Origin of the sequence: Microbispora catharanthi (genome assembly GCF_006334915.2) — a bacterium.
GTDB lineage: Bacteria > Actinomycetota > Actinomycetes > Streptosporangiales > Streptosporangiaceae > Microbispora > Microbispora catharanthi.
This window is the reverse complement of record NZ_VDMA02000037.1, coordinates 1-56,276: the sequence shown is the minus strand read 5'-3', so window position 1 is coordinate 56,276 and position 56,276 is coordinate 1. Positions and strand designations below refer to the sequence as shown.

Here is a 56,276-nt window from a genome sequence, read left to right as displayed (position 1 = left end):
TGACGTCCTTGGACGCCGTGAGCATGGCGACGCTCGTCTTCAGGTCGAACTGCTGGGCCTGGGCGAGGTACTGGTCGATGTTCACGCCGGCCTGCGAGCCGAGCTGCTTCAGGTCGAGCCTGATCCACGGCTTGGTGGCGCCCACCAGGGTCTTGAGCATGTCGAGCTTCACGTACGCCACGTCGCCCTGGAGGATCACCCGCACGCCGCCGGGCACGCTCTGCCCGTTGAACGCCACCTGGCTGAGGTTGATGTCCGAGGCGATCTGCGGGGTCTTCTGGTAGAGCATGGTGCCCTGAACGACCCCTCCCTGACCGCCCTTGGCGTCGGTGACGTTCACCACGAGGTCCGCGGCATAGGTGTTGACGTCGTCGGCCTTCTGCGCGGTCTGCTGGATGACCTCGGCCGCCGAGAGCTGTGCGTTCTGGAGAGACGGAGTCGCGGTCGTCCCGCATCCCGCGACCGTGATCGCGGCCACCGCCCCGGCGGCCACCAGTAGTCGTCGCATTGTGTCCATCCCTTCGGTGTCCCCCTTTACCTGCCCTTGACCCTATGCGCCTAACGCCATCGGCGCGCCGCTCCGGTGCAAACCCCCATGAGCTGTGCACAAAACCTCCACATCGCTCTTGTTTGCCTCCTGATAGTTAGGCTCCGTACTATCTGACGCGAAACGAAAAGCGGACGGTGAAGGAGAGCCATGCGTACGCTGATCAAGGACGTGCGGGTGTTCGACGGGGAGCGCGCCATTCCCCGGGCAGACGTGCTGATCGAGGACGACCGGATCGCGGAGTGGGACGGAGGGCGGGCCGACGCCGAGATCGACGGCTCGGGCGGGACCCTGCTCCCCGGACTGCTCGACGCCCACACGCACGTCTCCGACGGCATGCTCGCCCAAGCGCTGACCTTCGGGGTGACCACCGAGCTCGACATGTTCTGCCTGCCGTCCAACCTGGCCAGGCAGCGGCGGCTCGCGGCGGACCGCGACGACGTCGCCGACCTGCGCAGCTCGGGAGTGCTCGCGACCGCGCCGGGAGGGCACCCCAGCCAGATCATGGCGGCCGAGGCGGCCGGACTGTCGCACCTGGGCGACGCCGTGGGCCCCTTCGACACGATCGCGGACGCGGGCGAGGCCGCGGCGTTCGTCGAGGCGCGGCTGGCCGAGGGCGCCGACTACCTGAAGATCGTGATTGACGACGGCTCCACCGCCGGGCTGGACCTGCCCGTCCTGTCCCCCGGCGTCGTGGCCGCCCTGGTCGAGGCCGGGCACGCGGCGGGGCTCATGGCCGTCGCGCACATCGCCACCGCCCGGGAGGCCGCCATCGCCCTCGACGCGGGCGTCGACGCGCTCGCCCACGTCTTCCACGACCTCGGGCCCGAGGATCCGTCCGTGGCCGAACTGGCCGCGCGCATCGTGCGGCAGGGCGTCTTCGTGGTCAGCACGCTCAGCTACATCGAAGTGATCAACGGAGGCGAGGGCGCTGCGGAGGTCTTCGAGGACGAGCGCATCGCGTCACGCCTGCCGGAGGGGTCGGCCGGGACCGCCCGCAGGGATCCCGGGGCGGTCCCGGTGCACCCGCGGGGCCTCGCCAACGCCCTCGGCGCGGCCCGGGCGCTGCACGCCGCGGGCGCGGCCGTCGTGGCGGGCACCGACGCCAACTTCCTCGCTCCGCCGCACGGCGTGAGCATGCACCGCGAACTGGCGCTGCTCACCGAGGCGGGCCTCACCTGTGAGGAGGCGCTCGCCGCGGCCACCGCCGTCCCCGCACGGCTGTTCGCGTTGCACGATCGGGGACGGATCGCGCCGGGCCTGCGCGCGGACCTGCTGCTGGTGGACGGCGATCCGACTCGCGACATCACCGCCACGCGCGCCCTCCGCGAGGTCTGGCGCCGCGGCGTGCGGCAGAGCCGGGCCTGAGTGCGGCCTACGCGAGGGCGGTCAGGAGATCGCGCAGCAACCGGTCGAGCGTCACGGCGTCCTTCGGGGCCAGCCCCGACGCGAGCCGGGCGAGGTTCGCCGCGTGGTCGGTGAGCGTCGCGTCGATGACCTCGTGCCCCTTCTCCGACAACGTGATCTTGAAGCTGCGCCGGTCGGCCGGGTCGAGACTGCGCTCGACCAGTCCGGCGGCCTCCAGCCGGTCGAGCCGGCTGGTCATGCCGGCACGCGACATCATCACCATGTCCGACAGCTCGGACGGGATCAGCGTGTACGGCGGGCCGGAACGGCGCAGCGCGGCCAGCACGTCGAAGTCCCCCGAGCGCAGGCCGTGCCGGTTGAGGACCTCCTCGACCCGGCCCTCGACCACCCGGGCCACCTGGGCGACGCGGCCGAAGACCCCCATGGCCGACAGGTCCAGGTCGGGCCGCTCGCGCCGCCACTGGTCGAGGATGTGATCGACGGAATCCCTGCGCTCTTCGGTCACGGGCCGAGTTTATTCGCCGTCTGATTATCGGCAGACGCGCGGAAGCCCCCGCCCGGAAAGGGCGGGGGCTTCCGTCGTCGTTATCGGCCTGGGTGACGGCTCAGGCGTCGATCTCGGCGGTCATCGCCCGCGTCACGTTCGGGTCGACCGGGATGCCCGGGCCCATGGACGTGGTGAAGGTGACCTTCTTGAGGTAACGGCCCTTGGCCGCCGACGGCTTGAGACGCAGCACCTCGTCCAGCGCCGCGGCGTAGTTCTCCACGAGCTGACGGTCGTCGAAGGACGCCTTGCCGATGATGAAGTGCAGGTTCGCGTGCCGGTCGACCCGGAACTCGATCTTTCCGCCCTTGATGTCGGTGACGGCCTTGGCCACGGCGGGCGTGACGGTGCCGGTCTTCGGGTTCGGCATGAGGCCGCGGGGGCCGAGCACGCGGCCCAGACGGCCGACCTTGCCCATCATGTCCGGGGTGGCGACGACCGCGTCGAAGTCGAGACGGCCCTTGGACACCTCGTCGATCAGCTCGTCGGAGCCGACGATGTCGGCGCCGGCCGCGCGGGCCTCCTCGGCACGGTCACCGGTCGCGAAGACCAGGACCCGGGCGGTCTTGCCGGTGCCGTGCGGGAGGTTGACGGTGCCGCGGACCATCTGGTCGGCCTTGCGCGGGTCGACGCCCAGCCGCAGGGCGACCTCGACGGTCGCGTCGAACTTCGTGGTCGCCGTCTTCTTGGCCAGCCGTACGCCCTCGAGCGGGTTGTACAGGGCCGCGCGGTCGACCTCGGCCGCCGCGTTCTTCCAGCTCTTGCTGCGCTTCACTTCATGCTCCTCGTGGAGATCGTGGTCCGGGCCTGCGCCAGCCCTCCCACTGCGTTTGATGAGGCTGAGAGTCAGTCGGCGATGGTGATGCCCATGGAGCGGGCGGTGCCGGCGATGATCTTCTCGGCGGCCTCGACGTCGTTCGCGTTGAGGTCCTGCATCTTGGTCTCGGCGATCTGGCGAAGCTGCTCGCGAGTCAGCTTGCCCACCTTGTCCTTGTGCGGGTTCGCGCTGCCCTTCTGCAGACCGGCGGCCTTCTTGATCAGCTCGGGCGCCGGCGGCGTCTTCGTGATGAAGGTGAAGGAGCGGTCTTCGAAGATGGTGATCTCGACGGGGATGATGTTGCCCCGCTGGGCCTCCGTCGCCGCGTTGTACTGCTTGACGAAGTCCATGATGTTGACGCCGTGCGGACCGAGCGCGGTACCGACCGGCGGCGCGGGGGTGGCCTGTCCAGCGGGAAGCTGGACCTTCACCAGTGCCGCGACTTTCTTCTTTGGAGGCATTTGTCCTTCTCCGGGTCCTTGGTCCTACAAAAGCCTCACAGGCACGCCGAAACAGGGCGTGCGTGAGGACGGCTATCGAGTCTACGCGAGGCGGTCAGATCTTCGAGACCTGGTTGAACGACAGCTCGACCGGGGTCTCTCGACCGAAGATCGAGACGAGGACCTTGAGCTTCTGCGACTCGGCGCTGATCTCGCTGACCGTGGCCGGCAGCGTGGCGAACGGCCCGTCCATGACCGTGACGGACTCGCCGACCTCGAAGTCGACGGTCGCGGTGGTCGTCTTGGCCGTGGCCTTCTTGACTTCCTCGGAAGGCTCCGGGGCGAGCAGCTTGGCGACCTCGTCGAGGTTCAGCGGGCTCGGCTTGTTGGACAGGCCGACGAAGCCGGTCACACCGGGCGTGTTGCGCACCGCGGCCCAGGACTCGTCGGTCAGGTCCATCCGGACCAGAACGTAACCGGGAAGCACGCGCTCCTTGATCGGAGTCTTCTTGCCGCCCTTGAACTCCGTGATCGTGTGGGTCGGCACCTCGACCTGGAAGATGAAGTCCTCCATGTTGAGCGACCCGATACGGCTCTCGATGTTCTGCTTCACGCGGTTCTCGTAACCGGCGTACGAGTGAATGACGTACCACTCGCCGAACTGACCGCGAAGCTGACGCTTGAACTCCTCGACCGGGTCGACCTCCGGGAGGACGTCGCCGTCCTCGTCGACCTGCGCGGCGGCCTCGGCCGAGTCTTCGCCGCCGTCACCGCCGTCTGAGTCGGCGACCGTGGTCTCCTCGACCTCTGCTACGGCCTCGTCCTGCTCGGTGCCCCACTCGTCATGCTCGTCATGGGAGCGGTCGGCCGGCATCGGGGACTCGGACACGGGACTCTTCCTTCTTCGCTTGGTGTCTTGACGTGCTGCGACGTCTCGGGCGGGATCAGGATCCGCCGAAGAGCCAGAGCACTGCCTTACCCAGCAGCGTATCGATCCCGAACACGAGCCCAACCATGATCACAACGAAGACCAGGACAACTACCGTGTACGAGATCAGGTCATTGCGCCGGGGCCAGATGACCTTGCGCAACTCGGCGACGACCTGCCGGTAGAACAGAGCGGGCGAGGTGCGCTTTGCCTTCTTCTCACTGGTCGGCTTGCCTGGCTTGCCAGCGGTTTCACCGCGGGTATCGATCGCCACAGTCCTCACCTGATCCGTCGTGTCCGTCGCAGTTGCGGCGCGCTTTCACGCCATTGTTGCGCGGACCGCACTCCGCAGGGCACGAGGGACTCGAACCCCCAACCGCCGGTTTTGGAGACCGGTGCGCTACCAATTGCGCTAGTGCCCTAAGCCGTGCACCACGATACCCGAGAAACGCGTCGAAGCGTCCGTCGTGGCGTTCACGTGGCCCACTAGTCGGTGAAGTGTACGCGGGATTCACCACTCCGTCGAACCACATGGTCGCCGCACCGCCCGGAGGCGGCCCGGGTGCCGTTCCTGTGCGGTCTAAAGCTACCGTGCGAACCCGTCCGCATCCTGGATATGGAGACGAAACCGCGCGGCGCGTCTGGAACGATGGAGGCATGACCCGACCTCGCATCTCCGCACGCATATCCGCGATCTCCGAGTCCGCGACTCTGGCCGTGGACGCCAAGGCCAAGGCGATGAAGGCGGCCGGTCGCCCGGTCATCGGCTTCGGCGCCGGCGAGCCCGACTTCCCCACGCCCGACTACATCGTCGAGGCGGCCGTCGAGGCGTGCCGGAACCCCAGGTTCCACAAGTACACGCCGGCCGGGGGCCTGCCCGAGCTCAAGCAGGCGATCGCCGACAAGACGTTGCGCGACAGCGGGTTCCAGGTCGAGGCCGCCCAGATCCTGGTGACGAACGGCGGCAAGCAGGCGGTCTACGAGGCGTTCGCCACGCTGCTCGACCCCGGCGACGAGGTCCTGGTCGTGGCGCCCTACTGGACGACGTACCCGGAGGCGATCAAGCTCGCGGGCGGCGTCCAGGTCGACGTGGTCACCGACGAGACGACCGGCTACCTGGCCTCGGTCGAGCAGCTCGAGGAGAAGCTGACCGACCGCACCAAGGTCCTGCTGTTCGTCTCGCCGTCCAACCCGACGGGGGCCGTCTACTCCCCCGCCCAGGTCGAGGAGATCGGCCGCTGGGCGCTGGACAAGGGCCTGTGGGTCGTGACCGACGAGATCTACGAGCACCTGGTCTACGGCGAGGCGGAGTTCTCCAGCATCGCCACCGCCGTGCCCGAGCTGCGCGACCGGGTCGTCGTGCTGAACGGCGTGGCCAAGACGTACGCGATGACCGGCTGGCGGGTGGGCTGGCTGATCGGCCCGTCCGACGTGGTCAAGGCGGCGACGAACCTGCAGTCCCACGCCACCTCGAACGTCTCCAACGTCGCCCAGGCCGCCGCGCTCGCGGCCGTCTCCGGCGACCTGTCGGCCGTCGCCCAGATGCGCGCGGCGTTCGACCGGCGCCGTCAGACCATGGTCCGGATGCTCAACGAGATCCCCGGCGTGGTCTGCCCCGAGCCGTTCGGCGCGTTCTACGCCTACCCGTCGGTCAAGGCGCTGCTGGGCAAGGAGATCCGCGGCAGGCGCCCGCAGACCTCGGCCGAGCTGGCCGAGCTCATCCTGGAGGAGGCCGAGGTCGCGCTGGTGCCCGGCGAGGCGTTCGGCACCCCGGGCTACTTCCGCCTGTCGTACGCGCTGGGCGACGACGACCTGGTCGAGGGCGTCAGCCGGGTGACCAAGCTCCTGGCCGAGGCGCACTGAGCGTCATCGAGGCCGCCAGGACCTCGCGAACCCGGCACGACGGCCCGGTCCCCACCACGTGGGACCGGGCCTTCGTCATGCCGACGACCTGTCGAAAGCAGTACGAAGATGACCCACTGCGGCGGTCGGGTCGACCCGGTACGGCCGCGCCTCCGGGCCCGCCGGGGACGCGGAGGCGCGGAACGGGACGGGGTCACTTGTCGAGGGCGACTCCGGCGGCGATCTTCTTGAGCTCCCTGTCGGCCGCCGCCTTGCCGAGCTTGGCCGCGTAATCAGGGCTGATCATGACCTCGACCCCGACGCCGGGAGCGAGGGTCCACACGATCGTCCGGGTGCCGCCGTCCAGGATCCGGTCGCCGCCCTCCGACAGGCTGACCAGGTAGGCCTTCCTGCCGCCGGCCTCGACCGGCTCGGCGCCCTGCGCGGCGTAGCCCTGCATGCGCTTGGCCAGCACGCTCGCGGCGTCCTTCCGATAGACGATCATCTGGACGCTGTACATGCCGGGTTCGAGCCCGGGCTCCACCCAGCTCGTGGTGTAGCTCCGCTTGCCGAACCCGTCCTTGCCGGACCACTTGCCCCATTCAAGCCCTTCGGGCAGGTAGCCGACGTGCACGCCGCCGAGCGTCCTGCCGTCCCCGAGGTCGCCGAGGTCCTGGGGCATCTGCGGGTCCTGCGTGCCCTCCGTGTCGGAGGGGGTCGGGCCGGCCGTTGTGGCGATCGTGATCGTGACCGCCGCCCCGGCGGGAGCGGCCGTCCCCGGCTGCGGCATCTGGGCGAAGACCGTCCCCGCCGGGGCCTCGTCGGTGACGACCTTCGTCACGCGCACCGTGTAGCCCGCCTCCTTCAGGAGGGCGTTGACCTCCGCGGCGCTCTTGCCGACCACGTCGGGGACGACCCCTTCCGGCGTGGCGACCGTGTCGCCGGAGGAAACCGCGGACGCGGCCGGGACTCCCGGGCCGGTGGCGCCGGTCCCGGCGAGGCTGCCGCCGGCCGGGGCGGCGTCGGGCCGGGCGGTCAACGCCACGGGCACGCCCACGGCGACCGCCGCTGTGAGCACGGCCGCCCCCGCCGTACGAAACCTGACGACGTGGCGACGGCTGCGCCGCCGCACGGCCTGGCCCAGCGACGGCGACGCGTGCACGCCGGCGACCTGAGCGGCCATGGCATCCCTCAGTGCCTCTTCGACGTTCATGCGGACGCTCCTTCCAGGTTTTCCATGCGTGCGCGCACGCGTGCCAGACCGCGGGCGGCCTGGCTCTTGACGGTGCCGACGGAGCAGCCGAGCAGCGCCGCGGTCTCGGCCTCCGACAAGTCCTCCCAGTAGCGCAGGACCAGTACGGCCCGCATCCGGGCCGGCAGCTTCCTGAGTTCGGTGACGAGCACGTCCCGCAGGCCGAGGTCGGGCGACTCCACGGGTGTCTCCGGCGGCTGGGCGAAGGTGATCTCCTGGAGCACCTTGCGCCGCCTGGCCTTGCTGATCGCGCCGTTCACCACGACCCGGCGCGCGTACGCCTCGGGGTTGTCGTGCCGGATGCGCGGCCAGTGCCGGTAGACCTTCTCCAGCGCGTTCTGGACCATGTCCTCGGCGTCGGACGCCGAGGCGCCGCAGACCAGGATCGCGGTGCGCAGGAGGGCGGTGCTGCGCGCGGCCAGGAACTCGTCGAAGGCCGCCTCGTCTTCTTCGGTCATGAGCTCCCCTTTCGTCCCTCCCCAACGCGCCAACCCGGCGACGGGTTGAGAGCGACATGCGGCAACATATGGAGATGGCACGTCCACTAGACACGCTCCCCAAGGCACATCTGCACCTGCACTTCACCGGCTCGATGCGGCATTCGACGCTGATCGAGCTCGCCCGGGAGCAGGGCGTCCACCTCCCCGACGCGCTGGTGGAGGACTGGCCGCCGAAACTGCGGGCGACCGACGAGCGCGGCTGGTTCCGGTTCCAGCGGTTGTACGACATCGCGCGGTCGGTGCTGCGCCGGCCCGAGGACGTCTACCGGCTGCTGCGTGAGGCCGCCGAGGACGAGGCCCGGGAGGGGTCGCGCTGGCTGGAGATCCAGGTCGACCCGTCCGGGTACGCCCAGCGTTTCGGCGGGCTGACCGAGACACTCGAACTCGTCCTCGACGCGACGGAGAAGGCGGCCAGGCAGGCCGGGATCGGCATGGCGGTGATCGTGGCCGCCAACCGCATCAGGCACACGCTCGACGCCAGGACGCTGGCCCGCCTGGCGGCCAGGTACGAGGGCAAGGGCGTGGTGGGCTTCGGCCTGTCCAACGACGAGCGGCGCGGCCGGGCCAGGGACTTCGAGCACGCCTTCCGGATCGCCAGGGGTGCGGGGCTGCTCGCCGTGCCGCACGGCGGCGAGTTGCTGGGCGCGGAGAGCGTCGCCGAATGCCTCGACGACCTGGGCGCCGACCGGATCGGCCACGGCGTGCGCGCGGCCGAGTCGCCTCGCCTGATGGAGCGGCTGGCCGACCGGCAGATCACCTGCGAGGTGTGCCCGCTGTCCAACGTGGGCCTCGGGGTGGCGGAACGCCCCGAGGACGTGCCACTGCGGCGGCTGTTCGAGGCCGGGGTGCCGATCGCCCTCGGCGCCGACGACCCGCTGTTGTTCGGCGCCCGGCTGCTGCCGCAGTACGAGCTCGCGCGGGACGCCTACGGCTTCGGCGACGCGGAGATCGCCGAACTCGCCCGGCAGTCGATCCGGTCGTCGACGGCGCCCCACGCGGTCAAGAAGGAGTTGCTGAGCGAGATCGACGCCTGGCTCGCCTCCCCCGAGTGAGTCTCCGGTTCATCGGACCGAGGAGGCGATCCGCAGCGCCTCGGCGCGGTCCGGCCCCTCCAGCCGCAGCCCGACCAGCTTGTGCTGCCAGATGAGCGTCGGCCCGGCCACCCGCTCCTCGCGCGGCGCGCCGCCGCCCGCGGGCACGTACGACACGCCGTGAGACCGCGGGATCCACCATCCGCCGACGACGCCCACCTGCTCCGGGAACGGTTCTCCGAGTTCCTTGTGCCAGACGACGCCCAGCGTGCCGTCGAACTCGTCGAGCCGGACGCCCGGCCACAGGAGTGTCACCACGCGGCCACCGTCGGCGAGGCGGACGTCGGACGGCTCGCCGAGCGCGGACGGCACGGCGACCGCGAAACGGGCGGTCCGCCGCGCCTCCTCCAGCGTCACCCGGCGCTCGCCGGGCAACGGGCTCGGCGCTCCCGTCGGCAGCGGTCCGGCGCCGCCCACGTGGATCTCGACGCCCGCGAAGCGCAGCACCGACACGACCGCGGCCCGGCCCTGCGGGGTGGCCCCGAGCAGCACGGCCATCAGCACCGCCACCGCCGCTGCCGCGACGCGCGGCGACGGCCGCCACGCGGCCCACCGCCGTCGTGCCCTGTCGTCGGCCCCGCTGTCCTCGATGCGGGCGCGTACGGCACGCGCCACGTCGGCGGGAGGCGGCACGGGGGGCACGGCCAGCCCCTCGCCGAGGGCCCGGAGCCGCGCCTCGAGGTCCTCCGGTGCGATCGGATCGTTGTCATCCGAAGTGCTCACGGCCCACCTCCTCCCGCAGGCGCCGCAGGGCCCGGAACGTCCGCGACTTGACCGTGCCGAGCCGCACGCCGAGGACCTCGGCCGTCTCCGCCTCGGACAACTGCAGGAAATACCGGCAGACCACGGCTTCGCGTTCCCCGCCGGGCAGCGCGCGTACGGCCTCCAGCAGGCGGCTCCTGCCGTCGGCGTCCACGGCCGCGCCCTCCGGGTCCTCGGGGTCCCCGGGTCCGTACGGCTCCCGCTCGCGGCCCAGCCGTACGGCGAGGTCGGAGCGGCGGCCACGCGACCGGGTGAGGTCGTGGGTCTCGTTGGCCACGATGCGCAGCAGCCAGGGGCGGAAGGACGAACCCCGGCGGAAGCCCTTGAGGTGACGGAACGCCTTGACGAACGCCTCCTGGACGACGTCCTCCGCCTCGTCGGCCGCCCCGAGCAGGCTCGCCGTACGGTGGGCGACCGCGCTGTATCGGGTGACCAGCACCTCGTAGGCGTCAAGGTCACCGGCCAGGGCGCGGGTCACTGCCTCGTCGTCGTCCATAAAGGGGCAATCGGGGGTCGGGACGGAGGTGAAGCCTACGATCAGGCGGGCATCCCGTCCACAGCGCCCGCCAAAAGATCCGAAAGAACGGTGCCGCGGAAAGATTCACAGTGCCGCCGGTCCTGCCGAAACAACGGTGGCGCCCGAAGCTCCCGTCGGCGGCCCCTCCGGCGAAGCGGACGCCCGCCGATGGGTCGGGCACTACACTTTCCACGACCGTCAGCGTGCAGATCGAGGATCCTATGTCTGGGTATGACCGAGTAGTCCAGCCGGCGGCCGGGGACGAGGCTCTGGAGAACCACCTCGGCGGCGACGAGGCCAAGAACTACCGGCAGTACGAGTTCGACATGGTCGCGCCGCACGTCGGGCGGTCGCTCCTGGAGATCGGGTCGGGTCTCGGGCATTTCGCCGAGCAGTTCCTGCCGCGCCTGGACAGGCTCGTGGTGAGCGACTTCGATCCCTACTGCGTGGAGCAACTGCGCAAGAGGTTCGCCGACCGCGACGACGTGTCGGTGCTCCAGTTCGGCCTGCCGACCGAGATCCCCCTGGCCGACCCGGTCGACACCGTCGTGATGATGAACGTCCTCGAGCACATCGAGGAGGACGCCGAGGCGCTGCGGTCACTGGCCAAGGTGACCGCTCCCGGCGGCCGGATCATCATCTGGGTGCCCGGTTACATGCAGCTCTACGGGGACTTCGACCGCAAGGTGGGGCACGTCACCCGCTACACCCCCGCCACGCTGCGCAAGACGGTCACCGACGCCGGCCTCGACGTGCAGGTGCTCAAGCCGATCAACTTCCTCGGCGGCATCGCCTGGTGGGCGGCCGTGCGGCGGGGTGGCGTGGGCTACCCCGACCCCCGGCTCGTGAAGATCTACGACCGCACCGTCGTGCCGCTGACCCGGCTCATCGAGCGGTTCGTCCGTCCGCCGTTCGGCCAGACCGTGTTCTGCGTGGCCCGCGTCCCGCGCTGACGCACGAGTGCCGCGCGGAGCGGCCACGGAGACCCGAATTGTGCGACAAATGCCTTCTACCTGCACAATGGGTCCCCCATGAGTGAAACCAGGATCCTCGTCGTCGAGGACGAGCCAAACATCCGGGACATCGTGGAAGTCGCCCTCAGGTTCCACGGCTTCCGGGTGACGGCCGTCGGCACGGGGGCCGCGGCGCTCGGCGAGGTGCTGAGGAACCAGCCCGACCTGGTCGTCCTCGACGTCATGCTGCCCGACATCGACGGCTTCGAGGTGTGCCGGCGGATCCGGGCCGACGGCGTGCACCCTCCCGTGATCTTCCTGACCGCCCGCGACGCGGTCGCCGACACCGTGCGCGGGCTGACGCTCGGCGGCGACGACTACGTCACCAAACCGTTCTCGGTCGAGGCGCTGGTCGCGCGGATCCGCGCCGTGCTGCGCCGTACGACCGTGCCGGAGGCGGCCGAGCGGGCGCACGGGCCGATCCTCCGGGTCGCCGACCTGGAGCTCGACGAGGCGCGCTGGGAGGTGCGGCGCGGCGGCGTCCCGGTGGAGCTGTCGCCGACCGAGTTCCGCCTGCTGGCCTTCCTGATGGCCAACGCCGGCCTGGTGCTGACCAAGCGGCGCCTGCTTGAGGAGGTCTGGGGCTACGGCGGGAGTTCGCAGGTGCTGGAGACCTACATCTCCTACCTGCGCCGCAAGCTCGACCCGCTCGGCCCACCGCTGATCCACACCCAGCGCGGCATCGGATACTCCCTGCGCCCGGCCCAGGACATGTGACGGACCGGTGATGTCGCTCAGGACGCGCCTGCTCGCCGGGCTGCTCGGGGTGAGCGCGGTCCTGCTGGTCGTGTTCTCCCTCGTCAGCGTCGTCGTCCTGCGCGGCCACCTGCGTACGCGGCTGGAGGGACAGGTGGTGGCGGCGACCGTCACGGCGGCGCGCCGGGTGGTCGAGGGGGACCCGCTCGCGCAGGCGCTGACCGGCTCGACCTACGCCCTCGCGGTCTACAACCTCTCCGAGCGGCACGCGCACCTGGTCAGCGGCGACGCGGACGAGGCCGCGGCCGTGCCCGGCCTGACCGAGGCGCTGGGCAAGGACAGGCTGCTGGCGCACGCGGCGCAGGGCCGCACCTTCGACCTCGACCCGAGCGGCGGCCACGAGCTGATCGCGGCCGCGGCGATGTCGCCGAGCGGTCTGCGGCTGATGGTCATCGCGGTGCCCCTGGACGCGGTGGACGACCCGGTGCGCCACCTGCTGATCAGCGAACTGGCGACCGGCGGGGTGCTGATCCTGCTGCTGGCCGCGGGCGGCCGGCTGCTGATCGCCGGCGGCCTGGCGCCACTCGGCAAGATGGCGCGCACCGCCCATCTCGTGGCCGAGCGCGTCGACCTGTCGGCCCGGATGCCCGAGGGGCCGTCGGAGGTCGGCAGGCTCGGCGCCGCGATCAACCTCATGCTCGACAGGATCGCCGGCGCCTTCCGCGACCGCCAGGCGTCGGAGGACCGCGTGCGCCGCTTCGCCGCCGACGCCTCCCACGAGCTGCGCACCCCGCTGTCGACCATCTCCGGGTATGCGGAGCTGTATCGGGCCGGGGCGATCCCGCCCGAGGACCTGCCCAAGATCATGGGGCGGATCGAGGCCGAGGCCAACCGCATGGGCCGCCTGGTGGGCGAGATGCTGGAACTCGCGCGGCTTGACCGGGGCACCGCGCTCGCGCTCAACGAGATCGACCTGGCCGAGATGGCCCGTGAGGTGGCCGCCGACTCGGCCGCCCTCGACCCCGCGCACCCGGTCACGGTGGAGGCGCCGCCGTCCCTGGTCGCGACGGTGGACGAGGCCAGGGTCCGCCAGGTGCTCGTCAACCTGCTCGGCAACGTGCGGGCGCACACCCCCGAGGGCACCCGGGCCGCCGTACGGCTGCTGCGCGCACCGGAGTCGGTGACGATCGAGGTGCGCGACACCGGGCCGGGGATGAGCCCGGAGCAGGCCGAACGCGCCTTCGACCGCTTCCAGCGCGGAGAGGACCACCTGTACGGCGGGGCGGGGCTCGGCCTGTCGATCGTGAAGGCCATCGTGGAGGCGCACGGCGGCCGGTGCCGGATCGTCTCCTCCCCCGGCGAAGGTACGGCCGTACACATCGCGCTTCCCGCGATGCAAGAGGCTACTGGCGGGTAGTTAACGAGGACAGCTCGTTTCACCGCCGAGGAGGTCGATGATGACGACCGATTACGCCAAGGCCAGGGAGGTGGCCGAGCAGGCGCGCGAGACGGAGTGGACCCGCCCGAGCTTCGGCAAGCAGCTCTTCCTCGGGAACTTCCGGCTGGACCTCGTGCATCCCGCCCCCCGCCTCACCGAGGAGGAGATCAAGAAGGGAGACGACTTCCTGCGCGCGCTGCGGGCGTTCCTGCAGGAGAAGGTCGATCCCACGCTCATCGAGCGCACCGCCGTGATTCCGGACGAGGTGATCAAGGGCCTGGCGGCGATCGGCGCGTTCGGCATGACCACCGAGGAGGAGTACGGCGGGCTGGGGCTGAGCCACCTGTACTACTGCCGCGCGCTGGCACTCGTGACATCGTGCTCCCCAGCGCTCAGCGCGCTGCTGTCGGCCCACCAGTCCATCGGGGTTCCGCAGCCGCTGCGGCTGTTCGGCACCGCCGAGCAGAAGCGCCGCTTCCTGCCCCGCTGCGCCCGGGGCGAGATCTCCGCCTTCCTGCTGACGGAGCCGGACGTCGGGTCCGACCCCGCCCGGCTGTCGACGACCGCCGTCCGCGACGGCGACGCGTACGTGATCAACGGCGTGAAGCTGTGGACGACCAACGGCGTCGTGGCCGACCTGCTCGTCGTGATGGCCCGGACCGGCACCAAGATCTCGGCCTTCGTGGTCGAGGCCGACTCGCCCGGCATCACCGTCGAGCACCGCAACCAGTTCATGGGCCTGCGCGGCATCGAGAACGGCGTCACGCGCTTCCACCAGGTGCGCGTACCGGTGGAGAACCTGATCGGCCGCGAGGGCCAGGGCCTGAAGATCGCTCTGACCACGCTCAACACCGGGCGCCTGTCGCTGCCGGCCACGTGCGTCGGCGCGGCGAAGTGGGCCACCAAGATCGCCCGCGAGTGGGGGTGCGAGCGGGTCCAGTGGGGCAGGCCGGTCGGGCAGCACGAGGCCATCGCCCGCAAGGTCGCCTTCATCGCCGCCACCGCGTACGCGCTCGAGTCGGTGGTGGACCTGTCCAGCCGGATGGCCGACGACGAGCGCAACGACATCCGCATCGAGGCCGCGCTCGCCAAGCTGTACAGCACGGAGATGGCCTGGCGGCTGATGGACGAGCTGGTGCAGATGAGAGGCGGGCGCGGCTACGAGACCGCCGAGTCGCTGCACGCCCGCGGCGAGCGCGGCGTGCCCGCCGAGCAGATGCTGCGCGACCTGCGGATCAACCGCATCTTCGAGGGCTCGACCGAGATCATGCACCTGCTCATCGCCCGCGAGGCGGTGGACGCCCACCTGTCGGTCGCGGGTGAACTCGTCGATCCCAAGGCGGGCCTGCGGGCCAAGGGGCGGGCGGCCACCCGGGCCGGCGCCTTCTATGCCAGGTGGTTGCCGACCCTGGTGACCGGGCCCGGCCAGGTGCCCACGTCGTACGCCGAGTTCGGCCCGCTGGCCCAGCACCTGCGGTATGTCGAGCGGACCAGCCGCAAGCTCGCCAGGTCGACGTTCTACGGCATGTCGCGCTGGCAGGCGCGGCTGGAGCACAAGCAGGGGTTCCTGTCGCGGATCGTGGACATCGGCGCCGAGCTGTTCGCCATCACCGCGGTCTGCGTGCGCGCCCAGGAGGACTCGGCCGAGTTCGGGCGCAAGCCGTACGAGCTGGCCGACACCTTCTGCCACCAGGCCAGGCAGCGGGCCGAGGCGCTGTTCGACCGGCTGTGGGACAACACCGACGCCAGGGACGTACGGCTGGCCCGGCGGGTGCTCGACGGGCGTTACACGTTCATGGAGGACGGGATCGTCGACCCGTCGCTGGAGGGCCCGTGGATCGCCCCTCAGCGCACCGGGCCGTCCATGTTCGACGACGTCCACCGGCGTATCGGCTGAACCGCCACGGCCCCGTCCCCGCGCGAGTGCGGGGACGGGGCCGTGGTCCGAGGTGTGACTCACACGTCGTAGCACCACATCCAGCCGTAGCCCGAGATGTAGCAGCGGTACCAGCCGTCACCGGGCTGCATCGCGTGCGCCGGGCTGGACATAACGCCGAAGGTGGTGACGGCGACGGCGGTGGTGGCGAGAACGGCCGCAGCGCGCTTGATCGACTTCACTGGTATCTCCTGTGCAGGAACGTCTCTTTGACGTGTTTGAGTACACAGGAACCCACTTGTCGCGATCTGGTATCCGACTTGCACGCCGCTTGGACGCTTCGGTGCGAAAAACCCTTTGTCCCCGGTTGTGGCGCGTTGTTAGGGTCACCGGCATGTGGATTCTGTACGGCGACCGCTGATCAGCCCTCTGAGCCGCTGATCCGCTCAGCTTTCCGGCCCTGTCCATCCGACGCGGCAGCTGAGTGACGGCACCTCGGTGCCGCGTTCCCGACGTACAAGGAGATCCCGTATGCGTACTCGCGCGTCCAGCAAGGGCGGCAAGCGGCAGAACCCCCGCACGCCGCAGCCCCAGCGCTCCTTCCCGCCGCCGCGTCAGATCCCGGCCCCGCCCATGCGGCCGGTGCGGCAGCCGCGGCGGCTGCCGAGAGCCAGGTAAGCCGCTTCGCGACCGAAAGGGCATCCCGGGTGATCCGGGGTGCCCTTTCTCCACATCAACGGCCCGGTGGCGTGCCCGGCGCCTCCGCCAGGAGCTTCTCGAGCCCGTCGAGCAGGCAGCGCAGCCCGAATTCCAGGGGCTCGGCCGCGGGCTGGGAGTAGCCGCCGCCCCGCATGGCCGCGACCAGGGCCGGATAGCGGTCGCCATGCCGGCGCAGCCGCTCCCCGAGAGCGGCCGACCACTCGTCGACGCGTAGCCGATCGGCTCCCGTCATGTTCTGCGCGACGCTGCGGACATGCCCGTTGAGGAGCAGGAACGCGTCGTGCTGCTCGACCGGCGGAAAACCGGCGTCCGCGAGGACGGCGAGCGCGGCGTCCAGCCAGCCCAGCTCGTTCGGCCCCATGATGCGATGCCCGCCGGTCGCCTCGATCAGCCAGCGATGGCGCACGAAGAGCCGCAGGCACTGCCGGGCCCAGTCCGCCAGCCGGTCACGCCACCCTCCCGGCACGGACTCCAGATCGGGGCGGTCGCCGATCGCCGTATCGATCATGAGGGCGACCAGCTCCGCCTTGCTCGGCACGTACCGGTACAGCGACATCGTCGTGAACCCGAAGGCGGCGGCGATCCGCTGCATCGAGACGGCCGCCAGCCCCTCGGCGTCGGCGATCTCGATCGCGGTCCCGGTGATCCGCTCCACGGACATGCTCGGCTTCGGACCCCGGCTGGGCCTGTCGGCCGTCCCCCAGAGCAGGTCCATGCCGCGGGCGAGATCGCCGCCGCCCTTGTCACCCTTCGCCGCCACCGGCCCTCCCGATTCGCCTTGACCCTCTTCCAGAAACTGTATATAACATAGACAAAACAGTGTGCGGCATAAACAGTTTTCGCATGAGCTGAGGAGATGGACGGAATGAGCAAGCTCGCGGGTAAGACGGCGCTGGTCACCGGTGGTTCGCGCGGAATCGGCCGGGCGATCGCCCAGCGCCTGGCGGCGGACGGCGCGTACGTCGCCGTGCACTACGGCCGCAACGAGTCCGCGGCGAAGGAGACGATCGCGACGATCGAGCAGGTGGGCGGCCGTGCCTTCGCCGTCCGGGCCGAGCTCGGCGTGCCCGGCGACGTCGACACGCTGTTCGCCGGGCTGGAGGAGGGCCTGGCCGGGCGGCCGCTGGACATCCTGGTCAACAACGCGGGCGGCGCGATGGGAACCGGCTCGATCGACCGGACGACCCCCGAGGAGTTCGACCGGCTGATCGCGCTCAACGTGCGCGCACCGTTCTTCATCATCCAGCGGGCTCTGCCCCTGCTGCGCGACGGCGGCCGCGTCATCAACATCTCCTCCGCCGACACGCGCATCGCCATCGCCCACGAACTCGCCTACTCGATGGCCAAGGGTGCGATCAATGTGCTCGGCAGGACGCTGGCCCATGCGGTGGGCGAACGAGGCATCACGGTCAACACGGTGGCGCCCGGCGTCACCGACACCGAACCGAACGCCTGGATCCATTCCAGCCCGGAGATCGAGGCGCTCACCGCGACGGCCTCCGCGCTCAACCGCATCGGCCAGCCGTCCGACATCGCCGACGTCGTGGCCTTCCTCGCCTCCGACGACGCCCGCTGGATCACCGGCGACCTCATCGACGCCACCGGCGGCACCTTCCTCGGCCCCCGCGTCTGAGGACGGACGCGAGAGCCCCGTACGGCTCTGGGCACACCACGCCGCTCTCCTGCACGAAAAGGGCACCCCGGGGCGATCCGGGGTGCCCTTTTCGTGCGGAACGGTCAGAGACGCTCGATGATCGTGACGTTGGCCTGGCCGCCGCCCTCGCACATCGTCTGCAGGCCATATCGCCCACCGGTGCGCTCAAGCTCGTGCAGGAGCTTGGTCATGAGGATCGCGCCGGTGCCGCCCAGCGGGTGCCCCAGCGCGATGGCGCCGCCGTTGGGGTTGGTCCGCGCCGGGTCGGCCCCGATCTCCTTGATCCAGGCCAGCGGCACCGGGGCGAACGCCTCGTTGATCTCGACGACGTCGATGTCCCCGATCGCGAGCCCCGCCTTGGCCAGCGCCTTGCGGGTGGCCGGGATCGGCGCCGTGAGCATGTAGATCGGGTCGTCGCCGGTCAGCGCGAGCGTGACGATGCGGGCGCGCGGGACCAGCCCGTGGTCGCGCACCGCCTGCTCCGAGGCGATGAGCACCGCGCCCGAGCCGTCGGAGATCTGCGAGGAGGTGGCCGCGGTGATCCGGCCGCCCTCACGCAGGGTCTTCAGCTCGGCCATCTTCTCCAGCGTGGTGTCGGGCCGCGGGCCCTCGTCGTCGGTCACGCCGTCGACCGGGGCGATCTGGTCCTTGAAGTGGCCGTTGGCGATCGCCTTCGCGGCCCGTTGGTGGCTCTCGTAGGCGTAGCGCTCCAGCTCGTCACGCTCCAGGCCCCACTTGTCGCACATCAGCTCCGCGCCGCGGAACTGGGAGATCTCCTGCTTGCCGTACCGCTCGACCCACTTGTCGCCGAACGGGAACGGCATGCCCTTCTCCAGCGCCGCTGTGATGCTCGACCCCATGGGGACGATGGACATCGACTCGACGCCGGCCGCCACGACCAGGTCCTGCGTGCCCGACAGCACTCCCTGCGCGGCGAAGTGGATGGCCTGCTGCGACGAGCCGCACTGCCGGTCGATCGTGACCCCGGCCACGGTCTCCGGGAGGCCCGCGCTGAGCCACGCGTTGCGTGCGATGTCCATGGACTGCGGGCCGAACTGCATGACGCAGCCCATGATCACGTCGTCCACGGCGGCGGGATCGACGCCGGTGCGCTCGACGAGCGCGGAGAGAGTGTGGGCGGCCAGGTCGACCGGGTGGACCGCGGAGAGCCCGCCCTTCTTCTTGCCGACCGGCGTGCGGACCGCCCCGACGATGTACGCCTCTGCCACAGTGCCTCCATAGGAAACCGAGCAATGTTCGGTTAGTGAGAGGTTACATCAGAACTTTCGTCGGGGGAGGCGACGGGATGGGCATGGTCGATGGAGAGGGCTCAGGCGTATCGTCCGGGCAGCACGTCGTCGGCCTCGGCGAGTTGGAAACCCCGGCTGTCGGCCGCGATCCCCCGGAGCCCGTCCGCGAGCGCGAGCGCCACGGCCGCCCGCGCGAGCAGCGCCCCCTGCGCCTCGTCCGCGCTCGTCACGTCTTCCGTCCGGCCGTCGGCCGCATCTCCAGCAGCCGCACCGGCAAGCTCGGCGTCCTCGCCTCCCGTCTCCTCCGTACGCGCGACCGGGGAGACCCGGGCGATCGCGATCTCCGTCAGGTACGGCCAGCGGACCTGGGCGGCGGGCGGCAAGCGGTGCCCCTCCTCGATCGTGACCAGCACGTCGGCGCCCGCGTAGACGTCGGCCACCCTGCCACGGCGGACGGGGACGTGGACGACGCCCTCGATCAGCTCACCTTCCGGCCACCTTTCGGTGTCCACGGCGTCGGCGTGCCGCAGTGACTGGGCGAGGATCGGCAGGATCTCCCCGGGCTCCGGCACGGCCGGCAGGTAGACCAGCGGGTCTCCGCCGTCCTCCGCCGGATCGAGCGGCTCGCCCTGGCAGAGCGACCAGCCGCCCAGGCGGTATGCGATGCCCTCGGCCAGGCTCTTGTCGAAGAAGTCCACCGGCAGCGGGCCCTCGGCGGCGATCCGGCACGCCCAGAGCCTGTCCTCGTCGGCCACTCCGAGCTTGGCGAGGACGTCTCCGGTCAGTTCGACGGGCGGCTCGATGCGCGCCCCGCCCGCGAGGATGTCGTCGCCGTCGGTTCTCGCCTCGGGATCGGCGAGTTGTGCGACAGCCAGCAGTGTCTTCGGATCCGGCCGGGCAGGCAGCAGCGCCGTGGGCCCTGTGCGCAGCCGACCGGGCAGCAGGAGTTTCGAGAACCAGCCCACAGGCCCTCCTCATGATCGGTCGAAGAGACCATAGCCCCGACGGCCGCCGGCCACGAGCCCTTCCGGCGAGGTGCCCCGGCTCAGGACGTCGTTTTCGCCAGACGCGTTCCGGTCATCGTGGCGTAGACGATGACATTGTCGAAGTAGTGACCGGTCGAATAGTTGTATTTGCCGCCACAGGTGATCAGCCTGAGCTCGGCGTTGTCGGCGTGCCCGTACACCCGGTTGGTGGGGAACGTCTGCTTGTTCGCCTGCTCGATACCGCCCACGGTGAAGATGGCCACGGTCCCGTCGAGGCGGTACACCTCGATCTTGTCGCCGTACGCCAGTTCGTGCAGGCGAGTGAAGACGGCGCCGCGCGAGGTGGTGTCCTTGTGGCCGAGCATGACCGCAGGGCCCGCCTCACCCGCCGTCGGGCCGCCGCGATACCAGCCGACCAGGTTCGGGTTGCCGATCGGGGGCGTCTGGATCGCACCGGAGCGGTCGAGACCGACCGACTTGATCGGGGCGTTCACGCCGATCTTGGGAATGACCAGGCGCCTGGGCGTGGACGGCTGCATCGCCGGGGCCGCCGGAATGTTCGGAACCGGCGGAGGCGCGGTGGCGACCGCCTGCGTCAGCGGCTGCCCGGCGCCGCCCGGCCCCACGGAGGGGGCGAGCCCGTTCTGCGGCGCCGCGAGCTTCACCGTCGAGCGGGTCGGCGCGGCGTACTCGTCGGGGTTGTTCACCATGATCACCACGCCCACGATCACGACGACCAAGCCCAGGATGGCCGCCGTGATCAGCACCCGCCGGATGGCCTCCGCGCCGTCACCGGGAGGCTTCTCCTCCGGGGGCTGCGGCGGGGGCCCCGGCTGCACGTGCTGCATCTGGGGCAGCATGACCGGCTGGAAGACCGGCTGGCCGTAAACCGGCTGCGGGTAGCCCTGCCCGCCCGGCCCGAGAGGCACGCCGTAGGGCTGGCCCGGCGGGTACTGTCCAGGTGGCGGGGTGGTCATGGCTCGTCCTACTGCCTCACCGGGCGGCGCCGGGTCCGGAGCACGAGTCCGCCGCCCCCCGCCGCCAGCATGAGCGCGACGCCGGTGAGGACGAAGAGGCGGGCGTCGGGGCCCGCGTCCCCTCCACCGCCGGTGGCCGCGCCACCCCCGGGAGTGTTCTCGACCTGGGCGGACCTCGTCTTCTTCGTCTTGGACGGCGTGGGCGACGCGAAGACCGTTTCGTACACCGTCCTGGTGTTACGCGGCGTGGGCGAGACGCTCGCGGAGGCGCTGGGGCTGGCGCTGGCACTCGCGCTCGGGGACGCCGAGGCGCTCGTCACCGGAATCGTCGCCACGGCCGGCAGCGTGCTGCCCGTCGTCGCGACCACGCAGTTGTAGAGCGCGGTGGGCGTCGTGGTGGTCGTGCCGGTGCCGGCGGGGGCGACCATGCTGATCTTGAAGTCCTTCGCCGTCAGCACGACGGAGGTGGCCCCGGTCGCCGGCGTGACGGTCAGCGTCGCCGTGGGGAGCGACGGCATCGGCCCCTGGGCCGCGACGGACGCGGTCAACGCCGTACCGGTCGGCGAGGGTGTGGACACGCCCGCGGTCATACCGGCCGGCAGCGCCGACGCCGACACGGTGGGCTGCAACTCGATCGCCGCCCCGCTCGCGATCTGCACCGGCGCGGGGAACGCCGAAGTCGTGACCGGCTGGATGTTCAGGGTCGCGGTGTACTGGGTGCCGCTCACCGCCGAGGTGCTCGCGGTGAGCGTCACCGTGAAATCGTGCGTGACGGCGGTGCCGCCCGTGCCCGGAGTGCAGCTGTAGGTCACGGTCTTCGTGTCGGCTCGCGCGCCGAGCGCGCCCAGGCCCAGGAGAAGGCCCGCGCTGACCACTCCGGCCGCGGCGGCCCTTCCGGCGACACGGCCCCGCGCCTTTGACTTCAGCACTGACTTCTCTCCACTTCCATGCTCGCAGTCAACAGGCGTACCAGCATGCCAGCATACGGTCACGGTCAGGTAGAGATCTTACGGACAAAAACCCCAAGACCGCCTCCCCTTGCTCAAACTTTCTCACGTTCTCGGCATGTCCGCGTCCGCCGGACGCTAGTGCCTGCCGTACGAGCCGGGGTTGTATGAGCCGGGGTTCGGACCGAAGCGCCGGAGCAGCAGCCCTCCGGCCGCAGCCGCGGCCATCAGCGCCAGGCCGGTGAGCACGACAAGCCGGGCGTCCGGGCCCGCGTCGCCCCCGGCCCCGGTCTGCGCGCCGCCGAGCGGCGTCGTCTTGATCTGCTTGGTCGCCGTACGGGAGACCGTCGCGGTCGCCGTGACCGTGGTGGTCGCCGTGGTCCTCGTGGTCGGGGTCGTCGACGCTCCGGCGCTGGGAGTGGGCGAGCTGCTCGTGTTGCCGTCCGCGTCAGGGCTGGCGGTCGGGCTCGGCGAAGGGGAGAGCGAAGCGGACGGTGAGGGGGACGGCGAGGTGGACGAGGAGGCGGCGACGGTGAGCGCGAGCGACGCCCGGGTCGCGGACGCCGGCAGCGTGCACGTGTAGAGCGCCTCGCCCGTGCCGGTGGTGTCCCCCGCCGGGCGCAGCTTCAGCGTGAAGTTCCCTGCCGCGACTCCGACCGTGCCCACCGCCGTCGGAGTCAGCGTGACGAGCAGTTCGGGGATCGGCGTCAGCGTGACCGACGGCGAGACAGACGAGGGAACCACCGTGGAGGCGGACGGGCTCAGCGTGATGACCGAAGGACTCTCCTCCTGCGTGCCGGTCTCCGTGTCGTCCGTGTCCTCGCCGGAGGGAGTCGCGCCGGCGGAGGGAGTCGCACTCGCGGAGGGTGACGCACTCGCGGAGGGGGTCGCGGAGGTGCTCGTGTCGTCCGAAGACGGCGAGGCAGAAGGGGAGGGGGTGGCCGACGCGGAAGGCGACGCCGACGGAGAGGGCGTGGGGGTCGGCGACGGGCTGGGAGTGGCGGATTCGCTCACGACGGGAGCGCCGGTCACCTCCACCAGGCCCTCGGCGATCATGACGTCGCTCGCTGCGATGCCCGTCGCCGGTGCCACCATCGCGCTCTGGCCGCTCGACGGCGACGCGGGAGCGATCCGCCAGGTCACGGTCGCCGTGCTGCTCACCACCGGGTCGTCGGGCGCGACGAGGGTCACGTTCACCGGGTAGGTCGCGGCGGCGCCACCGGCTGGAGTGCAGGAATACGGCACGGTCGTGGCTTCGGTCGCCGCGAGCACCGGCCACGTCATCAGGGCCAGCGCGGCCGTCGCTCCCGCCGCCGACCGGGCCGCGATGCGACACCTGGCACTCCTGCGCCGGGCACTGGGGTCGGGCACGACGTCTCTCCTGCCACCACAGTCACGTACGAAGTAGCGAACAGTCTCCCAGGAGTTGACCACCGGCATAACCGGCGGGCGCCATATGTCAGGAAATTCTCAGGGAACCTTCATCGCCCTCCCACGGTAGGGAGGGTGGAGGTAGTGATATGAGACGACTGCTCGTGGCCCTCGCGGCGATGGCCGCGATCCTCGCGCCGGCCCTGCCCGCTCACGCGCGGGCCGGCTTCTGGGCGGTGACCGAACTCGACCCGCTTCCCGCCAAGGTGCGGCCCGATGTCTCCTACACGGTGGGCTTCTGGGTCCTCCAGCACGGCACCCATCCGTACGAGGGGCCCCACGGCCTCGAACCGATCGGCCTGCGCCTGACCGGGGAGGACGGCACGACCCTGACGTTCGGCGGGACGCCGCTGCCGGAACCCGCCCATTACGCCACGTCCATCACGGTGCCGGCCGGGCGGTGGCGGGTTCAGGGTCTGCAGGGCATGTTCGCGCCCTACGAGATCGGCACGCTCACGGTGCCGGGCGGGCTGAAGGCCGCTCCGCCGCAGTTTCCGGTGCCCGCAGGCACCGAGGTCATGGATTTCTGGGGGCCCGTGAAGCCGCCCGGGTTCCCCTGGAAGGCGGCGGCCGTCATTCCCAACCGCCTTCCGGCCGCGACGCCCGCCGCGTCCGCGCAGCCGGCCCGGACCACCAAACCGGACCGCGCCACCCAGCCGGCCCAGGCCTCCGCGGCCGTCGGTGATTCCTCGCCGTGGCGTCAGCCGTACGCGCTGCTTGCCGTCGCGGTGGCGGCGGTGGCGGGCACGCTGCTGGTCCAGTGCGCGGCTCGGACGGCCGTACGGCGCAGGCCGCACGATCCGCCCGAGCGCGAGGCGCGAGAGGGCGAAGAAGTGATCAGCACGGGCTGATCACCCCGCGATCACTTGCCCTTGGTCTCGGTCAGCGTCGCGTAGACGATGATGTTGTCGGTGTAGTGGTGCTGCTTGGCGTTGTAGACCCCGCCGCAGGTGATCAGCCGCAGCGACGACGTGATCGTGTTGCTGTAGACCCGCTTGGTCGGGAACGTCGACTTGCTGACCTGCTCGATCCCGTCCACCGTGAAGATCGCCATCTTGCCGTCCGCACGGAGAACGGCGATCTTGTTGCCGCGCTTGAGCTCGCGCAGGCGGCTGAAGACGGCGGCGCCCTTACGGGTGTTCACGTGCCCGAGGATGATCGCCGGCCCCTGGTCGCCGGGAGCCGGTCCGAAGCGGTACCAGCCGGTGAGGCTGGGCTTGCTCAGCGGGGGCGTCTGGATGACGCCGGACTTGTCCACGCCCACCGAGCCCACCACGGCCTTCACGCCGATCGCAGGAATGCTGATCTTGAGCGGCCTGCCGGTGACCTTCTTGGTCGTCGTCGTCTTCGCGCTGGACGACGAGGACGACAGCGGCTTCGAGGACGACGAGGCCACGCTCGTGAGGGTCAGCGGGGCGATCGGCTGCATCGCGGGAGCCGGCGGCGGCGCGGTCGGGTCCGCCGCCGTGAGCGGCACACCCGGCCCGCCCGGGCCGACGGTCGGCGGCAGGAAGGCCACGCTGCCCGCGTCCTGGACGTGCACCGCACCCGGGACCGGCCCGCTGTCCTGGGAGTCCGAGGGGCTCAGCACGGCGAGCATCCCGGCCATCACCGCCGCGATCCCGCCGAACGACCCGGCCACGAGCAGGCCCGCGAGGACCGGCTGAGGCAGCGGCTTGCGCGTCTTCTTGGCGTCGGTGCCCGTGCTGCCCTGCTCGGGAGCCCCGCCGTCAGGAGTGTCGTTCATCGTCATCCTCCTCAGCCCTGCTCGCCCGAGTGCGCCGCCCTGCGTCGGAGCATCGCCACACCGCTGAGCATGCCGATCATCAACAGCGCGCCGCCCGAGCCGATCAGCAGCATGCCCGAGGACGACACGCGCTCCGGAGCCTCACCGGTCTGCGCACCGCCCTGCGGCGTGATCGCCACCTGCGCCACGCTCGGCGTCGCGGTCAGTGTCACCGTCTTCGTCGCCGTAGGCGACGGACTGCCCTGCACTGTCACCACTGTGACAGCGTAGTTTTGTGTGGCCGACAGGTTCGGGCTCCTGCTCGCGGACGGCGACGGCGAGGGCGAGGGAGACTGATCGCCGCTCGGCGACCCCGAAGGCGTGGCCGACGCACTCGGCGAGACGCTTCCCGAAGGGCTGGCCGAGCTGTCCGGAGAAGGCGAGCTGTCCGGCGACTCGCTCGGCTGCACCGAAGCCGACGGGCTGCTGTTCGTCCCGCCACCGATCGTCACCTGCACGGCGACCGGTGCGCTGATGAGCGTGCACTCGGCGCGGTATTCCTGCGGCGGGTTCGCCAGCTCCCGGGTGACCACGCGGAACGCGTCGAGCTGGCCCCACTTGCCGTCCTCGACGTTCTTGATTGTGATCGTGTGCTCGCCGTACTTGAGGCCGTGGAACTTCCACAGGGTCTGCCCGCCCCTGTTGGCGTCGTTCACCGGGGTGCCGTCGTCGTTCGTCGAGGGGTCGATCCGCGGCGGTGTACCAGGCTGGCCGTCGACGTCGATGTCGATCGGTCCCGCACGCCGGTCGCGCTGCGCGACGTACTCCACTCCGGTGCCGGTGAAGGTGAGGGACGCCCAGGCGCCGCTCACCGTGGTCCGGTGCAGGTCGAGGTGATAGTCGTTGTCCCCGCTCGGCTGCCCCTCGAGGTTCTCCCAGCCGCCGCTGTAGGTGATCGCCGAGTCGTCGTCGTTGACCATGACCTCGGAGGCGGGGGGACGGAAGTCGACGAACAGCTTGCCGGGCTTGACCGTGAGGGTGCCCTCCCGATCCGTGTAGGCGAAGTCGGCGATGCCGTCCGGAAGCTTGAGCGGGGTGCCCTTGATCATCGCGCCCGGCTGGTCCACGGATCCCTTGGGCTGAAGCTGCCCGATCCAGCTGCCGGTGAGGTTGACCCTCCCGGTCACCTCGATCCGGCCGCCGTTGGGCAGTCGCGCGGGCGCTCCGAAGCGCGTCGCGTCCTTGTAGCCGAGCTTCCACGCGACGGTGAGCGGATCGCCGACGTTCAGCGTCGTCGGGACGGTGAGCTTCGTCCGGAGATAGACGGTGCCCGAGCCCGTGCCGGCGATGCCTTGCTGACAGGCGTAGTCCACCACGAGATCGGCGGTATTGGCCTGCGCCGTTACCGCCGGTACGACAATCGCCGCCGTACCAGCCAGGCCGAGGGCCAAGGCAGCCACGGTCCTAGGAAGACCAGCTTTCCACCGAATCACCGCATACTCCGATCACAGGTCCGCCCTGGCGGGCCTATAGCAAACCGAAGGTAGATCTTAGGGGCATCCGAAGCGGTCAAAGGGGTCGTTATCGCGATGGTTTCGGAGTTGTGACCGTCCGTACAACATGAAGCCGATCGACCGCGGGAGGAACAGAATCGTATTCTGGTGCGGCCAACAGATTCTGAGCCGGAAGGCGTACCCGATGCGGCGAGACCTCTTCGACGAGGAGCACGACCTCTTCCGCGAGACCGTCCGTGAGTTCATGGCCCGCGAGGTCGTCCCCCACCACGCGCAGTGGGAGAAGGACGGCATCGTCCCCCGCGAGGTGTGGAAGAAGGCGGGCGAGCTGGGCATGTTCGGGTTCTCGGTGCCGGAGGAGTACGGCGGCTCGGGGATCACCGACTTCCGCTACAACGTGGTGATCGTCGAGGAGATCATCCGCGTCGGCGCCAGCGGCCTGGGATTCGGCCTGCACAACGACATCATGGCGCCGTACATGGTCGATCTGACCAACGACGAGCAGAAGCAGCGCTGGCTGCCCGGCTTCGCGTCCGGCGAGCTGATCACGGCCATCGCGATGACCGAGCCGGGGGCCGGCAGCGACCTGCAGGGCATCCGCACCACCGCCGTCCGCGAGGGCGACCACTACGTGGTGAACGGGCAGAAGACCTTCATCACCAACGGCATCAACTCCGACCTCGTCGTGGTCGTGACCAAGACCGACCCCTCGGCGGGCGCGCGCGGCACCTCGCTGCTGGTCGTGGAGCGCGGCATGGAGGGCTTCACCCGCGGCCGCAACCTGGAGAAGGTCGGCATGCACGCGCAGGACACCGCCGAGTTGTTCTTCGAGAACGTCCGGGTGCCGGTGGCCAATCTCCTGGGCGACGAGGAGGGTCAGGGCTTCTTCCAGCTCATGAACAACCTGCCGCAGGAGCGGTTGTCGATCGCGGTGGCGGCCGTGGCCGCGGCGGAGACGGTGCTGGAGGAGACGATCGAGTACTGCCGCAACCGTACGGCCTTCGGCCGCAGCATCGGCAAGTTCCAGAACACCCGGTTCCTGCTGGCCGAGCTGGCCACCGAGGTGGAGATCGCCCGGCACTACGTGGACAAGAGCGTGCAAGCGCTCAACGCCAAGGAGCTCACGGCGGTGGACGCCGCGAAGGCCAAGTGGTGGACGACCGAGCTGCAGAACAAGGTCGTCGACCGGTGCGTCCAGCTCCACGGCGGCTACGGCTACATGCTGGAGTATCCGGTGGCCAAGGCCTGGCTGGACAGCCGCGTACAGACGATCTACGGCGGCACCACCGAGATCATGAAGGAGATCATCGGCCGGTCCTTCGGCTTCTGACCCCCGCGAACCAGCAGCGGATCAGCTGTGCTGCTGTCCCCAGATCAGCAGCATGGCCACGACGAACACGACCATCACGCCTCCGTAGGCCACCGGGCTCAGCCGGAAGAACCGGCGCACCTTGTTCAGCAGCCACGCGAACAGGAGCGCCAGGAAGACCAGAAGGATGAGTCCGGTGTCCACACTGATCAGTATGCGCGGGTTTCCCCGCCCCCGCGTGTCCCTCGGCACAAGCAGCGCGGGGAGACTCAGCGAGGGTCTTCGCCGCCTTCGAGGATGCTGCCTTCGACGATCACCCGCGCGACCAGTTCCGGGTCGTCGCTCATCGGCACGTGGCCGCAGCCCCGCAGCAGCAGCGCCCGCTGTCCCGCCCACCGCGCCGCCCGTACGGCCTGGCGGCGCGGCAGCAGCCGGTCGCGGTCGCCCCAGGCGATCGTGACCGGCACCTGGGGCGGCGCGGGCGGCGCGACCCACGCCAGCGAGTCCAGCGTCTCCTCGAACCCCACGCACTCGCGCAGCGCCGTGGCCGCCGCGAGCACGGTCTCACGCGGCAGCCGCTCCGGACGGGCCACGAACAGGCCCAAGGCCAACGCCTTCCCCTCGTCCGTGCGGGCCGCGAGCGCGGGCAGTCCGTCCGCCCGCGCCGCCAGCCGCAGCAGGCGCAGCACGGCCCGCGCGTACGCGTGCTCGGGCCGGGACCAGAACCCGGCGGGAGACAGCGCGACGGCCGTGCGGACGTCGGCGGAGGACGCCAGGTCGAGCGCGATGTAACCGCCCAGCGAATTGCCCGCGACGTGCGGCCGGCTCAGGCCGAGCCCGGTCCAGAACTCCCGCACCGCCCGCCCCAGCGTCTCCACGTTGTACGGCGTGCCGTACGGCAGCGGCGGGGACTCGCCGAAGCCGGGCAGGTCAACCGCGATGACGTCGTGCCGCTCCGCGAGCAGATCGAGGACCGGCAGCCAGCCGTGCCGGTGATGACCGATGCCGTGGAGGAGGACCAGCGGCGGGCCGCTGCCGCGACGGTCGTGGGCGAGCTCCATGCGTCCGAGTCAAGCACCAGGGACGGCCGGAAAGAAGCGCGCAGCGTGTCGCGTCCGCAGTCCGTCCGTTGAGGCGGATCCCGTGCGTGCTCGTCCGCGCGGGCTGCAATCATGTTCCGTCGCATTGATTGAAGACGAAATGAACCGACAAATGACCATGACTAAGCCGGAGGAACACACCGGCCTCGCCGACCTGCCGGAGCCGGACGTGAAAGCCGGCGTCATCGACTTGCTGGAACGCAGCGGATCGGTCGTGGTGCCCATCGGCATCGCCCTCTACGCGCTGCTCTATCTCGGCATCCAGCAGGTGTACGGCATCTTCAACATCAGCCCGGAACAGGCGGGCATCGACCAGGCGACCATGTTCGGCCGCCTGGTGGGGACGCTGATCCTGCTCATCATCGCCGGCGCGCTGCTCGCGGGCGTCATCGTGGCGGCCGTCTGGCTGCTCGACAAGGCCACCCTCGGCCATCTGTTCCGCCTGGCCCAGGCCGTACGCGTGCGCCCGTGGGCCGCCGCGACCGCCGGCGCGCTGTGGTGCGGAGCGAGCTACTGGGGCTTTCTCGGTTACCTCGGGCTGGGCGAGGGCGCGTCGCTGGCCGGTGTCGTGATCACCGCGGTGGTGATCGGCGCCCTGGCCTTCCTCGTGCCGTTCCGGCTGCTGCGACGGCGTCCTTCCGGCCGCGCGGGCATGAAGATCGTGGTGGCCGCGTTCACCGGCATCGGGCTGGGCTTCGCGCTGATGGGGCAGATGGAGAGCGACGCGCTGGCCGTCGCCGACAAGGGCAGGCCCGCCAGCATGCTCCTGTCGATGGTGGGCTTCCAGGACCAGTGGGTGGTGCTCAACGACCGCGAAAGCGGCAAGGTGCTGCGCGGCGGTGTGGAGGTGCTGCTGCTCGGCGAACGCGAGGGCACGTACGCGTTGTACGACTGCGCGAACCAGGAGACCTTCCGCATCTCCATGGAAGCGACCGTGCTGCGGCAGGTGACGCTCGAACCCGAACGCCCTAGCGGCTACACCTGCATGAAGCAGAAGAACTGACCGTGGCGTGCCCCCGCACCGGGGGCACGCCACGACCTAACGACCGCCGATGGGGATCTCGAACCAGACCGCCTTGCCCTCACGGGTCGGGCGGGAGCCCCAGCGTCGCGCCAGCTGGTCGACGAGATAGAGGCCACGGCCGCCCTCGTCGTTCTCCCCCGCGCTGCGGATGCGGGGCAGGCGCAGATCCTGGTCGAAGACCTCGACCCAGACGGACTCCCCGCCCCTGCGCAGCCGCAGGGTGAACTCCTTGTCGCCCGCGATCTCCTCTTCGAAGCCCGGCACGTCCCACGACTCGTCGAACGGCAGCGGCGGCCCGTCGAGCACCAGCTCGCGGCGCGGCACGCTGGCGCTGGCGGCGTGCAGGACCACGTTGGTCACGACCTCGGAGACGAGCAGGCAGGCCAGCTCCGCGCGTTCCTCGGGCACCTGCCATCCCGCGAACGCCTCCGACGCCATCCGCCGCGCCTCGCTCACCATGATCGGCTGGGCCGGGAACGTCCGCTCCTGGGACTGCAGCTCCGTGCCCGCCGAACGGACGACGAGGATGGCCATGTCGTCGTCGATCTCGCCGGGGACGGCCACCGTGGCCAGGTCGGCGATGCGCTCGACGGACTCTCCCGACGCCTTGGCGAGCTTCTCCCGCAGGACGTCGAGCGCCTCGTCGTCGCCGGGGACGCCCGTGGCGGAGTCGCGCGGCGGTCTGCGATCGACCAGGCCGTCGGTGTAGAGAAGCAGGGTCGCGCCGGGCGGCAGCACCCTCGTCTCCTCCTTGTAGACCAGGTCGGCGTGCATGCCCTTGGCCCGCACTCCGAGCGGCTGGCCGACCTCGGTGATGTCCAGGTCTCTGACCTCGCCGTCCACGATCAGCAGCGGCGGCGCGTGCCCGGCGTTGGCGAACGACAGCTGCCTCGACCACGCGTCGTACACCATGTATTGGCAGGTGACGATCGGCGGGTTGGTGATGTCGGCGCCGAAGTCGTCGTGTTCCGGCGCGGCGACGATCCTGGTCCACTCGTCCAGGCGGGCGAGGATGTCGGCGGGCGGTTTGTCGTCCTGGGCGAAGGCCCGCAACGCGGCCCTGAGCTGGCCCATCACCGCCGCCGCCTTGGCTCCCCGGCCCTCGACGTCTCCGATCACGATGCCGACGCGGCCGGCCGACAGCGGGATCACGTCGTACCAGTCGCCGCCCACCTGGGTCTGGATGCCCTGGCCGTGCGAGGCGAGCGGGGCGGCCGGATAGTAGCGGACCGCGATCTCCAGACCGTCGAGCGAGGGCAGCGGCTGACGCGGGAGCAGGTGCTTCTGGAACGACTCGGCGGTGTGCCGCTCCTCCTCGAACAGCAGCGCGTTGTCGACGGCGAGCGCGACGCGGGTGGCGATGGCGCCGACGAAGTCGCGGTCGAAGGTGTCGTAGTGGGGCGAGCGCCGGTTCGTGAGGTTCGACAGGCCGAGGTACATCAGGCCGAGCGTCTCGCCGCGCACGCACAGCGGGGCGACGATGGCCGAGGTCATCCCGATCTCGCCGCACAGCCGGGCCGCGCCCTCGCTCGGCGCCGGATAGCTGACCTGGGAGAGGTCCTCGACGAGGATCGTCTCCTGACGGCGCACGGCGGCCTCGGCGTAGTGCCCGAGGGGGTATCTGATCTCCGCGCCCACCGGCCGCCAGGTGTCCGGCGGCGGGGTCCAGCCGTTCACGTGCGTGGAGACCTTGCGCACCAGGCGGTCGCCCTCGACCAGTTCGATGAAGCAGTGGTCGGCGAACTGCGGGACGAGCATCTCCGCGACCCGGTTGAGCGTCTCCTCGACGTACAGGGAGCCGGCGAGCCGCTCGCCGATCCGCTCGAGCAGGCCGAAGCGGTCCTTCTCACGCTCGTTGCTGCGCATCGCCTCGCGCGCGGTGATCACGATGCCGCTCACGGAGCCGGAGGGGTGCCGCAGCGGCACGGCCTGCGCGCGTACGTAGATCGTGGAGCCGTCGCCGCGGGCCACGTCGAACGTGCCCTCCCACACACCGCCGCGCAGCACGTGCTTGGCCAGCTCGGCCGTGAGCGGATGGTCCTTCTCCGAGATCCCGAGGCTGTGCAGCGACTCCCTGCCCGGAGACGCGCCCACGCGGCCGAACAGCTGCTCGGCGAAGGGGTTCCAGTACAGGACGTTGCTGAAGCGGTCGGTCACGACCACGGCCATCTCCGCGTGATCGAGCACGGAACCGGCGGAAAGGTGGTCGTCGGCGTCCTGTGACAGATCTCCCCATCGCCTCATGCCACGACCGTCCCTTGACGAGGTGGGTTCGCTATGCCGGGCACGGGCGCTCCTGCGAAGGCTGGGTCGCGAGAAATGAAAGGACTCCCTAGGGGATTCAACCAGGCACAACTCATTCCGTCATCGTCTGGTGACAAAAACGTGTGAGGCGACGTCCCTCGGAAGGTCCGCGGTCGTGGTTCCCACCTCACCATCACCAGTCACCGTTACACCGTTGTCACTCGCCGCGAGCGTCACCTCGCGTCCGGGTTGTATCCCAACTTGCTTGAGTTTAAGCATCACGGCGGGGTCGCTTTGCACTTGTTCGCTGATTCGGCGCACTACAACGGGCACGGGGGCCTGTCCCGCGAGGGTCACCATGGGAGACACCATCTCATCTCCAGCCGAACCGGACTGAGGCACCCCCAGCTCGTCCAGACCGGGGATCGGATTGCCGTGCGGGCACACCCGGGGGTTCTTGAGAAGGTTCACGAGCCGGGTCTCCACCGACTCCGACATGACGTGCTCCCAGCGGCACGCCTCGATGTGGACCTCTTCCCAGGGCATGCCGATCACCTGGGTCAGCAGGCACTCGGCCAGGCGGTGCTTGCGCATGACGCGGATGGCCAGCGTGCGGCCCAGCGCGGTCATGCTGAGGTGCCTGTCCCCCTCGACCTTGACCAGGCCGTCGCGCTCCATGCGCGCCACCGTCTGGCTGACGGTCGGACCGCTCTGCTGCAGACGCTCGGCGATCCGAGCGCGGAGCGGGACGATGCCCTCCTCTTCGAGCTCGAATATCGTCCGGAGGTACATCTCCGTCGTGTCGATCAGGCCGTGTGCGGTCAAGGCTCCTCCAGTCCTTGTAAATCGATGCTACGACCTCCCCGCGTGTTCGCAGCCGACCTTATTGGGGAAGCGACCCAGGGTGGGAAACATCGGAGCCCAGCGATTCCTTCCGGCGGACATCAGCCTGCCCGCGCTCAGGGAGGCCGCACGACACTGCGAGGGCTGCGACCTCTACCGCGCCGCCACGCAGACGGTCTTCGGCGAGGGCGTTCTCGACGCACGGTTCATGCTGGTCGGCGAGCAGCCGGGCGACCAGGAGGACCGCGAGGGCGCGCCGTTCGTCGGGCCCGCGGGGCGCATGCTCGACAAGGCGCTCGAAGAGGCGGGCATCGAACGCGAGGCGGTGTACGTGACCAACGCGGTCAAGCACTTCAAGTACGAGCCGCGCGGCAAGCGCAGAATCCACCAGAAGCCCACCGTGGGAGAGATCAACGCCTGCCGGCCCTGGCTCGAGGCCGAGATGCGCCTGGTGGACCCGGAGGTGACGGTGGTGCTGGGGGCCACGGCCGCCCGGGCCCTGCTGGGCCCGGACTTCCGCGTCACCAGGCACCGGGGAGAGCCGGTCCCCCGGCGCGAGGGGGCGTACTACGTGGCGACGATCCACCCCTCGGCGATCCTGCGCGCGCCCGACCGGGACGAGGCGTACTCCGGCTTCCTCGCCGATCTCACGGTCGCGGCCAGGCTGCCCTGATCGGAGCTGCTCTCATCGGAGCTGGGGGGACCTCAGGGGGCGAGACGCTCCAGCGTCCAGGTTCCGCCGGTCCGGCGATAGCGGAGCCGGTCGTGCATGCGGTCGGTCTGGCCCTGCCAGAACTCGACCTCCGCCGGCACCACCCGGAATCCGCCCCAGAAGTCCGGCAGCGGCGGGTCCTGCGGCCAGCGCTCGGCCAGCTCCCGGAACCTGGCGTCGAGCTGCTCCCTCGACTCCACGACCGCCGACTGACGGGAGGCCCACGCGCCGATGCGGGAGCCGTACGGGCGAGAGTGGAAGTAGGCGGCGCTGTCCTCGCGCGGGAGCCGTACGACGGAGCCCTCCACGCGGACCTGCCGCCTGATGGGATGCCACGGGAACAGCAGGCAGGCCCGCGGGTTCTCACCGAGGTCGCGGCCCTTGCGAGACTCGTAGTTGGTGAAGAAGACGAACCCGCGCTCGTCGAAGCCCTTGAGGAGGACGGTGCGGGCGGAGGGACGGCCACCGGCGGAGCTGGTGGCGACGACCATGGCGTTCGGTTCGGGCAGGCCCGCGGCGACCGCGTCCGCGAACCACAGCGCGAACTGCGTCACCGGGTCGGCGGCCATACCGGATTCGAGCAGGGGCTCACCTTCATAGCTGTGCCGGAGCCCGGGGAGGTGCGAAGCGCTGTCCACGGAAAGGTATTCTCGCGTGCTCGGCATACGTCTCGCTCGGTGGCCCCTACCAGGGAGAACCCCGTTGGGTAGGGCCGGGGGCGCGACACTCGGGCGCTGCGGGTTAAATTGACCCGCCGGTATCTCGACATCAAGGCTCTGGACTTCACAAGAGAGGGAGGCGGCCGAGAATGTCCGACTTCAAACCCGGGCTCGAAGGCGTGGTGGCGTTCGAGACCGAGATCGCGGAACCGGACAAAGAAGGGGGCGCCCTGCGATACCGGGGCGTCGACATCGAAGAGCTCGTGGGCAACGTCTCCTATGGACACGTCTGGGGCCTGCTCGTCGACAACACGTTCCAGCCGGGCCTGCCCCCGGCGGAGCCGTACCCACTTCCCGTCCATTCCGGCGACATCCGAGTAGACGTACAGAGCGCGCTGGCCATGCTCGCGCCTTCGTACGGCTTCCGCCCGCTGCTCGACATCGACGACGACCAGGCCCGCGACGATCTCGCACGCGCCTCGGTGACCGCTCTGTCGTTCGTCGCGCAGTCAGCTCGTGGCCTGGGCCTGCCCATGGTCCCGCAGAAGCGCGTCGACGAGGCCGAGAGCATCGTCGAGCGCTTCATGGTCCGCTGGCGCGGTGAGCCCGATCCCAAGCACGTGAAGGCCATCGACGCCTACTGGACGTCGGCCGCGGAGCACGGCATGAACGCCTCGACGTTCACCGCCCGCGTGATCGCCTCCACGGGCGCCGACGTGGCGGCCGCCCTGTCGGGCGCGGTCGGCGCGATGTCCGGCCCGCTGCACGGCGGCGCGCCCGCGCGGGTGCTGCACATGATCGAGGGCGTCGAGAAGATGGGTGACGCCCGCAAGTACGTCCAGAGCGAGCTGGACCAGGGCCAGCGGCTCATGGGCTTCGGCCACCGTGTCTACCGGGCCGAGGACCCGCGCGCCCGCGTGCTGCGCCGTACGGCCAAGGAGCTGGGCGCGCCGCGCTACGAGGTCGCCGCCGCGCTGGAGACCGCCGCGCTCGAGGAGCTGCACGCCCGCAAGCCGGACCGGGTCCTCGCGACCAACGTGGAGTACTGGGCCGCGGTGGTCCTCGACTTCGCCGAGGTGCCGTCGAACATGTTCACCTCGATGTTCACCTGCGCCCGGACCGCCGGCTGGGCCGCCCACATCCTGGAGCAGAAGCGCACGGGCAGGCTGGTCCGCCCCAGCGCCGACTACGTGGGCCCGAAGCAGCGCTCCATCAACGAGGTGCCCGGCGCCGCCGAGGTCGTCGGCAAGGTCTGAGCCTCGGCGCGGGTCGTGGCCCTGCGGCGTGCCACAAGCTCCGAGAGGCCGCCGGGCCCGCCCGCGCACCGTCAGAACCCGTGACGGCCCGCCCCTTTCCGGGGGCGGGCCGTTTCCGCGTCACCGGGCGCCCCCGCGTCACCGGCCAGGGCCGGCGGCGTCCTTGCGCGGGCTCACGGACGGTCTCGCGGACGGGTGAGCGGACGAGACCGCCGCCGGGGCGTTCCGGGCCGCGCGCTCCCCGGCGTCCCCGTCGAGGTTCCGGCAGATCTCCTTGGTGTCCTCGGGCTCGGTGGTCGCCAGGCGCCCGCAGCGCTCCGCGACCTCGGACCTGCCGGAGTCGTTCACCTTGAGGATCGCGATGGTCTTGTTCTCGGGCTCGTGGGCGGCGGCGCCGAAGGAGATCACCCCGCCCGAACCGTTCCACCTGTCGCGCGGGGAGACGAGGGAGATCTGGTAGAGCACGTCTCCCCTGCTGGGCAGCCCGCCCCGATAGGCCGCGTTGACGCGCTCGTAGAAGAGCTTCACGGCGTCGTAGCTGAGGATGAGGTTGTCGTCGGACTCCTTCGCGTGCCGGCCGCTCAGCAGGCTCTGCACGAAGCCCGTCGGCGCCGCGGCGCCGTCGCGCCACAGCTCACGGCTCGCCAGCGCCGCGTAGTAGACCTGGACGCGCCGGTAGTCGCCGATCACCGCGCCGCTGTTGGCCACCGCCTTGATGACGTCGTCGCCCGCGAGGACCTTGATCGGCTCCTTGCCGCAGTCCTTGCCCTCGACGTAGCGCAGGAAGTCGAGGAAGTCGGCCGCGCGCCCCGCGTAGAGGAGCAGGTCGGGCCCGTGTCCGCAGGCCCGGCTCACCGCCAGGTCCATGCCCGTTCCCCGGTCCTTGTACGCGACGCGGTCGCCGACCGTGATCCCCACCTCGCGGGCCTCGTCCGCGTAGTCGGCGGCGAGGTTGTTCGTGTAGTTGTCGTCGTCCGTCTGGTCCTGGACGACCACCGCGGACGGCTTGGGCACACCGCCGAGGAGCCGGTCGCGGGCGAACCTGGCGGCCAGCCGCGCCTGCCGCTGGTTCGACGGCCCCAGGCGGAACACGTACGGGGAGGGGTAGCCGGACCCGGACCGGGCGGGGTCGTCCGACAGGTATCCGAGCCGGTCGGCGGTCGCGGTGGTCACCAGCATCGGGATCTTCGCCGCGTCCAGCGTCCGGATGGCCTCCTCGACGCCGCCGACGCTGCGCTGGAAACCGATCACCCCGAGCACCCGGGGGTCCTCGGCCGCCATCTCGCTGACCAGCTCCGCCGTACGCCGCCCCTGGCCGAAGTTCGTGCCGGCGTTGGCCACCAGCACCTGGAGGCGGGGCGCGCCGGAGACGCCGCGCTGGTACTCCTCCACGGCCGTCAGCTCCGCCCGGGCCCCGACGAACGCGCTGTCGCTCTGATCCTGCGCGACGGAGTACTCGCCGAACAGCACCACGCTCACGTACGTCCCGGCCTCCCTGGCCAGGGCGTTGTTGCGGTCGATCCGGGCGACGAGCCTCGTCAGCTCGTCCGACGGGAAGAGCCCGTCCGGGGTGGTCCCGTCGGCGTTCACGACGCCCACGCACTCCTTGTCGACGCGCTCGACCCAGGACAGGCCGCCGCAGTGCGCGTTCCGGTCCTGCTGGATGCGCCCGAGCAGGACGACAGGACCGATGACCAGCAGCGCCATCACGCACCAGTAGCCGATCGCCCGCATCCGGCTGCCCAGCAGGTGCGGCCGGTAGTCGTCGTCCAGCGGGATCGCGGGCGCGCTGACCATCAGCCGCAGCGGCGGCACCCGCCGCCGCGCCGCCGTCCGCCACGCCGCCACCAGTGCGGACAGGTCCGACAGCCGGCCCGCGGTGACCGGCCGGCTGCCCGGGGCGAACGACTCGGGCACCGCGGCCAGCACCAGGAGCGGCGGCAGCAGCCCGGTCTCCTCGACCGTCTCCTCCAACGTGCGCAGTAACCGCTCGTTGACGTCGCCGGACCACCGCGCGTCGAGGACCAGCATCGCGTACAGGCCGCGCCCCCAGCTCGGCCACGGGATCAGCCACTTCTGGTAGGCCTGGCGCAGGTCCCGGCACAACGCGTGGACGAGCAGTCGCTCGACCTCCGCCTCACTCGCGTTGGCGACGCGCAGCGCGTACTTCGCCAGGCGCTCGAAGGGCTTCCTGCTCAGGTAGGGCTGCTTCCTGAACCAGCCGTTGAAGAGGGACCCCCTGATCGAGAGCATGGCCTGGATCAACGTGCCGACGACGGCGACGAGCACGCCGAGCGCCCACGGGATCAGGCCGACCAGGTCGGAGGCGCCGCCGAGCCCCCAGGCGGCGAGCGTGCCCACCGGCACCCAGGTGGTGGCCGCGCGGCCGAGGAAGTCCGCCGCGGTCCTGCGCCCCCGGTCGCCGCCGTACCTGCCCCTGCGCCAGTCCCTGAGCCGCTCCTTGAACTCCTCCTGACCGGTACGCGACTGCGGGTCGGGCGGCCAGATCCGGCCCGGCACGTCGACCGGCTCCCCGGGAGGCGGCTCCTCGCGCTGGCGCCGCGCCCACAGCACGAACTGGACGAGCGGGAACCGCGGCGGGGGCAGGAACGAGCCGCCGACGGGCATGCCGAGCTGGCCGCGCTCCCCTGCCAGCGCCGCGACGAGCTCACGCAGCGTGTCGTACTCCCCCGCCCTGACCGTGGCCTGCGGGAGGGAGTCCTCGAACGGCGCGGCGAGCCGCCGGGCCGCGTCGAAGGCGCCGCCGTCGCGGCCGACCACGAGAACGAGGGGCAGGAGGCGGTCGGAGCGCCAGAAGAACGGCCTGCGAACCAGTGCCTCGATGACGGCGTGCGGGTCGGCCACGCGGATGTCTCCCGGGGGGGTGGAGTCCGTTCTTGAGGTGGTGCGTGATCTTAAAACGAGACCATGATGTCTCACCATCCGGACCATGGTCTAGAGCATCCGCAGGTCTCACTACGCTTGAACCGTGGCTGACATCGTGATTCCCGCTGACATCAAGCCCGCCGACGGCCGCTTCGGCTGCGGGCCCTCGAAGGTACGCCCCGAGCAGCTCGCCGCTCTCGCCGACGCCGGGGCGAAGGTGATGGGCACCTCCCACCGGCAGAAGCCGGTGAAGAACCTCGTCGCCCGCGTCCGCGCCGGGCTCACCGACCTGTTCTCCCTCCCCGAGGGATACGAGGTCGTGCTGGGCAACGGCGGCACCACGGCGTTCTGGGACATCGCGTCCTTCGGGCTGATCCGGGAGAAGTCGCAGCACCTGAACTTCGGGGAGTTCTCCTCGAAGTTCGCGACGGTCGCGAAGAAGGCCCCCTGGCTCGCCGATCCGTCGGTGATCAAGTCGGAGCCGGGCAGCCACCCGCTGCCGGTCGCCGAGGAGGGCGTGGACGTCTACGCGCTCACCCACAACGAGACCTCCACCGGCGTCGCGATGCCCATCAAGCGGCCGACCAGCGGTGGCGCGGACGACGAGTCGCTCGTCCTCGTGGACGCCACCAGCGGCGCCGGCGGCCTGCCGGTCTCCGCCGAGGAGTTCGACGTCTACTACTTCGCCCCGCAGAAGAGCTTCGCCTCCGACGGCGGCCTGTGGATCGCGCTGTTCTCGCCGAAGGCGCTCGCCCGGGTGACGGAGATCGCCGAGAGCGGCCGGTTCGTGCCCGAGTTCTTCAGCCTGCCGACCGCGATCGACAACTCGGTCAAGGACCAGACGTACAACACCCCGGCGGTCGCCACGCTGTTCCTGCTGGCCGACCAGATCGACTGGATGAACACCCAGGGCGGCCTCGCCTGGACCACCGGCCGGTCGGCCGACTCCGCCTCGCGGCTGTACACCTGGGCCGAGAAGACGTCGTACACCACGCCGTTCGTGGCCGACCCGGCGCAGCGCTCCAACGTCGTCGGGACCATCGACTTCGACGACGCCGTGGACGCCGCGGCGGTCGCGAAGGTGCTGCGGGCCAACGGCATCGTGGACACCGAGCCCTACCGCAAGCTCGGCCGCAACCAGCTGCGGATCGCGATGTTCCCGGCGGTCGACCCCGCCGACATCGAGGCGCTGACCTCCTGCGTCGACTACGTGGTCGAGCGTCTCTAGTGGTTCCACGGCGGCCGCCTCTCCGGCGGCCGCCGATCTCGCCGACGGTCTCAGGACCGTCGGCTTTTTCGTTTTTCGGTCCTGTGCCGGGGTGCGGCAGCCGTTCGCGCGTCAGGTCGTGCGGCGGCGTAGCAGCCAGGCGGCGATCACGCCGCCGATGAGGCCGAACAGGTGGCCCTGCCAGGAGACACCCGGCTGGGTGGGCAGGGCCCCCCACAGGATCGAGTAGTACAGCACGGCGACCACGACGCCGAGCACGATGTCGAGGGCCCGGCGGTCGAACAACCCCCGGGCCACCACATAACCGAAATATCCGAAGACGAGGCCGCTCGCGCCGATCGTCAGCGTGTCCGGCGGGCTGGTGAACCACACGCCCAGCCCGCTGACCAGGATGATGACCAGGCTCGCCGCGAGGAACCTGCCGATCCCCCTGATGGCGGCCACGAATCCCAGGATCAGCAGCGGCACCGAGTTCGCCATCAGATGACCGAACCCGGCGTGCAGGAACGGCGCGAACAGGATCCCGGGCAGGCCGTCCGGCTCGTGGGCGAGGATGCCGTACCTGTCGAGCCGTCCGTTCTCCACGTAGTCGACGATCTCGATCGCCCACATCGCCGCCACGAGCACGATCATCAGGATCGCGCTGCCGAGGGCGCCGGTGAGCAGCGCGGACGTCCGCTCCCGCATCGACCGGCCCGGCCGGGGGAGCCCGGGCCCGGGATCACTCATGGCTTCACCGTACGCAGTCCCGCTCACGAACGAGCGGACTGCCCCGATCCGCCCGGATCATGCCATCGGGTTGCCAGGAGAGGCGGGCGGCTGTATTAATAAATGAACAGTCATTTATAAATGAGGAGGGACCGGTGGCGGGACGTCCCCGTGGAGTGGACGATTCGGTGATCCTGCGTGCGGCGGCCGAGGTGATCGGCCGGGTGGGTCCCGCGGGGCTGACCCTCGCCGCGGTCGCCGACGAGGTGGGGCTCGTGCCCGGCACCCTCGTGCAGCGTTTCGGGTCCAAGCGCGGCCTGCTGGTGGCGCTGGCGCGGCAGTCCGCGCACGAGGCGGAGGCACACCACGAGCGGCTGCGGCAGGGGCGCCCCTCCCCGCTGGCGGCGCTGGTGGCGCTGGCCGAGGAGTCGATGTCCCTCATGGACACCCCGGAGCGCTTCGCCAATCACCTGGCGTTCCTGTGCATGGATCTCACCGATCCGCAGCTGCGCGAGTACGCCCTGGCCATCCACGAGGCGCAGCGAAGGGCGATCCTGGCCCTGCTCGACGAGGCGGTGGCCGAAGGAGAGCTGCGGGTCGGCACCGACACCGCCGCGCTCGCCGGGTCCGTCCAGGCGCTGATCGCCGGCACCGGCCTGACCTGGGCTCTCGACCGGCAGGACACGCTGCCGGAGCGGCTCCGGCGGGCGGTCACCGCCCTCCTCTCTCCTCATACCCGTTCGAAGGAGATGTCTTGAACGACAGACAGCCGCTCGCCGGGAAGGTCGCCCTGGTCGCGGGAGGCACGCGGGGCGGCGGCCGCGGGATCGCCGTCGAACTCGGGGCCGCGGGCGCCACGGTCTACGTCACCGGCCGCAGCAGCACGGCGGGCCGCTCCGACCTGGACCGTCCCGAGACCATCGAGGAGACCGCCGCGCGGGTCACCGCGGCCGGCGGCACCGGCATCGCGGTGCGCACCGACCACAGCGACCCCGAGGAGGTGCGCGCCCTGGCCGACCGGGTCGCCGCCGAGCAGGACGGTCGGCTCGACGTCCTGGTCAACTCGGTGTGGGGCGGCGACGCGCTGACCGACTGGGAGCATCCCCTGTGGGAGCAGGACCTCGACACCGGCCTGCGACTGCTGCGCCGGGCGGTGGAGACCCACATCGTCACGAGCCGGTTCGCGCTTCCGCTGATGGTCGCCCGCCGGAGCGGCCTGGTCGTGGAGGTCACCGACGGCGACACCGCCCGCTATCGCGGCTCGTTCTTCTACGACATCGCCAAGTCCACCGTGATCCGCCTGGCCGTGGCGCAGGCGGCGGAGCTCAAGCCGTACGGCGTCGCGGCCGTCGCCGTCACGCCGGGCTTTCTGCGCTCGGAAGCCATGCTGGAGCACTTCGGCGTGACCGAGGCCAGCTGGCGTGACGGTGCACGCAAGGACCCGCACTTCGCCCACTCCGAGACCCCCGCCTACCTGGGACGGGCCGTCGCCGCCCTGGCCGCGGACCCCGGCGTCATGGCCAAGACCGGACGTGCCCTGGCCACCTGGGGGCTGTACAAGGAGTACGGCTTCACCGACGCGGACGGCACCCAGCCGGACTGGGCCGCGCACTGGGCCGACGTCCTGGAGGAGGAGCACGGCCCCCTCGGCGACCCGCTCTGACCTGGCCTCGCTCTCGCCCGCCGGAGGCGGGAGCGATTCCGTCGAGCGCCTCCTCGCCTGCGCTGAGCCGCGCTACGGCTTCGTCAGTGCGACGGCGTGGGGGTCGGAGGGGTGGACGACGTTGCGGTCGGCGTGGCGGTCGGAGGAGCGGTCGGCGTGGGGGTCGGAGGGGTGGACGACGTTGCGGTCGGCGTTGCCGTCGGAGGAGCCGACGGCGTGGGGGTCGGAGGGATGGATGGCGTTGCGGTCGGCGTGGCGGTCGGCGAGGTCGTGACGACCTCGGGCACGCTGGTCGCCATCAGCCTGCTCTCGGAGGTGACCCTTACGAAGTACTCCGAAGAGAGCTCGCACGTGAGGACCACCGGGCCGGGCGTGTCCAGCTTGGCTGTGACGAAGAAGGCGAGCAGGATGCCGCCGTCCGACTTACTGGAGCCGGACTGCCGCGGCAGCGCGGAGGTGACGCCCGTGGGTGTGCTGACCTCGCAGGTGGCGGTCTGGCTCCCGGGAGACGGGGCGACGATCTTGGTGTTGACGCTGGCCTGGATTACGTAGTCTCCCGCGGGCACCTGGGGGATCCGCACCACCTCGACCCGCGTTCCCCTCTCGTAGGTGGGGCTCTTCTGGGCGATGTAGGTCTGCCCGTAGGTGGCGCCCGGCTCGCCCTTGTCCCCCTTGGGACCCTGCGGGCCGGTCGCACCCTGGGGGCCGGTCGCGCCCTGCGGGCCTTCAGGGCCTTCAGGGCCGGCGACGTTCCAGGTGACCGTCCGCTCGCCGGGGCGGCACACCGACGCGGGCGCCGTGGCGGTGGGAGTGGGAGTGGGCGCGGCGATCCCCGCGAATCCGGCCTGGCCCGGCTCCAGTGTTGCGGCCATTCGCATCACGCCGTCGGTTCCCACGCAGGCGACGATCGACGAGGTCGTCGCCGCCGTCGTGGCCACGGCGATTCCCCCGCCGCCCACGAGCAGCCCCGCCACCGCCCCGGCCGCCAGCCAGGTCCCACGTCCTGTTCCCAGATTCATCTGTCTCCCCTTCGTGATGATCTTCACAAGGGAAGGTAGGCGGGCGGACCGGGGCTCCGCGTCACCAGAGCGGCCGATGCGCCGTCCGCCATGCGGGTTAGGGCAGCGGCCCAGCCGGACCCCGACACTACCCCGAGGTCCCGCCCGCGGCGGGGACACGCCGGGGACACCTGTCCCGGGAACCGTCCCGAGTCCGCACGGCGACGCTGCCGACGCCCCCGGACATGACTTGGGGCGCCCCTGCGCGGAGCGCCCCGAGCGGCCTTACGACGCGAGGGTTACTCGCCCTTCCAGACGGGGGCGCGCTTCTCGGCGAAGGCCGCCGCGCCCTCCATCGCGTCCTTCGAGGTGAAGACCGGGCTCACGATCTCACCCTGCTTGCGGAACATCTCGTCGAGCGACCAGTCGGCCGACTCGACGATGACCCGCTTGGTCGCGGCGAGCGCCAGCGGCGCGTTCGCGGCGATCGTGCGGGCCAGTTCGAGCGCGCCGTTGAGCGCCTCGCCCGGGTACGTGATCCGGTTGACCAGCCCCAGCTCGTACAGCCGGGCGGCCGGGTAGTGATCGCCGGTCAGGGCGATCTCCATGGCGACGTGGTAGGGGATCCGGCGTGGCAGCCGCATGATCCCGCCCGCGCCGGCCACCAGGCCGCGCTTGGGCTCCGGCAGGCCGAACTTGGCCTCCTCTGACGCCACGATGATGTCGCACGACAGCGCCAGCTCGAAACCGCCGGCCAGCGCGTACCCCTCGACCGCGGCGAGGATCGGCTTCTTCGGCGGCGCCTCGGTGATGCCGCCGAAGCCCCGGCCCTCGACCACCGGCATGTCCCCGGTGAGGAAGCCCTTCAGGTCCATGCCTGCCGAGAACGTGCCGCCGGCCCCGGTGAGGACGATCGCGGACACGTCGGGGCTTTCGTCCAGCTCGTCCAGGGCGGCCGCGATGCCGCGCGCCACCGCGCCGTTCACGGCGTTCCTGGCCTTGGGCCGGTTGATGGTGACGACGGCCACGCCGCCGTCGACGATCTCTACGAGTACCTCGTCCGGCTCAGCGGCCGGCCCGGAGTTCACCTCGGACACCTGACCTCACTCGGCTTACTTGGGCTGGAAGCGGATGCCGCCGTCGAAACGGATGACCTCGCCGTTCATGTAGTCGTTCTCGATCAGCGCACGCACCAGGTGGCCGAACTCGGCGGCCTTGCCGAGCCGCTTGGGGAACGCCACCGGCCCGATGAGCTTGGCCTTGAACTCCTCGGCGTTCTTGTCGCCGATCTTCCCGTAGATCGGGGTGTCGATGATGCCCGGGGCGATGGTCAGCACGCGGACGCCGATGGCCGCGAGGTCGCGGGCCGCGGGGAGGGTCATGCCGATGATGCCGCCCTTGGACGCGGAGTACGCCACCTGGCCCGTCTGGCCCTCGATGCCGGCGACCGACGCGGTGTTGATGACGACGCCGCGGGCGCCGTCCTCGTCCGCCGGCTCGGTCTTGGCCATGGCCGCCGCGCCGATGCGCATGAGGTTGAAGGTGCCGATCAGGTTGACGTCGATCACCTTGCGGTAGGACGCCAGGTCGTGCGGCGAGCCGTCCCGTCCGACGGTGCGCTGCGCCCAGCCGATGCCGGCGCTGCTGATCACGGCGCGCAACGGCTTGCCGGTGGCGACCGCCGCCTCCACCGCGGCCTGCACCGACGCCTCGTCGGACACGTCGGTGTGGGCGAACACGCCGCCGATCTCGTCGGCCAGCGCCTTGCCGCGCTCCGTGTTCAGGTCGGCCACGACCACGGTCGCGCCGACACGGGCCAGCTCGCGGGCCGAGGCCTCGCCGAGGCCGCTGGCACCGCCCGAGATGATTGCTGCTGCTCCGTTCAGATCCATAGCCGGACCTTAACGCGCGAACCGAATGAAGTTCTACTCGGGGTGCTGCAAAATCGCGGTATCGACGTCGGGGTAGACCTTGATCCGCCGGTCCAGGCCGGTCGTGCGCAGGATGCGGGCCACCGGAGGCTGTGGCGAGGCGAGGGACACCCCGCCGCCCTCGCTCGTGGCAAGCCGCCAGGCCTCGATGAGCACGCTGAGCCCGCTGGAGTCCATGAACGACAGCGCGCCGAGGTCCAGCACGAGCGTCGGGCCGTCGTCGCGTATGGCGTCCCGTATCTCATCACGTAGGAACGGGGCCGTGAACAGGTCGAGCTCCCCCTCCACGGCCACCACCACGGCGTTGGAAAGCGATTGGCGCGCGAGCCGCAGCTTCATCGTCGGGACCTCCTCAGCTCCGGCCCACTTTACTTATCCATCACCCCGGCTGAGCAGGGACAGCGAAGCCGTAGGGAAGTTCCAGCCGGTGCGCGGCGAGCAACCGCTCGTCGGCGAGCAGCGCGTGCGTCGTCCCGTCGGCCGCGATCACCCCCTCGGACATGATGAGCGAACGCTCGCACAGCTCCAGCGCGTACGGCAGGTCGTGGGTGACCATCAGCACGGTCACGTCCAGGCTCTTCAGGATCTCGGCCAGCTCGCGGCGGGACGCCGGGTCGAGATTGGACGACGGCTCGTCGAGGACGAGGATCTCCGGCTCCATCGCCAGCACCGTGGCCACAGCCACCCGGCGGCGCTGGCCGAAGGACAGGTGGTGCGGCGGCCGGTCGATCGCGTCCAGCATGCCGACCCGCTCCAGCGCGTCGCGCACGCGGCGGTCGAGTTCCGCGCCGCGCAGCCCGAGGTTGGCCGGGCCGAAGGCGACGTCCTCCCGTACGGTCGGCATGAAGAGCTGGTCGTCCGGATCCTGGAACACCAGCCCGACCCGGCGGCGGATCTCCCGCAGGGTGTCCGCGCGCACGGGAAGCCCGGCCACCTCCACCGTCCCGTGCCCGGCCGCGAGGATGCCGTTGAGGTGCATGACGAGCGTGGTCTTGCCCGCGCCGTTCGGGCCGAGCAGGGCGACCCGCTCCCCCCGCTCGATCGTCAGGTCCACGCCGTACAACGCCTGCGTCCCGTCGGGGTAGGCGTACGCGAGCCTGCTCACCGTGAGCGAAGGGCTGCCGGAGGTCATGTCGTGCTCCACGCCAGTAGGGCCGTCATCGCGGCGAGGCAAGGCAGCATGCCCGCCACCGCCCAGTCTCGCCCAGTCGCCGATATATCCCTAATCGTCGGCATCTCGCCCGTGTAGCCGCGGCTCAGCATGGCGAGGTGGACCCGCTCCCCCCGCTCGTACGAGCGGATGAACAGGGCGCCCGCCGACTTCGCCAGCACGGAGGCCTGCCTGAGGTCCCGGGCGACGAATCCCCGCGACTCCCTGGCGATCCGCATGCGCCGCATCTGGTCGAGGATCACGTCCAGGTAGCGCAGCATGAACGTCGCGATCTGCACGAGCAGCCGGGGCAGCCGCAACCGCTCGGCACCGAGCAGCATCATGCGGGGCTCGGTCGTGGCCGCCAGCAGGATCGAGGCGACCACGCCCAGCGAGGCCTTGGCCAGGATGTTCCAGGCCGCCCACAGGCCAGGGGCGCTCAACGACAGGCCGAGCACCTGGACCCGCTCACCCGTGCCGATCAGCGGAATCGCCAGCGCGAACAGCACGAACGGCACCTCGATCGCCATGCGCCGCACGATCGCGCCCACCGGCACCCGGGCGGCGGCCGCCACGGCGGCCAGCAGCAGCGCGTCGACGGCGAACGCCCAGAAGCGCTCGCGCGGCGTGGCGACCACGAACACCGCGAACGCGACGACCGCCGCCAGCTTGCACTGGGGCGGCAGCCGGTGGACGGGCGTGTCGGCGGGCCGATAGATCGGGTGATGGTGCCCGGCGCTCACTTCGCACTCACAGTCTCATCATCGCCGACCCGCCCAGCCCAGCATGCGGGCAGGGCGCTCACGGCCTCATCGGCGCGGTGCTCATCGAGCTCATCGAACTCGAAGGACTCAGCGGACTCACTGGGCACTCGCGGGCGTCATCGAGTCGGCCGCGCGCCGGCGCCTGCGGATGACGTAGAACACACCGCCTCCGGCCACGACCGTCAGCCCGACGCCCGCCACCCCGGCCAGGCCGCCGGACATCCGCTGGTTCTCCACGCCCTTGACGCTGTATCCGGCCAGCGGGCCGTCCTCCGCCGCGTGCGGCTTCTCCTGCGCGCTCAGGCCCTTATCGGCCGCCACCTTCTCCAGCCCGTCGGGGGCGCTGGAGGCGTAGAACGAGACGACGCCGGCCAGCAACACGGCCACCAGCGCGCCGCCCACCAGGACCGGACGCAGGCCGATCCCGGCCGAGGGAGCCTCCGGAGCCGCCGGCCCGACCTGAACATCCCCGTCGGCGGTGCGCAGCGTCAGCGCCCTGGTCATCCCGCGCGCGCCGTACACGAGATCGGGACGCACGGCCAGCACGCTGCTCACGGTGAGCGCGGTGACGAAGCCCTCGCCGAGCCCGATGAGCAGGTGCACACCGCCCATCGCGGCGGCCACCGAGCCCACCTCGATCGGCGCGGTGCCGCCGAGCCAGAACAGGGCCGTGAACACGAGCGCCGCCGCCGGGACGGAGACCAGCGCCGCCACGAACGACGCGGCCACCAGCGTCGCCCGCCCGCGCGGCCCGCCCCGGGTGATGAGCCGGAACACCGCCCAGCCGACGACCGCGGTCACGATCGCCATCAGCGTGATGTTGACGCCCAGCGCGGTCAGCCCGCCGTCGGCGAAGAAGAATCCTTGGACGAGCAGCACGACCGCGACGCACAACACGGCGGTGTACGGCCCGACGAGTATCGCCGCCAGGGCCCCGCCGAGCAGGTGACCGCTGGTGCCGGCCGCCACGGGGAAGTTGAGCATCTGCGCCGCGAAGATGAACGCGGCCACCAGGCCCGCCATGGGGGCGGTCCGGTCGTCGAGCTCCCGTTTGGCGCCCCGCAGGCAGACGGCCACCCCGGCGGCCGCGAAGACCCCGGCACCGACGGACACGGGGACGTCAAAGAACCCATCGGGCACGTGCACGGCTATAACCCCTTCGAAACGGGCGAATCTCCTCCCACTTTAGGGCACCGGGTTGTAGTTGCAAATGATTCGCAATTAGTGCCGCCGCAGGACCCTTACCATCCGCCTGACCACGGTCAATGGGGTCGCCACCCGCACCGACACGCTGAGCCGCCGGTTGACCGCCGTGGCGTACGGCCGGACGGTCCACTGCGCCACTCCCCATCTCAGCGCGCCGCACCACCACCGCAGGGGCCGGCCCAGCGCGTCCGCGTCGGCGACCTTGACCGGGAAGCGCACCGGAGGACCGCCGAGGACGAGTTCGAGGTAGGCGTCCCAGGTGCCGGGCCGCAGGCCGGCCGTCTCGGCCGCGAACTCCCGTGGCCCGACCGCCACCGCCCGCTCACGGTGCTCCCGCCCCGACGCCCGCTCGCGCCAGATCAGATGCCGTACGGCCGCGGCGGCGGCCTCCTCGCCCACCAGCGCCTGTCCCTCGACCCGCAGCCGCCTGCCCCGCCACCACGCCCGCGTCAGCCGTACGACGGCGGGGACCCGGACGACATGGCCCCCGGCGTCGAGGCCGAGGTGGCCGTGCGACCGGGTGAGGAAGGGCACCGCGACGACGCCGCCCACCAGATGGGCGGGTGGAACGCCGACTCCGGGTTCGCGGCGGGAGCCGAGCCGGGCGAGCCTGCGCGCGCCCTCGCACTCGACGGCCACGTGGACGTCCCATACTCCGGGCGGCAGCGCGGCCACGTCGAGCACGGCGGTGAAGGATCCGGCGGCGCCGGTCCCACCACGGGTCACGGAGGGCACGCGCTCCTCACGCGACATGCGCTCGCGCAACACCAGGCCCACGGTGCCGGTCAGCGGAGTGCCGGTCAGGGCAGTGCCAGTCAGCGCGGCGCCGGTCAACCCCGTGCTGTCCGCCACGCCGTCCGTGCCGGCGAGGGCGGCCCACCCTTCGATCACCAGGCGGTCGCCCCGCCACTCGACCCCGGTCAGCCGATGCCGCAGCGGCGCCGCCTCGACGAGCGCGAGCCGTACGAGCCGGTCGGGGTCGTCGAGCGCGGCGACGCGGGCGGCGTCCACGCCGTCGAGACCGGCGCGCACGCCCGGCGTCAGCCACTGACCGCAGATGTCGGCCACCTCGACGGCGATCTTCTCGCGTTCGGCCTCACCGGCCGCCAGGAACGGCACCCCGAGCTGGGCCAGCACGTCGCGGCGCAGGTGCCGCAGGAGCAGGCGGTCGCGCAGCGCGCCGGGCGGCACGTGCCGCACCATGACCTCGATGGGCGTGCGGACCACACGCAGCCAGCCGAGCGGATCCCGCGCGGACGCCTCACCCCCGCCCTCCGCGTGGTAGCAGTCCCCGTCCGCGACCACCGAGATCACCCGCGCGTGGCAGTACGCGTGGACGGCGAAGGTCATGTCCTCACCGCGCCGCTGCGTCTCGTCGAAGCGGATGGCGTGCCGTTCCAGGAAGTCCCGGCGGAAGAGCTTGAAGCAGGACAGATCATCGTAGACGGCCGTTAAGGACGCACTGTCGGCGCTCGCCCGCAATCCCTGGCGCGCCCCGGCGACCTTCCCCACGACGACGTCGGCACCGTTCCCGTCGGCCGCGGCGACCAGGCGGACCAGCGCGTCGGGGGCGAGGTGGTCCCCCGCGTCGCAGAAGAAGACGTATCTGCCGGCCGCTCGTTCCAGTCCGCGGTTGCGGGCGCCGCCGGGCGTGCCGGGCTGGGCGTCCCGGATCACGGTGATCAGCCGGGGGTGGTGCGCGGTGTAGAGGCCGAGCAGCGCACGGGTTCCGTCCCGCGAGCCGCCGTCGACCACGATGATCTCCTTGGCGACCCGCTGCACGAGCAGCGAGGTGAGGCAACGGTCGAGTGACGCCCGGCGGTTGTACGCCGGGACGACGACGCTTACGTCGATCCCCCGATCGGCGCGCTGGTCACTCTCCGTATCCATCGCCCTTCATTATGTGCCGACGACCCGCCCCACCCCGCCTTCGCCGCGCCGGGCGCGTCTCACCGCGTCTCACCGCGTTCACCGCTGTTCACCGCGGCTCACCACGTCCGCACGCGTACGGCTCTCGCACCCGGGCGACCGCCTCGTCCGTCGTGCCGCGCACCTCGAACCGCCCCGGCAGGCCGGCGACATGCAGATGGCGGGCCAGCCGCGGCGCGACCCCGGAAAGGACGAGCGCCCACCGGTCCGCCCCACTCGCAGCAGCAGGCGCGCCGGCCCGCCCCGCCGAGTCACAGAACCGCACGTCGCTCAGGTCGACGACGAGGTGGGCCGCGCCTGGCCGCCGAGGTCGGGGTGTCGACGACGGCGGTCTACACCCACTTCGCGCTCCTCCCGGCCGGGACCGGCGGCGGCCGACTGAGTGGCGGGTCCGGCGCGCGACGCGGCAGACTGAGCGCTCACCGAGTCACCGGGGGTTTCGCGTAGATGCGCACCGCGTTGTTCCCAGAGGGTTTCGTCTGGGGAGTGTCCACGTCCGCGTTCCAGATCGAGGGCGCCACCGACCGCGACGGCCGCGGCCCCTCCATCTGGGACGCCTTCGCGGGTGGGGCGTACGGCGACCCGGCCTGCGACCACTACGCGCGCCACCCGGAGGACGTCCGGCTGATGCAGGACCTGGGCATCGCCGCCTACCGGTTCTCGGTCAGCTGGCCACGGGTGCTGCCGGAGGGCCACGGCCGCGTCAACGGCCCGGGGCTCGACTTCTACGACAGGCTCGTGGACGAGTTGCTGGAGGCGGGCATCGCGCCGTACGCGACGCTGTACCACTGGGACCTGCCGCAGGCGCTGCAGGACGGCGGAGGGTGGACCTCGCGCGATGTGCCCCGCCACTTCGCCGACTACGCCCGCGTCGTGTACGACAGGATCGGCGACCGCGTGGACACCTGGTTCACGTTCAACGAGCCGTGGGTCGCCGCCTTCCTCGGCCACGGCTCGGGCGTGCACGCCCCCGGCCTGCGGTCGGCGTCCGACGCCTTCGTCAGCGCCCACCACATGCTGCTCGCGCACGGGCTCGGCCTGGAGGCGCTGCGCGCGCAGGGCGCCGCAAGGGCCGGCGTCGTGCTGAACCTCTCCCCCGTCCTCACCCCCGCACAGCTCGGGGACATGTCCACCGGCATCCCCGAAGAGGACGCCGAGGCGGTGGCGAGGATCGACGCCCTGCACAACCGGCAGTTCCTGGAGCCGCTGCTGCGCGGCCGCTACCCCGCCGAGCTGCTGCCCCTGATCGAGAAGACCGCCGGGCTCGGCCACATCCGCGACGGGGACCTCGACGTCATCGGGCGGCCCATCGACCTGCTGGGGGTCAACTACTACACCCCCATCGCGGTGCAGGCCCAGCCCAGCGCCCCGGCCGACCCGGCCTTCCCGGGCAGCGAGGGCGTCCTGTTCTGCAGCGTGCCCACGGCCGTCACCGCGATGGGCTGGCCCATCATGCCGAGCGGCCTGTCCCTGCTCCTGCGGCGCCTGTCCGAGGAGTATCCCGAGACCGAACTGATGATCACCGAGAACGGCGCCGACTTCGAGGACGTCGTGACCGGCGACGGCATCCACGACGTCGACCGGATCAGCTTCGTCGAGGAGCACCTGCGGGCCCTGCGGACCTCGATCGACGAGGGCGCCCGGGTTCGCGGCTACCTGCTGTGGTCGCTGCTCGACTGCGTCGAATGGGCGGACGGCTACCGGCGCAAGTTCGGCATCGTCCACGTCGACTTCACCACTCAGCGGCGGCTGCTCAAGGACAGCGCGCTGTGGTATCGCGACGTCATCATGCGCAACGGGCTCGGCGCGGAGCGGCCGAAGCGGCCCACTCTCGAGACCGTCGCCGCCCGCTCGGGCGTCTCCCGGGCCACGGTCTCGCGGGTCGTGAACGGGGAGGCGCGGGTCAGCCCCGATGTGCGCGCCGCGGTGCTGCGCGCCGTGCAGGAGCTGGGCTACGTGCCCAACGCCGCCGCCAGGAGCCTCGTCACCCGGCGGACCGACTCGGTCGCGCTCGTCCTGTCGGTCCCCCGGCACGGCGGCGAGGCGCTGACCTCCGCCGTCGTTCAGTACGTCACCAGCGTCCTGGAAGGAGCCGGCAAGCAGATCACCCTCATGCTCGCCGACACGGCCGAGAGCCATCGGCGCATCATCCGGCACGTGGAGGCCCGGCAGGTCGACGGGGTCGTGCTCGTCCCCCCGGACGGCCCGGACACGCTCACCGAGCGGCTCGCCCGCACCGGGGTGCCGGTCGTGCTGCTCGGCAAGCCCGCGATCGCCTCCCTCGTGCCGCACGTGGACGTGGACAACGCGGGCGGCGCGAGGGAGGCGACCCGGCACCTTCTCGACCGGGGCCGCCGCCGCATCGGGGTGATCTGCGGCCCCATGGACCTGGTCGCCGTACAGGACCGCCTCGCCGGGCACCTGGCCACGCTCCACGAGGACGGACTGCGGCCGGTGATCGCGCTCGCCGGCCTGGACAGCGGGTCGGGCGCCGCCGCGGCACGCGAGCTGCTGTCCGGCGACCAGGACCTGGACGCCGTGTTCGCCACCTCGGACGAGCTGGCGATCGGCGCGCTGGAAGCGGCGCGTGAGAAGGGGCTGCGGGTGCCGGAAGACCTGGCGGTCGTCGGCTTCGGCGACATCCACGCCGCCTCCTGCACGACCCCGGCGCTCACCACCGTCCGGGTGCCCGCCGCGGACCAGGCCCTGGCCCTGGCGCGACTGCTCCTGTCCCGCCTCGACGGCCGCCACACCAGCTCCGTCGTCCTCCCCACACGCCTGGTGGTCCGCGCCACGACCTGACCCTCGCGGGCGGGACCGCTGCCAGGGGAGCGCAGGATGCCCGGCCCGGCCGGCTCCGTCCGTGTCAGGGTTGGGTGTCGAGCCACTCCTGGAAGGTGGGGCCGGCGAGCTTGGCGTGAGGGCTGGGCAGTAGGCCGCCGCCGGCGGCGTACTCGGCATCGGGCAGGCCGGGGTTGTCGACGCCGACGACCTTGATGCCCCGGCGGGCGCCGAGGAGCCCGGCCGCCTCGGACACGATCTCCTTGCGCGGGCCGGCGATCTCGGGGATCGGCGTTCCGGGAGCGGGCTGGGCGGGCGCGTCCGGGTCGGCGGCCAGGTCGACCAGCTCCTCGGCCACGGTGCGGCAGGCCACGAGCTGGCTGGGCCAGTTGGGGATGTAGGCGACCTCGCCCTGCTGCCAGTCCAGGAGCTGACCGACGAATTCGTGGAACTGCGCGGCCCGCAGAACGCGAGCGGGCAGCGGGCCGGACAGGTTGAGCTCCTCGTGCACCTGCTTGGCGACGCCGAAACCGGCGGTGGCCTTGTCCATGCCGATGATGGATGCGATGGCGATCCGGCGGACTCCCGCCTTCCGGCCGGTCTCGTGCAGGTTGCGGGCCGACGTGCGGAAGAACTCCGTCGCCGCCTCCTGTTCCGAGGCGTGCCACGACGCGACGTCGATGATGACATCGACCCCCGTGAGCGCCTCGGCGAGGCCTTCACCGGTGATGACGTCCACGCCGACGGCTCGGGACATCGGAACGACCTGGTAGCCCCGTTCAGCGAGGACGTCGACGACGTGGCGTCCCAGCCGCCCGGTCGCTCCTGCCACCGCGAACTTGTCGATGCTCACGTTCAATGCCTTTCTTGAGTGCTGAATGGTTCGGCTGAGAGTCACTCGCTGTAGTTCCGGCCTGGAGGCATACCGGGGATCGGCTTGGCGATGAGCGCGGCGGGGGTGAAGAAGCCGATGTGGGCGATCGCCATGATGAGCGTCCAGAGCGCCTTGTCGTCGTAGTGGGCGGACACCTTGGCGTACAGCTCGTCGGGGACGCGCTCCCCGGACGGGTTCGGGGTGAGGACCGCCTCCACGAGCTCCAGCGCGACCCGTTCTGCGTCGGTGAAGTAGGTGGCGTCGCGCCAGGTGGCCACGGCGGTGATGCGCTCCTCCGACTCCCCGGCCTTGCGGAGGTTGCCGGTCTCCCGGATGGTGAAGTACGTGCTGCCGAGCAGCTGCCCGGCGCGCAGCTGCAGCAGGTGGATGGTGACCTGCGGAATCGAGCCGTTCTTGATGACCTTGTGCAGTCCTTCGCCGACCACCGCCATCTCGGGAACGAAGGGGAGGGGGTTGGGCATACGCGACCGGAGATCCTGCTGCTCGGTCGTCGTGCCGGTCGTGGGGGGTGTGGGCACGGCGATGCCTTCCCTTCTCTCGATCACGATTCGTGGTGTCGCGTGCCGCCCGGATCGTTCACGCGGCGCCCTGACGAACACGAGACGCCGGCGCCCCGACCCCTGTGACAACGCGGTCATGTGACGTGAGCCACCGATCATGGGTGTCACAGAACGGCGGGGACCGGCGTCTCGTGCGTGTGGCAGGGCTGGAAGCGAACAGGAGGAGCCGGGCATGAGCGAGCGCAGCGGACGAACCACGGACACAGCCGCGCCCCTCGATCGCGCCGACGCCGCCGACGCCGTGGATTCCGTGGATTCCGTGGATTCCGTGGGTTTCGCGGATTCCGCCACCGAGGCGTTCGTCGCCCACCGCAACCTGCTGTTCACCGTCGCCTACGAGATGCTCGGCTCGGCCGCCGACGCCGAGGACGTCCTGCAGGAGACCTGGCTCCGATGGGCGGGCGTCGATCTGGACACCGTGCGGGAGGAACGCGCCTTTCTGGTGCGGATCGTCACTCGGCAGGCGCTGGACCGGCTGCGTACGCTCAGCCGCCGCAGGGAGTCCTACGTCGGCCCCTGGCTGCCCGAGCCGCTGCTCACCACTCCCGACGTGGCCGAGGACGTCGAACTGGCCGACAGCGTCTCGATGGCGATGCTGCTGGTGCTGGAGACGCTCGCGCCGACCGAGCGGGCGGTGTTCGTGCTGCGCGAGGTCTTCGACCTGGACTACGACGAGATCGCCGAAGCCGTCGGCAAGAGCCAGGCCGCCGTCCGCCAGATCGCCCACCGGGCACGGGCGCACGTCGCCGCGCGCCGGCCCCGCGGCATGGCCTCCCCGGCAGAGACCCGAGCCGCACTCCAGGCCTTCCAGCGAGCGGTCGAAACCGGCGACCTGCAGAGCCTGCTCGACATCCTCGCGCCGGACGTCGTCGCCCTGAGCGACGGCGGCGGAATCAAACACGCCCTGCTTCGGCCCATCGTGGGGGTCGGCCAGGTGGCTCGCTTGCTGGCCGTCGGCTGGTGGCGGCGCGACGCCGACAGGTCGGTCGAGCCGGTACAGATCAACGGCGGCCCGGGGCTGCTCGTCCGGATCGACGGGGAGATCGACGGCGTCCTGGCGATGCGGCTCGAGAACGGCTACGTCACCGGCGTGTACCACGTGCGCAATCCCGAGAAGCTGTCGCATGTGGAGCGGGAGACCGCCGTGAGCCGCTGAGGCCGCCGTTCGCAAAGCTCGGCCTGCCATCGATCTTTCGCGCCGTACGGCATAGGTTGTCTGGTGTCGTCCCCCGGTGCGAAGGCAGGTCCTTGTGACTCAAGATCTCAGCCACGAGCGGTTCGAGACCCTCAAGCGTGAATTCGAGGCGATCGACGGCGACGGCGACGGCTTCATCACCGAGGCGGAGCTGCGGTCACACTTTCCCGACCTGCCGCCGGAGGCGATCGGCGCGCTCGACCGGGACGCCGACGTGGACGCCGACGGCCGGTTCTCTCTGGAGGAGTTCATCCGCCTGACCGGCGCCCGCGACTAGGGCGCGTATCGGGTTGTGATCAAGGGGTGGTCCGGGTGAGGTCTTTGATCCAGATCATCGCAGCGCGGAGGTGGAGGCCGGCGAGGTAGCTCGCAGGAGTCTTGTCGTAGCGGGTGGCGATT

56 protein-coding genes, 1 tRNA gene and 1 pseudogene (1 of these 58 running past the window's edge) are annotated in these 56,276 nt (G+C 71.0%); 20 read left to right on the top strand and 38 right to left on the bottom strand.

Annotation, left to right across the window (positions count from 1 at the left end; all coding sequences use genetic code 11):
• Positions 1-508, bottom strand: the 5' portion of a protein-coding gene (locus tag FH610_RS40350; protein WP_139580516.1) for an SCO4651 family lipoprotein. It extends 350 nt beyond the left edge of the window; only the first 508 of its 858 coding nucleotides appear in the window; the start codon lies at positions 506-508; its stop codon lies beyond the left edge, outside the window.
• A 189-nt stretch (positions 509-697) separates the two neighbouring features.
• Between FH610_RS40350 and FH610_RS40345 the strand changes: the two genes are divergently transcribed.
• Entirely contained in the window at positions 698-1,915 is a 1,218-nt protein-coding gene (locus FH610_RS40345; protein WP_139580515.1) for an amidohydrolase family protein, read from the top strand.
• 7 nt (positions 1,916-1,922) lie between these two features.
• On the opposite strand, the gene FH610_RS40340 is transcribed toward FH610_RS40345, so the two are convergent.
• From FH610_RS40340 to FH610_RS40315, 6 genes are all read right to left on the bottom strand, one after another.
• Entirely contained in the window at positions 1,923-2,420 is a 498-nt protein-coding gene (locus FH610_RS40340) for a MarR family winged helix-turn-helix transcriptional regulator (protein ID WP_139580514.1), read from the bottom strand.
• Between the two features lie 100 nt (positions 2,421-2,520).
• Positions 2,521-3,234, bottom strand: a complete 714-nt coding sequence (rplA, locus tag FH610_RS40335; RefSeq protein WP_139580513.1) for a 50S ribosomal protein L1 — start codon at positions 3,232-3,234, stop codon at positions 2,521-2,523.
• Between the two features lie 71 nt (positions 3,235-3,305).
• A complete protein-coding gene (rplK, locus tag FH610_RS40330; protein WP_139580512.1) occupies positions 3,306-3,737 on the bottom strand; it encodes a 50S ribosomal protein L11 in 432 nt (143 codons plus the stop codon).
• A gap of 94 nt (positions 3,738-3,831) precedes the next feature.
• Positions 3,832-4,605 carry a transcription termination/antitermination protein NusG gene (nusG, locus tag FH610_RS40325; RefSeq protein WP_240809483.1) on the bottom strand — a complete coding sequence of 258 codons (774 nt, stop codon included), beginning with the start codon at positions 4,603-4,605 and terminating at the stop codon, positions 3,832-3,834.
• A 55-nt stretch (positions 4,606-4,660) separates the two neighbouring features.
• Positions 4,661-4,918 carry a preprotein translocase subunit SecE gene (gene secE, locus FH610_RS40320; protein WP_030510284.1) on the bottom strand — a complete coding sequence of 86 codons (258 nt, stop codon included), beginning with the start codon at positions 4,916-4,918 and terminating at the stop codon, positions 4,661-4,663.
• A gap of 75 nt (positions 4,919-4,993) precedes the next feature.
• Positions 4,994-5,066 (bottom strand) — tRNA-Trp (locus FH610_RS40315).
• A gap of 235 nt (positions 5,067-5,301) precedes the next feature.
• Between FH610_RS40315 and FH610_RS40310 the strand changes: the two genes are divergently transcribed.
• Positions 5,302-6,507, top strand: a complete 1,206-nt coding sequence (locus FH610_RS40310) for a pyridoxal phosphate-dependent aminotransferase (RefSeq protein WP_139580511.1) — start codon at positions 5,302-5,304, stop codon at positions 6,505-6,507.
• A gap of 193 nt (positions 6,508-6,700) precedes the next feature.
• On the opposite strand, the gene FH610_RS40305 is transcribed toward FH610_RS40310, so the two are convergent.
• Together FH610_RS40305 and FH610_RS40300 are read right to left on the bottom strand one after the other, a co-directional pair.
• Positions 6,701-7,699: a PASTA domain-containing protein gene (locus tag FH610_RS40305; RefSeq protein ID WP_139580510.1), complete on the bottom strand. Its 999-nt coding sequence runs from the start codon at positions 7,697-7,699 to the stop codon at positions 6,701-6,703.
• On the bottom strand, positions 7,696-8,196 hold the full coding sequence (locus FH610_RS40300; RefSeq protein WP_079319144.1) for a SigE family RNA polymerase sigma factor: 501 nt from the start codon (positions 8,194-8,196) through the stop codon (positions 7,696-7,698). The genes FH610_RS40305 and FH610_RS40300 overlap by 4 nt, the downstream gene beginning before the upstream one ends.
• 74 nt (positions 8,197-8,270) lie before the next feature.
• Here FH610_RS40300 and FH610_RS40295 point away from each other — a divergent pair, with 74 nt between their 5' ends.
• Complete coding sequence (locus FH610_RS40295; protein ID WP_139580509.1) at positions 8,271-9,290, top strand: adenosine deaminase; 1,020 nt, start codon at positions 8,271-8,273, stop codon at positions 9,288-9,290.
• Between the two features lie 9 nt (positions 9,291-9,299).
• On the opposite strand, the gene FH610_RS40290 is transcribed toward FH610_RS40295, so the two are convergent.
• Together FH610_RS40290 and FH610_RS40285 are read right to left on the bottom strand one after the other, a co-directional pair.
• Positions 9,300-10,052, bottom strand: a complete 753-nt coding sequence (locus tag FH610_RS40290; RefSeq protein ID WP_139580508.1) for a hypothetical protein — start codon at positions 10,050-10,052, stop codon at positions 9,300-9,302.
• Positions 10,036-10,587 carry an RNA polymerase sigma factor gene (locus FH610_RS40285; RefSeq protein ID WP_139580507.1) on the bottom strand — a complete coding sequence of 184 codons (552 nt, stop codon included), beginning with the start codon at positions 10,585-10,587 and terminating at the stop codon, positions 10,036-10,038. Before FH610_RS40285 ends, FH610_RS40290 begins: the two co-directional genes overlap by 17 nt.
• 242 nt (positions 10,588-10,829) lie before the next feature.
• Between FH610_RS40285 and FH610_RS40280 the strand changes: the two genes are divergently transcribed.
• The 4 genes from FH610_RS40280 to FH610_RS40265 all read left to right on the top strand — a co-directional run bounded on the left by FH610_RS40280 (position 10,830) and on the right by FH610_RS40265 (position 15,652).
• Positions 10,830-11,561 carry a class I SAM-dependent methyltransferase gene (locus FH610_RS40280; protein ID WP_076438510.1) on the top strand — a complete coding sequence of 244 codons (732 nt, stop codon included), beginning with the start codon at positions 10,830-10,832 and terminating at the stop codon, positions 11,559-11,561.
• Positions 11,562-11,639: 78 nt separating this feature from the next.
• Entirely contained in the window at positions 11,640-12,338 is a 699-nt protein-coding gene (locus FH610_RS40275; RefSeq protein ID WP_139580506.1) for a response regulator transcription factor, read from the top strand.
• Between the two features lie 10 nt (positions 12,339-12,348).
• Complete coding sequence (locus FH610_RS40270) at positions 12,349-13,734, top strand: sensor histidine kinase (RefSeq protein WP_139580505.1); 1,386 nt, start codon at positions 12,349-12,351, stop codon at positions 13,732-13,734.
• Positions 13,735-13,774: 40 nt separating this feature from the next.
• Entirely contained in the window at positions 13,775-15,652 is a 1,878-nt protein-coding gene (locus FH610_RS40265; RefSeq protein ID WP_139580524.1) for an acyl-CoA dehydrogenase family protein, read from the top strand.
• Positions 15,653-15,711: 59 nt separating this feature from the next.
• On the opposite strand, the gene FH610_RS43135 is transcribed toward FH610_RS40265, so the two are convergent.
• Positions 15,712-15,873, bottom strand: a complete 162-nt coding sequence (locus tag FH610_RS43135; protein ID WP_161628202.1) for a hypothetical protein — start codon at positions 15,871-15,873, stop codon at positions 15,712-15,714.
• A gap of 289 nt (positions 15,874-16,162) precedes the next feature.
• Here FH610_RS43135 and FH610_RS43130 point away from each other — a divergent pair, with 289 nt between their 5' ends.
• A complete protein-coding gene (locus tag FH610_RS43130; protein ID WP_161628201.1) occupies positions 16,163-16,309 on the top strand; it encodes a hypothetical protein in 147 nt (48 codons plus the stop codon).
• Between the two features lie 55 nt (positions 16,310-16,364).
• Here the strand turns inward: FH610_RS43130 and FH610_RS40260 are convergent, their stop codons facing one another.
• The gene (locus FH610_RS40260) at positions 16,365-17,111 is read right to left on the bottom strand and encodes a TetR/AcrR family transcriptional regulator (protein WP_139580504.1); all 747 of its coding nucleotides are present in this window, start codon (positions 17,109-17,111) and stop codon (positions 16,365-16,367) included.
• A 105-nt stretch (positions 17,112-17,216) separates the two neighbouring features.
• On the opposite strand from FH610_RS40260, the gene FH610_RS40255 reads away from it, so the two are divergent.
• Complete coding sequence (locus FH610_RS40255; RefSeq protein ID WP_139580503.1) at positions 17,217-17,984, top strand: SDR family oxidoreductase; 768 nt, start codon at positions 17,217-17,219, stop codon at positions 17,982-17,984.
• Positions 17,985-18,088: 104 nt separating this feature from the next.
• Here the strand turns inward: FH610_RS40255 and FH610_RS40250 are convergent, their stop codons facing one another.
• From FH610_RS40250 to FH610_RS40230, 5 genes are all read right to left on the bottom strand, one after another.
• Positions 18,089-19,234, bottom strand: coding sequence for an acetyl-CoA C-acetyltransferase (locus FH610_RS40250; protein WP_139580502.1), 1,146 nt, complete (start codon positions 19,232-19,234; stop codon positions 18,089-18,091).
• A 101-nt stretch (positions 19,235-19,335) separates the two neighbouring features.
• Complete coding sequence (locus tag FH610_RS40245) at positions 19,336-20,220, bottom strand: hypothetical protein (protein ID WP_139580501.1); 885 nt, start codon at positions 20,218-20,220, stop codon at positions 19,336-19,338.
• An 80-nt stretch (positions 20,221-20,300) separates the two neighbouring features.
• Entirely contained in the window at positions 20,301-21,218 is a 918-nt protein-coding gene (locus FH610_RS40240; RefSeq protein ID WP_139580500.1) for a class F sortase, read from the bottom strand.
• An 8-nt stretch (positions 21,219-21,226) separates the two neighbouring features.
• Positions 21,227-22,147, bottom strand: coding sequence for a hypothetical protein (locus tag FH610_RS40235; RefSeq protein ID WP_139580499.1), 921 nt, complete (start codon positions 22,145-22,147; stop codon positions 21,227-21,229).
• A gap of 156 nt (positions 22,148-22,303) precedes the next feature.
• Positions 22,304-23,536 (bottom strand): hypothetical protein, encoded by a 1,233-nt coding sequence (locus tag FH610_RS40230; RefSeq protein ID WP_139580498.1) that lies wholly within the window; start codon positions 23,534-23,536, stop codon positions 22,304-22,306.
• Between the two features lie 149 nt (positions 23,537-23,685).
• Here FH610_RS40230 and FH610_RS40225 point away from each other — a divergent pair, with 149 nt between their 5' ends.
• On the top strand, positions 23,686-24,447 hold the full coding sequence (locus tag FH610_RS40225; protein WP_139580497.1) for a hypothetical protein: 762 nt from the start codon (positions 23,686-23,688) through the stop codon (positions 24,445-24,447).
• 11 nt (positions 24,448-24,458) lie between these two features.
• Here FH610_RS40225 and FH610_RS40220 read toward each other — a convergent pair whose 3' ends face one another.
• Positions 24,459-25,343, bottom strand: a complete 885-nt coding sequence (locus FH610_RS40220) for a class F sortase (RefSeq protein ID WP_161628200.1) — start codon at positions 25,341-25,343, stop codon at positions 24,459-24,461.
• A gap of 11 nt (positions 25,344-25,354) precedes the next feature.
• Positions 25,355-26,782: a hypothetical protein gene (locus tag FH610_RS40215; protein WP_139580495.1), complete on the bottom strand. Its 1,428-nt coding sequence runs from the start codon at positions 26,780-26,782 to the stop codon at positions 25,355-25,357.
• Positions 26,783-27,020: 238 nt separating this feature from the next.
• Here FH610_RS40215 and FH610_RS40210 point away from each other — a divergent pair, with 238 nt between their 5' ends.
• Positions 27,021-28,166: an acyl-CoA dehydrogenase family protein gene (locus FH610_RS40210; protein WP_139580494.1), complete on the top strand. Its 1,146-nt coding sequence runs from the start codon at positions 27,021-27,023 to the stop codon at positions 28,164-28,166.
• Positions 28,167-28,187: 21 nt separating this feature from the next.
• Here the strand turns inward: FH610_RS40210 and FH610_RS43410 are convergent, their stop codons facing one another.
• On the bottom strand, positions 28,188-28,349 hold the full coding sequence (locus tag FH610_RS43410; RefSeq protein WP_167538831.1) for a hypothetical protein: 162 nt from the start codon (positions 28,347-28,349) through the stop codon (positions 28,188-28,190).
• Between the two features lie 65 nt (positions 28,350-28,414).
• Entirely contained in the window at positions 28,415-29,206 is a 792-nt protein-coding gene (locus FH610_RS40205) for an alpha/beta fold hydrolase (protein ID WP_139580493.1), read from the bottom strand.
• 151 nt (positions 29,207-29,357) lie between these two features.
• On the opposite strand from FH610_RS40205, the gene FH610_RS40200 reads away from it, so the two are divergent.
• The gene (locus tag FH610_RS40200) at positions 29,358-30,248 is read left to right on the top strand and encodes a hypothetical protein (RefSeq protein WP_139580492.1); all 891 of its coding nucleotides are present in this window, start codon (positions 29,358-29,360) and stop codon (positions 30,246-30,248) included.
• A 36-nt stretch (positions 30,249-30,284) separates the two neighbouring features.
• Here the strand turns inward: FH610_RS40200 and FH610_RS40195 are convergent, their stop codons facing one another.
• Both FH610_RS40195 and FH610_RS40190 read right to left on the bottom strand, forming a co-directional pair.
• Positions 30,285-32,513, bottom strand: a complete 2,229-nt coding sequence (locus FH610_RS40195; RefSeq protein ID WP_139580491.1) for an ATP-binding SpoIIE family protein phosphatase — start codon at positions 32,511-32,513, stop codon at positions 30,285-30,287.
• Positions 32,514-32,633: 120 nt separating this feature from the next.
• Positions 32,634-33,338 (bottom strand): iron-dependent transcriptional repressor DtxR, encoded by a 705-nt coding sequence (locus FH610_RS40190; protein WP_139580490.1) that lies wholly within the window; start codon positions 33,336-33,338, stop codon positions 32,634-32,636.
• Positions 33,339-33,417: 79 nt separating this feature from the next.
• On the opposite strand from FH610_RS40190, the gene FH610_RS40185 reads away from it, so the two are divergent.
• Complete coding sequence (locus tag FH610_RS40185) at positions 33,418-34,029, top strand: UdgX family uracil-DNA binding protein (RefSeq protein ID WP_240809482.1); 612 nt, start codon at positions 33,418-33,420, stop codon at positions 34,027-34,029.
• A gap of 32 nt (positions 34,030-34,061) precedes the next feature.
• On the opposite strand, the gene pdxH is transcribed toward FH610_RS40185, so the two are convergent.
• Complete coding sequence (gene pdxH / locus FH610_RS40180; protein WP_139580488.1) at positions 34,062-34,733, bottom strand: pyridoxamine 5'-phosphate oxidase; 672 nt, start codon at positions 34,731-34,733, stop codon at positions 34,062-34,064.
• A gap of 143 nt (positions 34,734-34,876) precedes the next feature.
• On the opposite strand from pdxH, the gene FH610_RS40175 reads away from it, so the two are divergent.
• Complete coding sequence (locus FH610_RS40175; RefSeq protein ID WP_139580487.1) at positions 34,877-35,983, top strand: citrate synthase 2; 1,107 nt, start codon at positions 34,877-34,879, stop codon at positions 35,981-35,983.
• 138 nt (positions 35,984-36,121) lie between these two features.
• On the opposite strand, the gene FH610_RS40170 is transcribed toward FH610_RS40175, so the two are convergent.
• A complete protein-coding gene (locus FH610_RS40170; RefSeq protein WP_139580486.1) occupies positions 36,122-38,848 on the bottom strand; it encodes an ABC transporter substrate-binding protein in 2,727 nt (908 codons plus the stop codon).
• A 124-nt stretch (positions 38,849-38,972) separates the two neighbouring features.
• Between FH610_RS40170 and serC the strand changes: the two genes are divergently transcribed.
• Complete coding sequence (gene serC, locus FH610_RS40165) at positions 38,973-40,097, top strand: phosphoserine transaminase (RefSeq protein WP_139580485.1); 1,125 nt, start codon at positions 38,973-38,975, stop codon at positions 40,095-40,097.
• A 111-nt stretch (positions 40,098-40,208) separates the two neighbouring features.
• Here serC and FH610_RS45785 read toward each other — a convergent pair whose 3' ends face one another.
• The gene (locus FH610_RS45785) at positions 40,209-40,826 is read right to left on the bottom strand and encodes a rhomboid family intramembrane serine protease (protein ID WP_139580484.1); all 618 of its coding nucleotides are present in this window, start codon (positions 40,824-40,826) and stop codon (positions 40,209-40,211) included.
• Positions 40,827-40,960: 134 nt separating this feature from the next.
• Between FH610_RS45785 and FH610_RS40155 the strand changes: the two genes are divergently transcribed.
• Positions 40,961-41,563 (top strand): TetR/AcrR family transcriptional regulator, encoded by a 603-nt coding sequence (locus FH610_RS40155; protein ID WP_205826396.1) that lies wholly within the window; start codon positions 40,961-40,963, stop codon positions 41,561-41,563.
• Positions 41,560-42,468, top strand: coding sequence for an SDR family oxidoreductase (locus FH610_RS40150; protein ID WP_139580482.1), 909 nt, complete (start codon positions 41,560-41,562; stop codon positions 42,466-42,468). Before FH610_RS40155 ends, FH610_RS40150 begins: the two co-directional genes overlap by 4 nt.
• 83 nt (positions 42,469-42,551) lie before the next feature.
• Here FH610_RS40150 and FH610_RS43125 read toward each other — a convergent pair whose 3' ends face one another.
• The 9 genes and pseudogenes from FH610_RS43125 to FH610_RS40100 all read right to left on the bottom strand — a co-directional run.
• Complete coding sequence (locus FH610_RS43125; RefSeq protein WP_161628199.1) at positions 42,552-43,487, bottom strand: collagen-like protein; 936 nt, start codon at positions 43,485-43,487, stop codon at positions 42,552-42,554.
• 278 nt (positions 43,488-43,765) lie between these two features.
• Positions 43,766-44,563, bottom strand: a complete 798-nt coding sequence (locus FH610_RS40135; protein ID WP_240809480.1) for a crotonase/enoyl-CoA hydratase family protein — start codon at positions 44,561-44,563, stop codon at positions 43,766-43,768.
• Positions 44,564-44,578: 15 nt separating this feature from the next.
• Positions 44,579-45,358 carry an SDR family NAD(P)-dependent oxidoreductase gene (locus FH610_RS40130; protein WP_139580479.1) on the bottom strand — a complete coding sequence of 260 codons (780 nt, stop codon included), beginning with the start codon at positions 45,356-45,358 and terminating at the stop codon, positions 44,579-44,581.
• A gap of 33 nt (positions 45,359-45,391) precedes the next feature.
• Complete coding sequence (locus tag FH610_RS40125) at positions 45,392-45,736, bottom strand: STAS domain-containing protein (RefSeq protein WP_139580478.1); 345 nt, start codon at positions 45,734-45,736, stop codon at positions 45,392-45,394.
• Positions 45,737-45,776: 40 nt separating this feature from the next.
• Positions 45,777-46,529 carry an energy-coupling factor ABC transporter ATP-binding protein gene (locus tag FH610_RS40120; protein WP_139580477.1) on the bottom strand — a complete coding sequence of 251 codons (753 nt, stop codon included), beginning with the start codon at positions 46,527-46,529 and terminating at the stop codon, positions 45,777-45,779.
• On the bottom strand, positions 46,526-47,290 hold the full coding sequence (gene cbiQ, locus FH610_RS40115; protein ID WP_139580476.1) for a cobalt ECF transporter T component CbiQ: 765 nt from the start codon (positions 47,288-47,290) through the stop codon (positions 46,526-46,528). Before cbiQ ends, FH610_RS40120 begins: the two co-directional genes overlap by 4 nt.
• Before the next feature lie 117 nt (positions 47,291-47,407).
• On the bottom strand, positions 47,408-48,457 hold the full coding sequence (locus FH610_RS40110; RefSeq protein ID WP_139580475.1) for an energy-coupling factor ABC transporter permease: 1,050 nt from the start codon (positions 48,455-48,457) through the stop codon (positions 47,408-47,410).
• A 75-nt stretch (positions 48,458-48,532) separates the two neighbouring features.
• Complete coding sequence (locus tag FH610_RS40105) at positions 48,533-50,407, bottom strand: glycosyltransferase family 2 protein (protein ID WP_139580474.1); 1,875 nt, start codon at positions 50,405-50,407, stop codon at positions 48,533-48,535.
• Positions 50,408-50,495: 88 nt separating this feature from the next.
• Positions 50,496-50,735, bottom strand: a pseudogene (locus tag FH610_RS40100) (STAS domain-containing protein); the annotation flags it as partial.
• Positions 50,736-50,893: 158 nt separating this feature from the next.
• Here FH610_RS40100 and FH610_RS45545 point away from each other — a divergent pair.
• The gene (locus tag FH610_RS45545) at positions 50,894-53,248 is read left to right on the top strand and encodes a GH1 family beta-glucosidase (RefSeq protein ID WP_139580472.1); all 2,355 of its coding nucleotides are present in this window, start codon (positions 50,894-50,896) and stop codon (positions 53,246-53,248) included.
• 64 nt (positions 53,249-53,312) lie between these two features.
• Here the strand turns inward: FH610_RS45545 and FH610_RS40090 are convergent, their stop codons facing one another.
• Together FH610_RS40090 and FH610_RS40085 are read right to left on the bottom strand one after the other, a co-directional pair.
• Entirely contained in the window at positions 53,313-54,080 is a 768-nt protein-coding gene (locus FH610_RS40090; protein ID WP_139580471.1) for an SDR family oxidoreductase, read from the bottom strand.
• 41 nt (positions 54,081-54,121) lie between these two features.
• Positions 54,122-54,667 (bottom strand): carboxymuconolactone decarboxylase family protein, encoded by a 546-nt coding sequence (locus tag FH610_RS40085; RefSeq protein WP_240809479.1) that lies wholly within the window; start codon positions 54,665-54,667, stop codon positions 54,122-54,124.
• A 355-nt stretch (positions 54,668-55,022) separates the two neighbouring features.
• Here FH610_RS40085 and FH610_RS40080 point away from each other — a divergent pair, with 355 nt between their 5' ends.
• Positions 55,023-55,838 carry an RNA polymerase sigma-70 factor gene (locus FH610_RS40080; protein WP_240809484.1) on the top strand — a complete coding sequence of 272 codons (816 nt, stop codon included), beginning with the start codon at positions 55,023-55,025 and terminating at the stop codon, positions 55,836-55,838.
• Between the two features lie 94 nt (positions 55,839-55,932).
• The gene (locus FH610_RS40075; protein ID WP_139580469.1) at positions 55,933-56,154 is read left to right on the top strand and encodes an EF-hand domain-containing protein; all 222 of its coding nucleotides are present in this window, start codon (positions 55,933-55,935) and stop codon (positions 56,152-56,154) included.
• Positions 56,155-56,276: the final 122 nt, after the last annotated feature.

What these genes read in the sequence shown, in the direction of transcription:
- FH610_RS40345 (WP_139580515.1), top strand. Translation starts at nt 698, where the DNA reads ATGCGTACGCTGATCAAGGACGTGCGGGTGTTCGACGGGGAGCGCGCC.
- rplK (WP_139580512.1), bottom strand. Translation starts at nt 3,737, where the DNA reads ATGCCTCCAAAGAAGAAAGTCGCGGCACTGGTGAAGGTCCAGCTTCCC.
- FH610_RS40310 (WP_139580511.1), top strand. Translation starts at nt 5,302, where the DNA reads ATGACCCGACCTCGCATCTCCGCACGCATATCCGCGATCTCCGAGTCC.
- FH610_RS40305 (WP_139580510.1), bottom strand. Translation starts at nt 7,699, where the DNA reads ATGAACGTCGAAGAGGCACTGAGGGATGCCATGGCCGCTCAGGTCGCC.
- FH610_RS40300 (WP_079319144.1), bottom strand. Translation starts at nt 8,196, where the DNA reads ATGACCGAAGAAGACGAGGCGGCCTTCGACGAGTTCCTGGCCGCGCGC.
- FH610_RS40295 (WP_139580509.1), top strand. Translation starts at nt 8,271, where the DNA reads ATGGCACGTCCACTAGACACGCTCCCCAAGGCACATCTGCACCTGCAC.
- FH610_RS40285 (WP_139580507.1), bottom strand. Translation starts at nt 10,587, where the DNA reads ATGGACGACGACGAGGCAGTGACCCGCGCCCTGGCCGGTGACCTTGAC.
- FH610_RS40280 (WP_076438510.1), top strand. Translation starts at nt 10,830, where the DNA reads ATGTCTGGGTATGACCGAGTAGTCCAGCCGGCGGCCGGGGACGAGGCT.
- FH610_RS40275 (WP_139580506.1), top strand. Translation starts at nt 11,640, where the DNA reads ATGAGTGAAACCAGGATCCTCGTCGTCGAGGACGAGCCAAACATCCGG.
- FH610_RS40270 (WP_139580505.1), top strand. Translation starts at nt 12,349, where the DNA reads ATGTCGCTCAGGACGCGCCTGCTCGCCGGGCTGCTCGGGGTGAGCGCG.
- FH610_RS40265 (WP_139580524.1), top strand. Translation starts at nt 13,775, where the DNA reads ATGACGACCGATTACGCCAAGGCCAGGGAGGTGGCCGAGCAGGCGCGC.
- FH610_RS43130 (WP_161628201.1), top strand. Translation starts at nt 16,163, where the DNA reads ATGCGTACTCGCGCGTCCAGCAAGGGCGGCAAGCGGCAGAACCCCCGC.
- FH610_RS40255 (WP_139580503.1), top strand. Translation starts at nt 17,217, where the DNA reads ATGAGCAAGCTCGCGGGTAAGACGGCGCTGGTCACCGGTGGTTCGCGC.
- FH610_RS40240 (WP_139580500.1), bottom strand. Translation starts at nt 21,218, where the DNA reads ATGACCACCCCGCCACCTGGACAGTACCCGCCGGGCCAGCCCTACGGC.
- FH610_RS40225 (WP_139580497.1), top strand. Translation starts at nt 23,686, where the DNA reads ATGAGACGACTGCTCGTGGCCCTCGCGGCGATGGCCGCGATCCTCGCG.
- FH610_RS40220 (WP_161628200.1), bottom strand. Translation starts at nt 25,343, where the DNA reads ATGAACGACACTCCTGACGGCGGGGCTCCCGAGCAGGGCAGCACGGGC.
- FH610_RS40210 (WP_139580494.1), top strand. Translation starts at nt 27,021, where the DNA reads ATGCGGCGAGACCTCTTCGACGAGGAGCACGACCTCTTCCGCGAGACC.
- FH610_RS40205 (WP_139580493.1), bottom strand. Translation starts at nt 29,206, where the DNA reads ATGGAGCTCGCCCACGACCGTCGCGGCAGCGGCCCGCCGCTGGTCCTC.
- FH610_RS40200 (WP_139580492.1), top strand. Translation starts at nt 29,358, where the DNA reads ATGACCATGACTAAGCCGGAGGAACACACCGGCCTCGCCGACCTGCCG.
- FH610_RS40195 (WP_139580491.1), bottom strand. Translation starts at nt 32,513, where the DNA reads ATGAGGCGATGGGGAGATCTGTCACAGGACGCCGACGACCACCTTTCC.
- pdxH (WP_139580488.1), bottom strand. Translation starts at nt 34,733, where the DNA reads ATGCCGAGCACGCGAGAATACCTTTCCGTGGACAGCGCTTCGCACCTC.
- FH610_RS40175 (WP_139580487.1), top strand. Translation starts at nt 34,877, where the DNA reads ATGTCCGACTTCAAACCCGGGCTCGAAGGCGTGGTGGCGTTCGAGACC.
- FH610_RS45785 (WP_139580484.1), bottom strand. Translation starts at nt 40,826, where the DNA reads ATGAGTGATCCCGGGCCCGGGCTCCCCCGGCCGGGCCGGTCGATGCGG.
- FH610_RS43125 (WP_161628199.1), bottom strand. Translation starts at nt 43,487, where the DNA reads ATGAATCTGGGAACAGGACGTGGGACCTGGCTGGCGGCCGGGGCGGTG.
- FH610_RS40130 (WP_139580479.1), bottom strand. Translation starts at nt 45,358, where the DNA reads ATGGATCTGAACGGAGCAGCAGCAATCATCTCGGGCGGTGCCAGCGGC.
- FH610_RS40125 (WP_139580478.1), bottom strand. Translation starts at nt 45,736, where the DNA reads ATGAAGCTGCGGCTCGCGCGCCAATCGCTTTCCAACGCCGTGGTGGTG.
- FH610_RS40120 (WP_139580477.1), bottom strand. Translation starts at nt 46,529, where the DNA reads ATGACCTCCGGCAGCCCTTCGCTCACGGTGAGCAGGCTCGCGTACGCC.
- FH610_RS40105 (WP_139580474.1), bottom strand. Translation starts at nt 50,407, where the DNA reads ATGGATACGGAGAGTGACCAGCGCGCCGATCGGGGGATCGACGTAAGC.
- FH610_RS45545 (WP_139580472.1), top strand. Translation starts at nt 50,894, where the DNA reads ATGCGCACCGCGTTGTTCCCAGAGGGTTTCGTCTGGGGAGTGTCCACG.
- FH610_RS40080 (WP_240809484.1), top strand. Translation starts at nt 55,023, where the DNA reads ATGCTCGGCTCGGCCGCCGACGCCGAGGACGTCCTGCAGGAGACCTGG.